At 71.8% G+C, this 57671-nt stretch carries 54 protein-coding genes (1 of these 54 running past the window's edge); 40 read left to right on the forward strand and 14 right to left on the reverse strand.

The genetic code is table 11. The features are described from left to right. From BU52_RS23055 to BU52_RS23120, 14 genes are all read left to right on the forward strand, one after another. Window positions 1-1851: peptidoglycan D,D-transpeptidase FtsI family protein (locus BU52_RS23055; protein WP_037937523.1), on the forward strand; the 1851-nt coding region annotated here is incomplete at its 5' end. A 170-nt stretch (window positions 1852-2021) separates the two neighbouring features. Then, a complete protein-coding gene (locus BU52_RS23060) occupies window positions 2022-3542 on the forward strand; it encodes a UDP-N-acetylmuramoyl-L-alanyl-D-glutamate--2,6-diaminopimelate ligase (RefSeq protein ID WP_037937725.1) in 1521 nt (506 codons plus the stop codon). A 4-nt stretch (window positions 3543-3546) separates the two neighbouring features. Beyond that, the gene (locus BU52_RS23065) at window positions 3547-4962 is read left to right on the forward strand and encodes a UDP-N-acetylmuramoyl-tripeptide--D-alanyl-D-alanine ligase (protein ID WP_037937525.1); all 1416 of its coding nucleotides are present in this window, start codon (window positions 3547-3549) and stop codon (window positions 4960-4962) included. Then, window positions 4962-6032: a phospho-N-acetylmuramoyl-pentapeptide-transferase gene (gene mraY, locus BU52_RS23070; protein WP_037937726.1), complete on the forward strand. Its 1071-nt coding sequence runs from the start codon at window positions 4962-4964 to the stop codon at window positions 6030-6032. Before BU52_RS23065 ends, mraY begins: the two co-directional genes overlap by 1 nt. Then, window positions 6014-7450, forward strand: coding sequence for a UDP-N-acetylmuramoyl-L-alanine--D-glutamate ligase (murD, locus tag BU52_RS23075; RefSeq protein WP_037937526.1), 1437 nt, complete (start codon window positions 6014-6016; stop codon window positions 7448-7450). The genes mraY and murD overlap by 19 nt, the downstream gene beginning before the upstream one ends. A gap of 86 nt (window positions 7451-7536) precedes the next feature. Continuing rightward, window positions 7537-8889, forward strand: coding sequence for a putative lipid II flippase FtsW (gene ftsW / locus BU52_RS23080; protein WP_037937528.1), 1353 nt, complete (start codon window positions 7537-7539; stop codon window positions 8887-8889). 6 nt (window positions 8890-8895) lie between these two features. After that, a complete protein-coding gene (gene murG, locus BU52_RS23085) occupies window positions 8896-9990 on the forward strand; it encodes an undecaprenyldiphospho-muramoylpentapeptide beta-N-acetylglucosaminyltransferase (protein WP_037937531.1) in 1095 nt (364 codons plus the stop codon). Window positions 9991-10015: 25 nt separating this feature from the next. Continuing rightward, entirely contained in the window at window positions 10016-10819 is an 804-nt protein-coding gene (locus BU52_RS23090) for a cell division protein FtsQ/DivIB (protein ID WP_037937534.1), read from the forward strand. A 287-nt stretch (window positions 10820-11106) separates the two neighbouring features. Continuing rightward, window positions 11107-12300: a cell division protein FtsZ gene (gene ftsZ, locus BU52_RS23095; RefSeq protein WP_037937536.1), complete on the forward strand. Its 1194-nt coding sequence runs from the start codon at window positions 11107-11109 to the stop codon at window positions 12298-12300. Continuing rightward, window positions 12297-13025 (forward strand): peptidoglycan editing factor PgeF, encoded by a 729-nt coding sequence (pgeF, locus tag BU52_RS23100; RefSeq protein ID WP_037937537.1) that lies wholly within the window; start codon window positions 12297-12299, stop codon window positions 13023-13025. The genes ftsZ and pgeF overlap by 4 nt, the downstream gene beginning before the upstream one ends. Window positions 13026-13032: 7 nt before the next feature. Further along, entirely contained in the window at window positions 13033-13752 is a 720-nt protein-coding gene (locus BU52_RS23105) for a YggS family pyridoxal phosphate-dependent enzyme (protein ID WP_037937540.1), read from the forward strand. 129 nt (window positions 13753-13881) lie between these two features. After that, entirely contained in the window at window positions 13882-14523 is a 642-nt protein-coding gene (locus tag BU52_RS23110; RefSeq protein WP_037937542.1) for a cell division protein SepF, read from the forward strand. 49 nt (window positions 14524-14572) lie between these two features. Continuing rightward, entirely contained in the window at window positions 14573-14863 is a 291-nt protein-coding gene (locus BU52_RS23115) for a YggT family protein (protein WP_037937545.1), read from the forward strand. 52 nt (window positions 14864-14915) lie between these two features. Then, window positions 14916-16103, forward strand: a complete 1188-nt coding sequence (locus tag BU52_RS23120) for a DivIVA domain-containing protein (protein ID WP_037937548.1) — start codon at window positions 14916-14918, stop codon at window positions 16101-16103. A gap of 221 nt (window positions 16104-16324) precedes the next feature. Here the strand turns inward: BU52_RS23120 and ileS are convergent, their stop codons facing one another. Further along, window positions 16325-19468: an isoleucine--tRNA ligase gene (gene ileS, locus BU52_RS23125; protein WP_037937550.1), complete on the reverse strand. Its 3144-nt coding sequence runs from the start codon at window positions 19466-19468 to the stop codon at window positions 16325-16327. A 578-nt stretch (window positions 19469-20046) separates the two neighbouring features. On the opposite strand from ileS, the gene BU52_RS23130 reads away from it, so the two are divergent. The 6 genes from BU52_RS23130 to BU52_RS23155 all read left to right on the forward strand — a co-directional run bounded on the left by BU52_RS23130 (window position 20047) and on the right by BU52_RS23155 (window position 25844). Then, window positions 20047-21255: a TraR/DksA family transcriptional regulator gene (locus tag BU52_RS23130; protein WP_037937552.1), complete on the forward strand. Its 1209-nt coding sequence runs from the start codon at window positions 20047-20049 to the stop codon at window positions 21253-21255. Between the two features lie 65 nt (window positions 21256-21320). Further along, complete coding sequence (lspA, locus tag BU52_RS23135) at window positions 21321-21917, forward strand: signal peptidase II (protein WP_037937555.1); 597 nt, start codon at window positions 21321-21323, stop codon at window positions 21915-21917. Between the two features lie 53 nt (window positions 21918-21970). Then, window positions 21971-22915 (forward strand): RluA family pseudouridine synthase, encoded by a 945-nt coding sequence (locus tag BU52_RS23140; RefSeq protein WP_037937556.1) that lies wholly within the window; start codon window positions 21971-21973, stop codon window positions 22913-22915. Then, window positions 22912-23379, forward strand: coding sequence for a GNAT family N-acetyltransferase (locus BU52_RS23145; protein ID WP_037937559.1), 468 nt, complete (start codon window positions 22912-22914; stop codon window positions 23377-23379). Before BU52_RS23140 ends, BU52_RS23145 begins: the two co-directional genes overlap by 4 nt. A gap of 87 nt (window positions 23380-23466) precedes the next feature. Then, window positions 23467-25053: a Na+/H+ antiporter gene (locus BU52_RS23150; RefSeq protein WP_037937561.1), complete on the forward strand. Its 1587-nt coding sequence runs from the start codon at window positions 23467-23469 to the stop codon at window positions 25051-25053. Between the two features lie 50 nt (window positions 25054-25103). After that, complete coding sequence (locus BU52_RS23155) at window positions 25104-25844, forward strand: SDR family NAD(P)-dependent oxidoreductase (protein WP_037937563.1); 741 nt, start codon at window positions 25104-25106, stop codon at window positions 25842-25844. A 7-nt stretch (window positions 25845-25851) separates the two neighbouring features. Here the strand turns inward: BU52_RS23155 and BU52_RS23160 are convergent, their stop codons facing one another. Next, the gene (locus BU52_RS23160) at window positions 25852-26967 is read right to left on the reverse strand and encodes a mechanosensitive ion channel family protein (protein WP_037937565.1); all 1116 of its coding nucleotides are present in this window, start codon (window positions 26965-26967) and stop codon (window positions 25852-25854) included. A 108-nt stretch (window positions 26968-27075) separates the two neighbouring features. Between BU52_RS23160 and BU52_RS23165 the strand changes: the two genes are divergently transcribed. Next, window positions 27076-27666 carry a dienelactone hydrolase family protein gene (locus BU52_RS23165; RefSeq protein ID WP_037937567.1) on the forward strand — a complete coding sequence of 197 codons (591 nt, stop codon included), beginning with the start codon at window positions 27076-27078 and terminating at the stop codon, window positions 27664-27666. Here BU52_RS23165 and BU52_RS23170 read toward each other — a convergent pair. The 5 genes from BU52_RS23170 to BU52_RS23190 form a co-directional block, all read right to left on the reverse strand. After that, on the reverse strand, window positions 27651-28631 hold the full coding sequence (locus tag BU52_RS23170) for a zinc metalloprotease (protein ID WP_051858540.1): 981 nt from the start codon (window positions 28629-28631) through the stop codon (window positions 27651-27653). The genes BU52_RS23165 and BU52_RS23170 overlap by 16 nt on opposite strands. A 327-nt stretch (window positions 28632-28958) precedes the next feature. Further along, window positions 28959-30641 (reverse strand): alkaline phosphatase D family protein, encoded by a 1683-nt coding sequence (locus BU52_RS23175; RefSeq protein ID WP_037937570.1) that lies wholly within the window; start codon window positions 30639-30641, stop codon window positions 28959-28961. A 90-nt stretch (window positions 30642-30731) separates the two neighbouring features. Next, window positions 30732-31544: a DsbA family protein gene (locus BU52_RS23180; RefSeq protein WP_037937573.1), complete on the reverse strand. Its 813-nt coding sequence runs from the start codon at window positions 31542-31544 to the stop codon at window positions 30732-30734. Between the two features lie 84 nt (window positions 31545-31628). Then, window positions 31629-32342 carry a hypothetical protein gene (locus BU52_RS23185; protein WP_037937575.1) on the reverse strand — a complete coding sequence of 238 codons (714 nt, stop codon included), beginning with the start codon at window positions 32340-32342 and terminating at the stop codon, window positions 31629-31631. Between the two features lie 68 nt (window positions 32343-32410). Beyond that, window positions 32411-33760, reverse strand: a complete 1350-nt coding sequence (locus BU52_RS23190; protein WP_037937580.1) for a DUF2252 domain-containing protein — start codon at window positions 33758-33760, stop codon at window positions 32411-32413. Between the two features lie 203 nt (window positions 33761-33963). On the opposite strand from BU52_RS23190, the gene dnaE reads away from it, so the two are divergent. Further along, window positions 33964-37503 carry a DNA polymerase III subunit alpha gene (gene dnaE, locus BU52_RS23195; RefSeq protein WP_037937582.1) on the forward strand — a complete coding sequence of 1180 codons (3540 nt, stop codon included), beginning with the start codon at window positions 33964-33966 and terminating at the stop codon, window positions 37501-37503. 93 nt (window positions 37504-37596) lie between these two features. Here the strand turns inward: dnaE and BU52_RS35765 are convergent, their stop codons facing one another. Then, entirely contained in the window at window positions 37597-37764 is a 168-nt protein-coding gene (locus BU52_RS35765) for a hypothetical protein (protein WP_167343539.1), read from the reverse strand. A 220-nt stretch (window positions 37765-37984) separates the two neighbouring features. On the opposite strand from BU52_RS35765, the gene BU52_RS23200 reads away from it, so the two are divergent. Beyond that, entirely contained in the window at window positions 37985-39190 is a 1206-nt protein-coding gene (locus BU52_RS23200; RefSeq protein ID WP_037937583.1) for an NYN domain-containing protein, read from the forward strand. A 33-nt stretch (window positions 39191-39223) separates the two neighbouring features. Here BU52_RS23200 and BU52_RS23205 read toward each other — a convergent pair whose 3' ends face one another. Then, on the reverse strand, window positions 39224-39628 hold the full coding sequence (locus tag BU52_RS23205; RefSeq protein WP_037937586.1) for a VOC family protein: 405 nt from the start codon (window positions 39626-39628) through the stop codon (window positions 39224-39226). Between the two features lie 209 nt (window positions 39629-39837). Between BU52_RS23205 and BU52_RS23210 the strand changes: the two genes are divergently transcribed. The 3 genes from BU52_RS23210 (at window position 39838) to BU52_RS23220 (ending at window position 42465) form a co-directional block, all read left to right on the forward strand. Further along, window positions 39838-40812: an ABC transporter ATP-binding protein gene (locus BU52_RS23210; RefSeq protein ID WP_037937588.1), complete on the forward strand. Its 975-nt coding sequence runs from the start codon at window positions 39838-39840 to the stop codon at window positions 40810-40812. A gap of 86 nt (window positions 40813-40898) precedes the next feature. Continuing rightward, window positions 40899-41720: an ABC transporter permease gene (locus BU52_RS23215; protein ID WP_037937590.1), complete on the forward strand. Its 822-nt coding sequence runs from the start codon at window positions 40899-40901 to the stop codon at window positions 41718-41720. 34 nt (window positions 41721-41754) lie between these two features. After that, window positions 41755-42465, forward strand: a complete 711-nt coding sequence (locus BU52_RS23220) for a hypothetical protein (protein ID WP_037937593.1) — start codon at window positions 41755-41757, stop codon at window positions 42463-42465. A 205-nt stretch (window positions 42466-42670) separates the two neighbouring features. On the opposite strand, the gene ybaK is transcribed toward BU52_RS23220, so the two are convergent. The 4 genes from ybaK to BU52_RS23240 form a co-directional block, all read right to left on the reverse strand. After that, window positions 42671-43171, reverse strand: a complete 501-nt coding sequence (gene ybaK, locus BU52_RS23225; RefSeq protein WP_037937594.1) for a Cys-tRNA(Pro) deacylase — start codon at window positions 43169-43171, stop codon at window positions 42671-42673. A 29-nt stretch (window positions 43172-43200) separates the two neighbouring features. Further along, window positions 43201-43941: an LON peptidase substrate-binding domain-containing protein gene (locus tag BU52_RS23230; RefSeq protein WP_037937595.1), complete on the reverse strand. Its 741-nt coding sequence runs from the start codon at window positions 43939-43941 to the stop codon at window positions 43201-43203. 11 nt (window positions 43942-43952) lie between these two features. After that, window positions 43953-45029: a hypothetical protein gene (locus BU52_RS23235; protein WP_037937597.1), complete on the reverse strand. Its 1077-nt coding sequence runs from the start codon at window positions 45027-45029 to the stop codon at window positions 43953-43955. A 145-nt stretch (window positions 45030-45174) separates the two neighbouring features. Further along, window positions 45175-46752 carry an oxidoreductase gene (locus BU52_RS23240; protein ID WP_037937600.1) on the reverse strand — a complete coding sequence of 526 codons (1578 nt, stop codon included), beginning with the start codon at window positions 46750-46752 and terminating at the stop codon, window positions 45175-45177. Window positions 46753-46945: 193 nt separating this feature from the next. Here BU52_RS23240 and hisD point away from each other — a divergent pair, with 193 nt between their 5' ends. The 8 genes from hisD to hisF are packed head-to-tail and all read left to right on the forward strand — an operon-like array spanning window position 46946 to window position 52698. Next, window positions 46946-48295 (forward strand): histidinol dehydrogenase, encoded by a 1350-nt coding sequence (gene hisD / locus BU52_RS23245; RefSeq protein WP_037937602.1) that lies wholly within the window; start codon window positions 46946-46948, stop codon window positions 48293-48295. After that, the gene (locus BU52_RS23250; protein WP_037937603.1) at window positions 48292-49401 is read left to right on the forward strand and encodes a histidinol-phosphate transaminase; all 1110 of its coding nucleotides are present in this window, start codon (window positions 48292-48294) and stop codon (window positions 49399-49401) included. The genes hisD and BU52_RS23250 overlap by 4 nt, the downstream gene beginning before the upstream one ends. Next, complete coding sequence (hisB, locus tag BU52_RS23255; RefSeq protein ID WP_037937604.1) at window positions 49398-49991, forward strand: imidazoleglycerol-phosphate dehydratase HisB; 594 nt, start codon at window positions 49398-49400, stop codon at window positions 49989-49991. The genes BU52_RS23250 and hisB overlap by 4 nt, the downstream gene beginning before the upstream one ends. Before the next feature lie 2 nt (window positions 49992-49993). After that, on the forward strand, window positions 49994-50152 hold the full coding sequence (locus tag BU52_RS35770; protein WP_037937606.1) for a hypothetical protein: 159 nt from the start codon (window positions 49994-49996) through the stop codon (window positions 50150-50152). 4 nt (window positions 50153-50156) lie between these two features. Next, complete coding sequence (hisH, locus tag BU52_RS23265) at window positions 50157-50798, forward strand: imidazole glycerol phosphate synthase subunit HisH (protein WP_037937609.1); 642 nt, start codon at window positions 50157-50159, stop codon at window positions 50796-50798. Window positions 50799-50802: 4 nt separating this feature from the next. Continuing rightward, complete coding sequence (priA, locus tag BU52_RS23270; protein ID WP_037937611.1) at window positions 50803-51525, forward strand: bifunctional 1-(5-phosphoribosyl)-5-((5-phosphoribosylamino)methylideneamino)imidazole-4-carboxamide isomerase/phosphoribosylanthranilate isomerase PriA; 723 nt, start codon at window positions 50803-50805, stop codon at window positions 51523-51525. 16 nt (window positions 51526-51541) lie between these two features. After that, window positions 51542-51946, forward strand: a complete 405-nt coding sequence (locus BU52_RS23275; protein WP_037937615.1) for a Rid family hydrolase — start codon at window positions 51542-51544, stop codon at window positions 51944-51946. Next, window positions 51943-52698, forward strand: a complete 756-nt coding sequence (hisF, locus tag BU52_RS23280) for an imidazole glycerol phosphate synthase subunit HisF (RefSeq protein WP_037937617.1) — start codon at window positions 51943-51945, stop codon at window positions 52696-52698. The genes BU52_RS23275 and hisF overlap by 4 nt, the downstream gene beginning before the upstream one ends. A 129-nt stretch (window positions 52699-52827) precedes the next feature. On the opposite strand, the gene BU52_RS23285 is transcribed toward hisF, so the two are convergent. Continuing rightward, window positions 52828-53463: a TIGR03085 family metal-binding protein gene (locus BU52_RS23285; protein ID WP_037937619.1), complete on the reverse strand. Its 636-nt coding sequence runs from the start codon at window positions 53461-53463 to the stop codon at window positions 52828-52830. Between the two features lie 84 nt (window positions 53464-53547). Here BU52_RS23285 and hisI point away from each other — a divergent pair, with 84 nt between their 5' ends. The 6 genes from hisI to trpC all read left to right on the forward strand — a co-directional run. After that, window positions 53548-53979: a phosphoribosyl-AMP cyclohydrolase gene (hisI, locus tag BU52_RS23290; protein ID WP_037937731.1), complete on the forward strand. Its 432-nt coding sequence runs from the start codon at window positions 53548-53550 to the stop codon at window positions 53977-53979. Between the two features lie 11 nt (window positions 53980-53990). After that, the gene (locus tag BU52_RS23295) at window positions 53991-55484 is read left to right on the forward strand and encodes an anthranilate synthase component I (protein WP_037937620.1); all 1494 of its coding nucleotides are present in this window, start codon (window positions 53991-53993) and stop codon (window positions 55482-55484) included. Window positions 55485-55525: 41 nt separating this feature from the next. Then, window positions 55526-56170, forward strand: a complete 645-nt coding sequence (locus tag BU52_RS23300; RefSeq protein WP_037937623.1) for a TIGR02234 family membrane protein — start codon at window positions 55526-55528, stop codon at window positions 56168-56170. Window positions 56171-56286: 116 nt separating this feature from the next. Beyond that, window positions 56287-56538 (forward strand): HGxxPAAW family protein, encoded by a 252-nt coding sequence (locus BU52_RS23305; RefSeq protein ID WP_037937625.1) that lies wholly within the window; start codon window positions 56287-56289, stop codon window positions 56536-56538. An 80-nt stretch (window positions 56539-56618) separates the two neighbouring features. Continuing rightward, window positions 56619-57053, forward strand: a complete 435-nt coding sequence (locus BU52_RS23310; RefSeq protein ID WP_037937628.1) for a DUF2752 domain-containing protein — start codon at window positions 56619-56621, stop codon at window positions 57051-57053. Window positions 57054-57176: 123 nt separating this feature from the next. Continuing rightward, window positions 57177-57671, forward strand: partial view of an indole-3-glycerol phosphate synthase TrpC gene (gene trpC, locus BU52_RS23315; protein WP_037937629.1) — the 5' portion only. It continues 315 nt past the right edge of the window; 495 of the gene's 810 nt are visible here — the first part of the coding sequence; it begins with the start codon at window positions 57177-57179; the stop codon falls past the right edge of the window.

Consider the following 57671-nt stretch of genomic DNA (forward strand, 5'->3'; position numbering starts at 1 on the left):
GGCCCCCGCCCCGCGGCGCCGAAGGTCATCCGCCTGGGCAGCCCCCGCCCCCGGCTGCGCCTGGTCGGCGTGGGCCTGACCCTGGTCATGCTCGCCTTCGTCGTACGCCTGGTCCAGGTGCAGGCGGTCGACGCGAGCACCTACGCCGGCAAGGCGGAGCAGAACCGCTACGTGGGCCAGGTACTGGCCGCCGAACGCGGCGAGATCACCGACCGCAACGGCGTGGCTCTCGCGACCAGCGAGGACGCCTACGACATCACCGCCGACCCCACGATGTTCGCACCGGAGGAACTGGACATCGCCGACGGCCCCGAGCAGGCCGCAGCCCTCCTCGCCCCGATCCTCGGCGCGGACCAGGACGACCTGGTCGAGAAGCTTCGGCCGGAGAACGAGGCCCTGCGCTACGTCAAACTGGCCGGCCGCCAGACCCCGCAGGTCTGGAAGCAGATCAAGGACCTGAAGGCCGCACTCGCCAAGAAGGCGGAGACGGACGAGTCCACCGCCAACGTCCTGGCCGGCGTGTTCTCCGTGCCCACCAGCAAGCGGGTGTACCCCAACAACGAGCTCGCCGCCGGGATACTGGGCTGGGTCAACGCCGAGGGCAAGGGCGGCGGCGGCGTCGAACTGCAGCTGGACAAGCGGCTGGCCGGCGAGGACGGAAAGATCCGTTACGCCCAGTCCGGGGGTCGTCTGGTGCCCACCGCGGGCGGCTCCACCGAGACCCCGGCCGTGCCCGGCAGCGACATCGAGCTCACCATCGACCGTGACATCCAGTGGGCCGCGCAGAACGCCATCAGCGAGCAGGTGAGGAAGTCGGCGGCCGACCGCGGTTACGTCATCGTCCAGGACACCCGCACCGGTGAGGTCCTCGCGATGGCCAACGCACCCGGGTTCGACCCGGGCGACCTCTCCGAGGCCGATCCCAAGGCGCTCGGCAACGCGGCCCTCCAGGACGCCTTCGAACCCGGTTCCACGGCCAAGGTCCTCTCCATGGCCGCCGTCCTGGAGGAGAACGTCGCCACCCCGGGCACCCACGTCGTCGTGCCCAACCGGCTGCACCGCGGCGACCGGCTCTTCAAGGACGACGTCGACCACCCGACCTGGTACCTCACGCTCAACGGGGTGCTCGCCAAGTCCAGCAACATCGGCACCATCCTCGCCACCGGCCAGCTCGGCAGGACCCAGGCCCAGGCCAACAAGGTCCTCTACGACTACCTGCGCAGGTTCGGCCTCGGCAGCCACAGCGGGCTCGGCTTCCCCGGCGAGACCAAGGGCATCCTCGCCCCGCCCGACGAGTGGTCCACCTCCCAGCAGTACACGATCCCTTTCGGCCAGGGCGTGTCCATCAACGCCATGCAGGCCGCCTCCGTCTACTCGACCATCGCCAACGGCGGCGTCCGCGTCGAGCCCACCCTCGTGCGCGGATCCAAGGGCCCCGACGGACGCTTCACCCCCGCCCCGAAACCCGGCAAGACCCGCGTCGTCAGCGAGAAGACGGCGAAGACGCTCGCCCGGATGCTGGAGTCGGTCGTGGACGACGAGGAAGGCACCGGCACCAAGGCACGCATCCCGGGGTACCGGGTCGCGGGGAAGACGGGTACGGCGAACCGCGTGGATCCGGCCACCGGCAAGTACCACGGCTACACCTCGTCCTTCGCCGGCTTCGCGCCCGCCGACAAGCCCAGGATCACCGTCTACTGCGTCATCCAGAACGCCACCGAGGGCAGCTACTTCGGCGGCCAGATCTGCGGACCCGTGTACAAGCAGGTCATGGAGTTCGCCCTGAAGACCCTCCAGGTGCCGCCCACCGGTGCCGCCCCCGCCGCCCTCCCGGTCACCTTCACACCCTGACCCGTACCGAGCACCGAGCCCCCAGGAACCACCTCGTGACAACGATCACCCCCGATCCCGGGAACCAGAACACCCCCCGCCCCTCGCTTGGCCCCCCGGCCGGTGAGCCCGGTACGCTCACCGCCGTGCCACACGCCGATCAGTCCCAATCCGCCCAGAAGGGCCACCCCGTGACATATCCGGGACCGCCCCGTCCGGTTCAGGTCTCCGCCACACCCCTCGCGGAACTCGCCGGTCAGCTGGGTGCACCCGCGCCGGAGCAGGCCGCCGAGGTCACGGGCATCACCCATGACTCGCGGGCCGTCCGCCCCGGCGACCTGTACGCGGCCCTCCCGGGCGCCCGCGCCCACGGCGCCGACTTCGTCAACCAGGCCGCCGGCCTCGGCGCCGTCGCCGTGCTGACCGACCCGTCCGGCGCCGAGCGCGTCGCCGCGGCCGGACTGCCGGCGCTCGTGGTGGACGACCCGCGCGCCCGGATGGGCGAGCTGGCCGCCACCATCTACGGCCGGCCGGGCCGCGATCTGCTCCAGATCGGCATCACCGGAACCTCGGGCAAGACCACCACCGCCTATCTCGTCGAGGGCGGTCTGAGGACCGTGCGCAGCACCGGACTGATCGGCACCGTGGAGATGCGCATCGGTGACGAGCGCATCAAGTCCGAGCGCACCACGCCCGAGGCCACCGACCTCCAGGCGCTGTTCGCCGTCATGCGCGAGCGCGGCACCGAAGCGGTCGCCATGGAGGTCTCCAGCCATGCCCTGGTCCTCGGCCGGGTCGACGGCTGCGTCTTCGACATCGCCGTCTTCACCAACCTCAGCCCGGAGCACATGGAGTTCCACTCCGGGATGGAGGACTACTTCCAGGCCAAGGCGCAGCTGTTCACGCCCGCCCGCAGCCGGCTCGGCGTGGTCAACGTGGACGACGAGTACGGCCGCCGCCTCGTCAAGGAGGCCGGGGTCCCGGTCGTCACGTACTCCGCCGAGGGACACCCCGACGCCGACTGGCGCGCCGAGGACGTCGAAGTCGGTCCGCTGGACTCGACGTTCACCGTGGCCGGCCCCGAGGGCGAGCGGATCACCGCCCGCTCGCCGCTGCCGGGCCCCTTCAACGTGGCCAACACCCTGGCCGCGATCGTCGCCCTCGCCGTCGCCGGGCTCGACCCGCAGGCCGCCGCCGACGGCGTCGCCGCCGTTCCGGGCGTGCCGGGCCGGCTGGAGCGGGTGGACGCCGGGCAGCCGTACCTCGCCGTCGTCGACTACGCGCACAAGACCGACGCCGTGGAGTCGGTGCTGCGCGCCCTGCGCAAGGTGACCCAGGGGCAGGTGCACGTCGTGCTCGGCTGCGGCGGCGACCGTGACCGGACCAAGCGCGAGCCCATGGGCGCCGCCGCCGCGCGGCTCGCCGACACCGCCGTACTGACCTCCGACAACCCCCGTTCCGAGGACCCCCTCGCGATCCTCGCCACCATGCTCCAGGGCGCGGCCTCCGTGCCCGCCCACGAGCGCGGCGAGGTGCAGGTCTTCGAGGACCGGGCCGCCGCGATCGCCGCCGCCGTCGCCCGGGCACGGCCCGGCGACACCGTGCTGGTCGCGGGCAAGGGCCACGAGCAGGGGCAGGACATCGCCGGGGTGGTGCGTCCCTTCGACGACCGCCAGGTGCTTCGGGAAGCCATCAAGAAGACCCAGGGATGAACTTGTGATCGCCCTCTCCCTCGCCGAGATCGCTGAAGTCGTCGGCGGGCAGACGCACGACATACCGGATCCGTCCGTCCAGGTCACCGGGCCGGTGGTCCGGGACTCGCGGGAGGCGGGTCCGGGCAGCCTGTTCGTCGCCTTCGTCGGCGAGCGCGTGGACGGACACGACTACGCCGCCGCGGTCGTCGAGGCGGGAGCGGCCGCCGTGCTGGCCTCCCGGCCCGTCGGCGTGCCCGCGATCGTCGTCGAGGACGTCCAGGCCGCCCTCGGGGCCCTCGCCAGGTACGTCGTCGGCCGGCTCGGCGCCACCCTCGTCGCGCTGACCGGCTCGGCCGGCAAGACCAGCACCAAGGACCTCATCGCCCAGGTGCTCGGGAGCAAGGCGCCGACCGTCTTCACCCCCGGCTCCCTCAACAACGAGATCGGGCTGCCGCTCACCGCGCTCACCGCCACCGAGGAGACGAAGTTCCTGGTGCTGGAGATGGGAGCGCGCGGAATCGGCCACATCCGCTACCTCACCGGTCTGACACCGCCCAGGGTCGGCCTGGTCCTGAACGTCGGCTCCGCCCACATCGGCGAGTTCGGCGGCCGGGAGCAGATCGCCGAGGCCAAGGGCGAGCTGGTCGAGGCCCTGCCCCCGGCCGAGGAGGGCGGTATCGCGATCCTCAACGCGGACGACCCCTTCGTCCGGGCCATGGCCTCCCGTACGAAGGCGAAGGTGGTCCTTTTCGGAGAGTCCGACGAAGCGGACGTCTCCGCCGAGAACGTGCGACTCACGGACAGCGGACAGCCCTCCTTCAGGCTTCACACACCCTCCGGTGCATCCGATGTGACCATGCGCCTGTACGGTGAGCATCACGTGTCGAACGCGCTCGCCGCGGCCGCCGTCGCCCACGAGTTGGGCTTGTCCGCAGACGAGATCGCCCGCGCGCTCTCCGAGGCGGGCTCCCTCTCCCGCTGGCGGATGGAGGTCACCGAGCGCCCGGACGGCGTGACGGTCGTCAACGACGCCTACAACGCGAACCCCGAGTCCATGAAGGCCGCGCTGCGCGCGCTGGTGGCCATGGGCAAGGGACGCCGTACGTGGGCGGTGCTCGGCAAGATGGCCGAGCTCGGGGACGAGGCGCTCGCCGAGCACGACGCGGTCGGACGGCTCGCCGTCCGGCTCAACGTCAGCAAGCTCGTCGCGGTCGGGGGCAGGGAAGCCGCCTGGCTGCAACTGGGCGCATATAACGAGGGTTCGTGGGGTGAGGAGTCGGTGCACGTGTCCGACGCACAGGCGGCGGTCGACCTGTTGCGCAGCGAATTGCGCCCGGGAGACGTCGTTCTCGTGAAGGCGTCCCGTTCGGTCGGGCTCGAGAGCGTGGCGCAGGCGCTGCTCGAGACCGGTGCCGAGGGTGAGGTCGCCGCCCGATGATGAAGCAGATCCTGTTCGCAGGAGTCATTGGCCTCTTCCTGACCCTGGTCGGCACCCCGCTGCTGATCAAGCTGCTCGCCCGCAAGGGGTACGGGCAGTACATCCGTGACGACGGCCCGCGCGAGCACGCCAGCAAGCGCGGTACGCCGACGATGGGCGGTATCGCCTTCATCCTGGCGACGGTCGCCGCCTACTTCCTGTCCAAGGCGATCACCGGTTACACCCCGACGTATTCGGGTCTGCTGGTGCTCGGCCTCATGGTGGGCATGGGCATGGTCGGCTTCCTGGACGACTACATCAAGATCGTCAAGCGGCGGTCGCTGGGTCTGCGGGCCAAGGCCAAGATGGCCGGCCAGCTGATCGTCGGTATCGCCTTCGCGGTGCTCTCCCTGCAGTTCGCGGACGCCCGCGGTCAGACCCCGGCGTCCACCAAACTGTCGTTCATCACGGACTTCGGCTGGACCATCGGTCCGGTGCTGTTCGTGGTGTGGGCGCTGTTCATGATCCTCGCCATGTCCAACGGCGTGAACCTGACCGACGGTCTGGACGGCCTCGCCACCGGCGCCTCCGTCCTGGTCTTCGGCGCCTACACCTTCATCGGCGTCTGGCAGTTCCAGGAGTCCTGCGCCAACGGCGAGACGCTGACCAACCCGGGCGCCTGTTACGAGGTGCGCGACCCGTTGGATCTCGCGGTCGTCGCCTCCGCGCTGATGGGTTCCTGCCTCGGCTTCCTGTGGTGGAACACCTCCCCGGCCAAGATCTTCATGGGCGACACCGGTTCGCTGGCGCTCGGCGGTGTGCTCGCGGGCCTCGCGATCTGCTCCCGCACCGAGCTGCTGCTGGCCATCCTGGGCGGTCTGTTCGTCCTCATCACCATGTCGGTGGTCATCCAGGTCGGCTCGTTCAAGCTCACCGGCAAGCGCGTCTTCCGGATGGCGCCGCTCCAGCACCACTTCGAACTCAAAGGCTGGTCCGAAGTCCTCGTGGTGGTCCGTTTCTGGATCATCCAGGGCATCTGTGTGATCGTCGGACTCGGCCTCTTCTACGCGGGATGGGCAGCGGACAAGTGACCACCTCCTCGGTGCCTTTCGAATGTCAGGGCAAGCACGTCACCGTCGCCGGCCTCGGCGTCTCCGGCGTCCCGGCGGCCAAGGTGCTGCACGGGCTCGGCGCGAAGGTCACCGTCGTCAACGACGGGGACGACGCACGCGCGCGGGAGCAGGCCGCCGGACTGGAGGCGCTCGGTATCACCGTCCGCCTCGGCGACGGCGACACGCTTCCCGAGGGCACCGAGCTGATCGTCACCGCTCCCGGCTGGAGGCCGGACAAGCCGCTGTTCGCGGCCGCGGACGAGGCCGGGGTGCCGGTGTGGGGCGACGTCGAGCTCGCCTGGCGGCTCAGGAAGCCCGGCGCGGCCCCCTGGCTCGCGGTCACCGGCACCAACGGCAAGACCACCACCGTCCAGATGCTCGCCGCCATCCTGAAGGCGGCCGGGCTGCGCACCGCGGCCGTCGGCAACATCGGCGTCTCCCTCCTCGACGCGGTGCTCGGCGAGGAGGAGTACGACGTGCTCGCGGTGGAGCTGTCCAGCTACCAGCTCCACTGGGCGCCGTCCCTGCGCGCCCACTCCGCCGCCGTGCTCAACCTGGCCCCCGACCACCTCGACTGGCACGGCTCCATGGAGGCGTACGCCAGGGACAAGGGCCGTGTCTACGAGGGCAATCGCGTCGCCTGCGTCTACAACGTGGCCGACAAGGCCACCGAGGACCTGGTCCGCGAGGCCGACGTGGAGGAGGGCTGCCGCGCCGTCGGCTTCACCCTGGGCACGCCGGGCCCCTCCCAACTCGGCGTCGTGGAGGGCCTGCTGGTCGACCGCGCCTTCGTCGAGAACCGCCAGAAGAACGCCCAGGAACTCGCCGAGGTCTCCGACGTCAGGCCCGCGGCCCCGCACAACATCGCCAACGCCCTTGCGGCCGCCGCCCTCGCGCGGGCCTACGGGGTGCCCGCGGGCGCCGTACGGGAGGGCCTGCGTGCCTTCACCCCGGACGCCCACAGGATCGCGCACGTCGCCGACCTGGACGACGTCGCCTACGTCGACGACTCCAAGGCCACCAACACCCATGCCGCCGAGGCCTCGTTGGCCGCGTACGAGTCGATCGTGTGGATCGCCGGCGGCCTCGCCAAGGGCGCCACCTTCGACGAGCTGGTGGCGGGCTCGGCGAAGCGGCTGCGGGGTGCCGTGCTGATCGGCAGGGACCGTGCCCTGATCCGCGAAGCCCTAGCGCGACACGCCCCGGAAGTACCCGTCGTCGACCTCGACCGGACCGACACTGGGGCGATGCTCCAGGCCGTCCAGGAGGCGAAGCGGCTCGCACGGCCCGGCGACACGGTCCTGCTGGCCCCCGCCTGTGCCTCGATGGACATGTTCGCCAACTACGACAAGCGCGGTGACGCGTTCGCACAGGCGGTGCGCGAGCTCGGCGCCTGAATCCCGGCCGCCTGGCGCCGGGCGACCTTGGGAGGGACGCGTGGGACCGTCTAGGGCCTGTTGTCCGGTGTACGGCGGAGGTCGTGATGCCCAGTAGCCGTACCGGGCGCCCGCCCGTCCAGCGGGCCGCCCGGCGACCCGTCGTACCCGGGCCCCCGCGCGAGAACCCCTTCCGCGCCCTGGTCACCCGGGCGCGCCGGGCCTGGGACCGGCCGCTGACCGCGTACTACCTGATCCTCGGCGGCAGTCTGCTGATCACCGTGCTGGGCCTGGTGATGGTCTACTCGGCCTCCCAGATCACGGCGCTGCAGATGTCGCTGCCGGGCTCGTACTTCTTCCTCAAGCAGCTCCTGGCGGCCGGGATCGGCGCCGTCCTGCTGCTCGCGGCCTCCCGGATGCCGGTGAAGCTGCACCGTGCGCTGGCCTACCCCATCCTCGCGGGCGCCGTCGTCCTGATGATCCTGGTGCAGGTGCCGGGGATAGGAGTCGCGGTCAACGGGAACCAGAACTGGATCGCCGTCGGCAGTACCTTCCAGCTCCAGCCCAGTGAGTTCGGCAAGCTCGCGCTGGTGCTGTGGGGCGCCGATCTGCTGGCCCGCAAGCAGGACAAGCGGCTGCTGACCCAGTGGAAGCACATGCTGGTGCCGCTGGTGCCGGCCGCCTTCATGCTGCTCGGGCTGATCATGCTGGGCGGCGACATGGGTACGGCGATCATCCTGACGGCCATCCTGTTCGGTCTGCTGTGGCTGGCGGGAGCGCCGACCCGGCTGTTCGTCGGCGTGCTGTCGGTCGCCGCGCTGCTCGGCGCCGTCCTCATCCGCACCAGTCCCAACCGCATGGCCCGGCTCTCCTGCCTCGGCGCCACCGAGCCCCAGGCGGGCCCGGTCGACTGCTGGCAGGCCGTGCACGGGATCTACGCCCTCGCCTCCGGCGGAATCTTTGGTTCCGGACTTGGCGCGAGTGTGGAGAAATGGGGCCAACTGCCAGAAGCCCACACGGACTTCATCTTCGCCGTCACCGGTGAGGAACTGGGCCTGGCGGGGACGCTGTCGGTACTCGCCCTGTTCGCGGCTCTAGGCTATGCGGGTATCCGCGTGGCCGGACGCACGGAGGATCCCTTCGTGAGGTATGCCGCGGGAGGCGTGACCACCTGGATCACGGCCCAGGCCGTGATCAACATCGGTGCGGTGCTCGGTCTGCTGCCGATCGCCGGTGTCCCGCTCCCGCTGTTCTCCTACGGAGGGTCCGCCCTGCTGCCGACCATGTTCGCCATCGGGCTGCTGATCGCCTTCGCGCGTGAGGACCCCGCTGCGCGGATGGCGCTTGCGATGCGGCAACCCCGCTTTGGTAAAAAGCGGATCGGGGGTTCTCAGCGGCCCCGGAGATGGAACACGATGCGACGGCGCGCCCCGGTGGCGCGTTCGTCCGGAGAGCGGTGAATTTCGGTGCATGTCGTACTCGCCGGCGGAGGAACCGCGGGCCACATCGAGCCCGCGCTCGCCCTCGCGGACGCCCTGCGCAGGCAGGATCCGGCCGTGGGCATCACGGCCCTGGGCACGGAGCGCGGCCTCGAGACCCGTCTCGTACCCGAGCGCGGGTACGAGCTGGCGCTGATCCCCGCCGTACCGCTGCCACGCAAGCCCACCCCCGAGCTGATCACCGTCCCGGGCCGGCTGCGCGGCACCATCAAGGCGACCGAGCAGATCCTGGAGCGCACCAAGGCGGACGCCGTGGTCGGCTTCGGCGGATACGTCGCCCTGCCCGGCTACCTCGCGGCCAAGCGGCTCGGCGTGCCGATCGTGATCCACGAGGCCAACGCCCGGCCCGGTCTGGCCAACAAGATCGGCTCGCGCTACGCCACCCAGGTCGCCGTCTCCACGCCCGACAGCAAGCTGCGGAACGCCCGTTACATCGGCATCCCGCTGCGCCGCTCCATCGCCACCCTCGACCGGGCCGCCGTCCGCCCCGAGGCCCGCGCCGCGTTCGGGCTCGACCCCAACCTGCCGACGCTGCTGGTCACCGGCGGCTCGCAGGGCGCCCGCCGGCTCAACGAGGTCGTCCAGCAGGTCGCTCCGTGGCTCCAGCAGGCCGGTATCCAGATCCTGCACGCGGTCGGTCCGAAGAACGAACTGCCGCAGGTGCACCAGATGCCGGGAATGCCCCCTTACATCCCGGTAAGTTACCTGGACCGGATGGACCTCGCGTACGCCGCGGCCGACATGATGCTCTGCCGTGCGGGCGCGATGACCGTCGCCGAACTCTCCGCCGTCGGGCTCCCGGCCGCCTATGTCCCGCTGCCCATCGGCAACGGCGAACAGCGGCTCAACGCCCAGCCGGTGGTCAAGGCCGGCGGCGGACTGCTGGTCGACGACGCGGAACTGACGCCGGAGTGGGTGCAGCACAACGTGCTGCCGGTGCTCGCCGACCCGCACCGGCTGTACGAGATGTCCCGTGCCGCCGCCGAGTTCGGCCGCCGGGATGCCGACGACCTGCTCGTCGGCATGGTGTACGAGGCGATCGCCGCCCGTGCGCACCGTTAGACGCGGGTGACGGAGGGCAGGGAGCGTGGCCGGATCGACCACCGCGGAGCGCGGTGAACGCAAGCGGGAGTCCTCCGGCCCGCCGCTCGCCGGGCGGTTCGGGCGGTTCGGGCGACGGCGCTATCGTCGGATCATCGCATCGGCCGTCGTCCTGGTGTTCCTCGGCACCGGGGGGTTCTGGCTCCTCTACGGATCGGACCTGGTGCGCGTGGAGCGGGTCTCCGTCTCGGGGACCGACGTCCTGACGCCCGCCCGGGTGCGTGAGGCCGCCGACGTCCCCCTCGGCGAACAGCTGATCTCCGTGGACACCGAGGAGATCGAGGCCCGCCTGGCGAAGGTGCTGCCCCGCGTCGACACGGTCGACGTGGTCCGTTCGTGGCCGGACGAGATCACCCTGGACGTGACGGAGCGCACCCCCGTTCTTCTCGTCCACCGAGGCGGGAAGTTCATCGAAGTGGACCACGAAGGTGTCCGTTTCGCCACGGTTTCCAAGGCTCCCCGGGGAGTGCCCGAGCTGAAATGGGAAGTCCCGGGGACCGGTTCCGCGGCGGCCGGCCTGCGCCGCTTCGGCGAGGACCGGCTGACGCGGGAGGCGGTCCGGGTGGCCGGCGCCCTTCCGGGCCCCGTGGCGCGGGTGACCCGGAGCGTCAAGATCCGTTCCTACGACGCCATCTCGCTCGAGCTGACGGACGGCCGTACGGTCGACTGGGGGAGCGGCGAGAAGGGGGCCGAGAAGGGCCGGACTCTCACCGCGCTGATGAAAGCGGAGCCCCGCGCGCGGCACTTCGACGTCAGCGTTCCCACGGCCCCGGCGTCATCAGGGAGTTGACGCACATCAGCGCAGGCCAGCACCCTGGTTGGGCAGCGCTATGGCTGATCACATAGGGTGAAAAGAAAAACGGGAGGTTCGGCGTGTTCGTTGAACGTGCGCCACTTGTCGACTTAGTGTCCTGTTCAGAAGACTCCAGGGAACAGACACACTGGTAACCCTAAACTTCAAGGTTAGGGTTCGGGTCGGCGCTACGGACCGTCCCATTCGGCATCAGTCGTCGGATCGCGGGGCATCAGTGCCTCAGCGGTCGGGCGACACGTAACTCGAGGCGAGAGGCCTTCGACGTGGCAGCACCGCAGAACTACCTCGCAGTCATCAAAGTCATCGGTGTCGGCGGCGGTGGTGTCAATGCCATCAACCGGATGATCGAGGTCGGTCTCAAGGGCGTCGAGTTCATCGCCATCAACACCGACGCGCAAGCCCTGTTGATGAGCGACGCCGACGTCAAGCTCGACGTCGGCCGTGAACTCACCCGCGGACTCGGCGCCGGAGCCAACCCGGCCGTCGGCCGCAAGGCCGCCGAGGACCACCGCGAGGAGATCGAGGAGGTCCTCAAGGGGGCCGACATGGTCTTCGTGACGGCCGGTGAGGGCGGCGGCACCGGCACCGGCGGCGCGCCCGTCGTGGCCAACATCGCCCGCTCGCTCGGCGCCCTCACCATCGGTGTGGTCACGCGCCCGTTCACCTTCGAGGGGCGGCGCCGCGCGAACCAGGCCGAGGACGGCATCGCGGAGCTCCGCGAAGAGGTCGACACCCTCATCGTGATTCCGAACGACCGGCTGCTCTCCATCTCCGACCGCCAGGTGTCGGTCCTCGACGCCTTCAAGTCGGCGGACCAGGTCCTGCTCTCCGGTGTCCAGGGCATCACCGACCTCATCACCACCCCCGGTCTGATCAACCTCGACTTCGCCGACGTCAAGTCGGTCATGTCCGAGGCCGGTTCCGCCCTCATGGGCATCGGCTCGGCCCGCGGCGACGACCGCGCGGTGGCCGCCGCCGAGATGGCCATCTCCTCGCCGCTGCTCGAAGCCTCCATCGACGGTGCCCGCGGGGTGCTGCTCTCCATCTCCGGCGGCAGCGACCTCGGTCTGTTCGAGATCAACGAGGCCGCCCAGCTGGTCAGCGAGGCCGCCCACCCCGAGGCCAACATCATCTTCGGCGCGGTGATCGACGACGCCCTCGGCGACGAGGTCCGCGTCACCGTGATCGCGGCCGGCTTCGACGGCGGCCAGCCGCCCTCCAAGCGGGACAACGTCCTCGGTTCGTCCTCGGCCAAGCGCGAGGAGCCCGCCCCGGCCCGGCAGCCGGAGAGCCGCCCGTCCTTCGGCTCGCTCGGCAGCGTGACGCCGAAGGAGGACCCGGAGCCGGTGGCGCCGGAGCCGGTGGCCGACATCCCCGTCGTCCAGCCCCCGGTCCCGCCGTCGCGGACCTACGACAGCGCGGCCGAGGAACTGGACGTGCCGGACTTCCTGAAGTGATAGGACAGCGCGAGAGCGTGAGCGGCGCCCACTTCGCCTTCACCGACCGGTGGGGCGGGGTGAGCGCCGCTCCGTACGAGGAGCTCAACCTCGGCGGAGCGGTCGGCGACGACCCCGGCGCCGTACGCGCCAACCGCGAACGGACCGCCAGGTCCCTCGGTGTGGACCCCGCCCGGGTGGTCTGGATGAACCAGGTCCACGGGGCCGACGCCGTCGTGGTCGACGAGCCGTGGGGCGACCGTCCGGTGCCGGAGGTCGACGCGATCGTCACCGCGCGGCGCGGACTCGTCCTCGCGGTGCTCACCGCCGACTGCGTGCCGGTGCTGCTCGCCGACCCCGTGGCCGGGGTCGTCGCCGCGGCGCACGCGGGCCGGCCCGGGCTGGTCGCCGGGGTGGTCCCCGCCGCCGTCCGGGCCATGGCCGGACTCGGTGCCGACCCGGCCCGGATCGTCGCCCGCACCGGACCCGCCGTGTGCGGCCGGTGCTACGAGGTGCCGGAGGCGATGCGTGCCGAGGTGGCCGCCGTCGAGCCGGCCGCGCACGCCGTGACGAGCTGGGGCACACCGGCGGTCGACGTGGCCGCGGGCGTGCACGCCCAGCTCGAACGGCTCGGGGTGCGCGACCGGGAACGGTCGCCGGTGTGCACGCTGGAGTCGCCGGATCACTTCTCGTACCGCCGCGACCGCACCACGGGGCGGCTCGCGGGCCACGTGTGGCTGGACTGAATGGGACATGACGAACCGTAGGGACGAACTCGCCGCGAACCTGGCGAGAGTGGAGGAGCGGATCGCCGCCGCGTGCGCCGCCGCCGGACGCGCGCGTGACGAGGTGACCCTCATCGTGGTCACCAAGACCTACCCGGCGAGCGATGTGCGGATCCTGTCGGAACTCGGTGTGCGCCACGTCGCCGAGAACCGTGACCAGGACGCCGCCCCCAAGGCCGCCGCGTGTGCGGATCTGCCCCTTGTGTGGCACTTCGTCGGCCAGCTTCAGACCAACAAGGTGCGGTCTGTGGTCGGTTACGCCGACGTCGTGCAGTCCGTGGACCGTTCCCGGCTGGTGACGGCTCTCTCCAGGGAGGCCGTGCGGGCCGGCCGCGAGATCGGCTGCCTGATCCAGGTGGCGCTCGACGCCGGAGCGAGCGGCCGGGGAGAGCGCGGGGGTGTCGCGCCCGGCGGCGTCGAGGAGTTGGCCGGCCTGGTGGCCGGGGCGGAGGGGCTGCGGCTCGACGGACTGATGACTGTCGCCCCGCTCACCGGGGAATACGCCGGGCGTGAACAGGCGGCGTTCGAGCGGTTGATGGATTTGTCGACCGACCTGCGCCGGGTCCGTCCGACTGCGACCATGGTCTCGGCAGGGATGAGTGCGGACCTCGAACAGGCCGTGGCCGCCGGAGCGACACATGTGCGCGTCGGCAGTGCGGTACTCGGAGTCCGCCCCAGGCTCGGGTAACGTCGCCAGGAAGTCGGACCACAGCAGAAAATATGGTCAGTTCCGCCGAACAGCGGACGTAAAGACCTAGTGGATCGCGGGCACTTGGCGGTCGTCAGCGGATCCACCACAGAGCGGAGGACTCGGAGCATGGCCGGCGCGATGCGCAAGATGGCGGTCTACCTCGGCCTCGTGGAGGACGATGGGTACGACGGCCGCGGATTCGACCCAGACGACGACTTTGAACCCGAACTCGACCCGGAGCCCGAGCGGGACCACCGGCGGCACGAGCCGTCGCACCAATCCCACGGCGCACATCAACCCCAAAGGGACGAAGAGGTACGAGTCGTACACCCTCCCGCGCCGCGCGAACCGGTCGCCCGTGCCGCTTCGCTCCCCGCGGAATCGCCACGCCCGGCGCGGATCGCGCCCGTGGCATCCATCACACAAGAACGCGCGAGCCTGGAGAAGAACGCACCGGTGATCATGCCCAAGGTCGTGTCGGAACGAGAGCCTTACCGGATCACCACGCTTCACCCCCGGACCTACAACGAGGCCCGTACCATCGGGGAACACTTCCGTGAGGGAACTCCGGTGATCATGAATCTGACTGAGATGGACGACACAGACGCCAAGCGACTTGTCGACTTTGCGGCCGGTTTGGTGTTTGGTCTTCACGGCAGCATCGAGCGGGTGACGCAGAAGGTGTTCCTGTTGTCGCCTGCTAACGTCGATGTCACGGCGGAGGACAAGGCCCGCATCGCAGAGGGCGGGTTCTTCAACCAGAGCTGAGACGCAGTACCGGATCGAGCAGGGCACAGGGGAGAGGGAAAAGCAGGCCATGGGCGTGTTCGCGCAGGTGATCTACATCGCGCTGATGGTGTTCCTCATCGTGCTCATCTTCCGGTTGGTCATGGACTATGTGTTCCAGTTCGCCCGCTCGTGGCAACCCGGCAAGGCGATGGTGGTCGTCCTGGAGGCCACCTACACTGTCACCGATCCACCGCTGAAGCTTCTGCGGCGGTTCATCCCGCCGCTGCGTCTCGGGGGCGTGGCGCTCGACCTGTCCTTCTTCGTCCTGATGATCATCGTCTACATCCTGATCTCGATCGTGGGCAATCTCGCGAGGTGACTGTGGACGATACGGTCTTGCCGACTGCCGATGACTACGTTGAGGTGAAGAGATGCCGTTGACCCCCGAGGACGTGCGGAACAAGCAGTTCACGACCGTCCGCCTCCGAGAAGGCTATGACGAGGACGAGGTCGATGCCTTCCTCGACGAGGTCGAAGCCGAACTGACGCGCCTGCTCCGCGAGAACGAGGACCTGCGCGCCAAGCTGGCCGCGGCCACGCGCGCGGCCGCCCAGAACCAGCAGAACATGCGCAAGCCTCCCGAGCAGCAGGACCAGCAGCAACAGCAGGGGCCGCCCCCGGGCATGCCCCAGCAGGGCATGCGAGGTCCCGGCGCTCCCGTGCCCGCCGGCATATCGGGCCCGCCGCAGCAGCAGATGGGTGGCCCCATGGGTGGCCCGCCCCAGCTGCCGAGCGGTGCTCCTCAGCTGCCCGCCGGCCCCGGCGGACAGGGCGGCCCGCAGGGTCCCGGCCCCATGGGTCAGGGTCCCGGGCCGATGGGCCAGGGTCCCGGGCCGATGGGCCAGGGCGGTCCGATGGGCCAGGGCGGCCCGATGCAGGGGCAGATGGGCCCCGGTGGCCCGATGGGCGGTCCCATGGGCGGCCCCGGTATGCCCGGTCAGCAGGGCCCCGGTGGCGACAGCGCCGCGCGGGTGCTGTCGCTGGCTCAGCAGACCGCCGACCAGGCGATCGCGGAGGCCCGTTCCGAGGCCAACAAGATCGTGGGTGAGGCGCGTTCGCGTGCCGAGGGCCTCGAGCGGGACGCCCGCGCCAAGGCCGACGCCCTGGAGCGGGACGCGCAGGAGAAGCACCGCGTCGCGATGGGCTCCCTGGAGTCCGCCCGCGCCACGCTGGAGCGCAAGGTCGAGGACCTGCGCGGCTTCGAGCGCGAGTACCGCACGCGGTTGAAGTCCTACCTGGAGTCCCAGCTGCGTCAACTGGAGACCCAGGCGGACGACTCGCTCGCCCCGCCGCGCCAGCCCGCGAGCGCCGCTCCGTCGCTGCCGCCGTCCCCGGCGCCCTCGATGGCCCCGGCCGGTGCCGGCGCGCCGTCCTACGGCGGCAACCAGGGCATGGGTGGCGGCCCCGGCGGTCCCTCCGGCCCGTCGTACGGCGGTCAGCAGCAGATGCAGCCGGCGATGACCCAGCCGATGGCGCCGGTGCGTCCGCAGGGCCCGTCGCCGATGGGCCAGGCGCCCTCGCCGATGCGTGGCTTCCTGATCGACGAGGACGACAACTGACGGCCCCGTGGCCATGAGTACGGCGTAGCAGTCGGCAGCGTTCAGGGCGGGGCCCCGGGTTCACCAACCCGGGGCCCCGCCCTTTCGCTACGCGTGTTCACGGAGTATGCGGCGTTTGTTCGGCCCTGGGCGGGATGTGCGACGTACGCCATGCCGAAGGCCCGGGTCCGCCGAGAAATCTCCTCGGCGGACCCGGGCCTTTGTGTCTCCCGGCTGTGCCCCTACGCCTTGCGCAGGCGGAACGTCAGCGACAGCCCCTCGTCCGTGAACGTGTGCCCGTACGTGCCGTCGGCCTCGCCCTGGGCGAAGTCCGTCGCCAGGACCTCGTCGGCGATCAGGGCGGCGTGCTCCGTCAGTGCGGCGACGGTCGCGGGCTCCGTGGCCGTCCAGCGCAGGGCGATGCGGTCGGCCACGTCGAGGCCGCTGTTCTTACGGGCCTCCTGGATCAGCCGGATCGCGTCACGGGCGAGACCCGCGCGGCGCAGCTCCTCCGTGATCTCCAGGTCCAGGGCGACCGTGGCACCGGCGTCGGACGCCACCGACCAGCCCTCGCGCGGGGTCTCCGTGATGATCACCTCGTCCGGGGCGAGCGTCACCGTCTCACCGTCGACCTCCACCGAGGCCGTGCCCTCGCGCAGCGCCAGGGACAGCGCGGCGGCGTCCGCGTTCGTGATCGCCTTCGCCACGTCCTGGACCCGCTTGCCGAACCGCTTGCCCAGCGCACGGAAGTTGGCCTTCGCCGTGGTGTCCACCAGGGAGCCGCCCACCTCGGACAGCGACGCCAGGGACTCGACGTTCAGCTCCTCCGTGATCTGCGCGTGCAGTTCGGGGCCCAGGCGGTCGAAGCCGCCCGCCGCGATCAGCGCGCGCCTCAGCGGCTGGCGGGTCTTCACGCCCGACTCCGCGCGGGTGGCACGGCCCAGCTCCACGAGCCGCCGCACCAGCACCATCTGCTGCGACAGCTCCGGGTCGATCGCGGACGGGTCCGCCTCCGGCCAGGAGGACAGGTGCACCGACTCCGGCGCGCCCGGGGTGACCGGAACGATCAGGTCCTGCCAGACCCGTTCGGTGATGAAGGGGGTCAGCGGTGCCATCAGCTGGGTGACCGTGCGCACCACGTCGTGGAGGGTGCGCAGCGCGGCCTTGTCGCCCTGCCAGAAGCGGCGGCGTGAGCGGCGCACGTACCAGTTGGACAGGTCGTCGACGAACGCGGACAGCAGCTTGCCCGCCCGCTGGGTGTCGTAGGAGTCCAGCGCCTGGGTCACCTGGTCGGTGAGCGCGTGCAGTTCGGACAGGAGCCAGCGGTCGAGGACGGGACGGTCGGTCGGGGCCGGGTCGGCCTCGCTCGGCGCCCAGTTCGACGTACGGGCGTACAGGGCCTGGAAGGCGACCGTGTTCCAGTACGTCAGCAGCGTCTTGCGGACGACTTCCTGGATGGTGCCGTGTCCCACGCGCCGGGCCGCCCACGGCGAACCGCCTGCCGCCATGAACCAGCGGACCGCGTCCGCGCCGTGCTGGTCCATCAGCGGGATCGGCTGCAGGATGTTGCCCAGGTGCTTGGACATCTTGCGGCCGTCCTCGGCGAGGATGTGACCGAGGCAGACCACGTTCTCGTACGACGACTTGTCGAAGACCAGCGTGCCGATGGCCATCAGGGTGTAGAACCAGCCGCGGGTCTGGTCGATGGCCTCGCAGATGAACTGCGCCGGGTAGCGGGCCTCGAACAGTTCCTTGTTCTTGTACGGGTAGCCCCACTGCGCGAACGGCATCGAACCCGAGTCGTACCAGGCGTCGATGACCTCCGGCACGCGCGTGGCCGTCTTTCCGCAGCCCTCGTGGCGACAGGCGAAGGTGACCTCGTCGATGTACGGGCGGTGCGGGTCGAGGGCGGACTGGTCGGTGCCGGTCAGCTCGGTGAGCTCGGCACGGGAGCCGACGACCGTGAGGTGATCGTCCTCGCAGCGCCAGATCGGCAGCGGGGTGCCCCAGTAGCGGTTGCGGGACAGCGCCCAGTCGATGTTGTTGTTCAGCCAGTCGCCGTACCGGCCGTGCTTGACCGTGTCCGGGAACCAGTTGGTGTTCTCGTTCTCCCGCAGCAACTGCTCCTTGACGGCCGTCGTGCGGATGTACCACGACGGCTGCGCGTAGTAGAGCAGCGCGGTGTGGCAGCGCCAGCAGTGCGGGTAGCTGTGCTCGTACGGGATGTGCTGGAAGAGCAGGCCGCGCTCGTCGAGGTCCGCGGTGAGCTTCTCGTCGGCCTTCTTGAAGAAGACGCCGCCGACCAGGGGGACGTCCTCCTCGAAGGTGCCGTCGGGGCGGACGGGGTTCACGACGGGCAGGCCGTAGGAGCGGCAGACCTTGAGGTCGTCCTCACCGAAGGCGGGTGACTGGTGGACCAGGCCCGTACCGTCCTCGGTGGTGACGTACTCGGCATTCACCACGTAGTGCGCCGGCTCGGAGAACTCCACCAGCTCGAAGGGGCGCCGGTAGGTCCAGCGCTCCATCTCCGCGCCGGTGAAGGTCTGGCCGGTGGTCTCCCAGCCCTCGCCCAGGGCCTTGGCGACGAGCGGCTCGGCGACGACCACCTTCTCCTCGCCGTTGGTGGCGACGACGTAGGTCACCTCGGGGTGCGCGGCGACGGCCGTGTTGGAGACCAGGGTCCAGGGGGTGGTCGTCCACACCAGGAGCGCGGCCTCGCCGGCCAGCGGGCCCGAGGTGAGCGGGAAGCGGACGTAGACCGACGGGTCGACGACCGTCTCGTAGCCCTGGGCCAGCTCGTGGTCGGACAGGCCGGTCCCGCAGCGGGGGCACCAGGGGGCGACGCGGTGGTCCTGGACCAGCAGGCCCTTGCTGAAGATCTCCTTCAGCGACCACCAGACGGACTCGATGTACTCGGGGTCCATCGTGCGGTACGGGTCCTGCAGGTCGGCCCAGTAGCCCATGCGGGTCGTGAGCTCTTCGAAGGCGTCGGTGTGGCGGGTCACCGACTCACGGCACTTCGCGTTGAACTCGGCGATGCCGAACGCCTCGATGTCCTGCTTGCCGGAGAAGCCGAGCTCCTTCTCGACCGCCAGCTCCACGGGCAGGCCGTGGCAGTCCCAGCCGGCCTTGCGGGCCACGTGGTAGCCGCGCATGGTGCGGAAGCGGGGGAAGACGTCCTTGAAGACGCGGGCCTCGATGTGGTGGGCGCCCGGCATGCCGTTGGCGGTGGGCGGACCCTCGTAGAACACCCATTCGGGGCGGCCCTCGGACTGCTCCAGGCTCTTGGCGAAGATCTTCTGCTCACGCCAGAAGTCGAGCACCGCGTGCTCGAGGGCGGGCAGGTCGACCTGGGCGGGTACCTGGCGGTACGTCGGCGATGTCATCAGCGGGCTTCCTCCGGCGGACTTGCTGCCTTCCGTCCGGAGGGACGAGAGCTGTTTCGATCCCTGCGCCGCCGTCGGCGCGCTCCCGCGGTACCACCCTCCTTGGCCCTCCGGCGCGGCGCGCGCTCCGGTGAGCCCCCTCATTGGGGTCGCGATGCCGGTTCTACCGCCCCCGCGGGGGTTTCTTCCGGCGGCTCCGGGGTGATCTTCACGTCGCGCTCACCCCCGGGCTCCCACCGTCCCCGGGTCGCTCTGGGCTGCGTACGCCGCTACTCGTCCCCATCCACGCTTTTCGCTCCGCCCAGTGTACGGCGCGGCGCGGACAGCGGCCGACCGGTTTTCCGCCGGGGTATGACCGGGAATGCCCCGAATGGCGAGGTGTGCGCGTTCGCATTCCAGGACGTCCGTCCGGGCGGCATACCCGGCGGGGAGCTGGGCACAACGGATGCAGGCTCACCTCGCGGCATTCGTGGCGCGGGGGAATCGAGCGGTGCGCCCCGTTGCCGCGGGACTCGAGTCGATTTATCGTCCCAGCACGATTCGCGCGCAAGATCACAATATGTGAAGGGGCCGCGGCCATGGTGGCGAAGAGGACCGCTGCACAGCAGCCGGCGCCGTCCGGCGGGCCCGGACCGGCTCCCGACGGTGGGACCAGGGGTTCGGGCGCGAGCAAGGGCACGCGGGCCACGCCACAGGCCGGCACCGCGGCGGAGCGGCAGCCCTCGCAGCACCCCTCCGCGAAGGCCCCCGCGAAGAGGACCGCTGCCGCCCGGAAGCCGGCGGCAGGCACGGCGGCACCCTCCGGGGAGAAGGCGGCGTCCCGGACGTCCTCCGCGAAGAAGCGGCCGGCCAGGACGCCCGCCGCGAAGGTGCGGCAGGTCAGGGAAGCGCCGGAGGAAGCGGCTCCGAAGCCGGCCGCCACCGGCAAGGCCTCCGCGGGAGGGGCGGCGGTGGCGAAGGACGCGGCGGGGAAGGCTCCCGTCAAGAGGACGGCGCGGGCGGCGCCCGCCCGGGGAGCGGCGGCGGACGAGGCGTCCGCCGGGAAGGCGGGTAAGGCTGCCGCTGGGGAGACCCGGGGGAAGAGGGCGTCGGCAGGGGCGGGCGCCGGCAGGAAGGCGGCGAAGAAGGCGGTGGGGCGGAAGGGCGGCGGTGAGGGGGCCGCCGCGGCACGCGGGAGCTCCGGTGGGGAGCGCGCGGGCGCCGCCGGGACCAGTGGGTCCACTCAGGATGTGGCCGGGCACAGCGCGGCCGATGACGCGGGCGCGGCCGAGGCCGCGGCGCAGACGGGAGTGACGACGGTGGGTGCGAAGAAGACCCCTGGCCCGGCGGCCACGGCGGCCACGGCGGCGAAGACCGCCGTACCCAAGGCCCGGATCGGCGCGGTGGAGGCGGGCGAGCTCGCGGTGCGTCCGGGCGAGGAGCCCTGGACTCCCGAAGAGGTCGAGGAGGCGCGGACCGAGCTGATGTCCGAGGTGCTGCGGCTGCGCGAGGAGATCACCAACTCCGAACAGTCCCTGGCCGGCCTGATGCGGGACTCCGGCGACGGCGCGGGCGACGACGACGCCGACACGGGCACCAAGAACATCACGCGCGAGCACGAACTCGCGCTCGCCGCGAACGCGCGCGAGATGCTCAGCCAGTTCGAGCGCGCCCTCGAGCGGCTCGACGCCGGCACCTACGGCCTGTGCGAGAACTGCGGCAACCCCATCGGCAAGGCCCGGACGCAGGCCTTCCCCCGGGCCACGCTGTGCGTCGAGTGCAAGCAGAAGCAGGAGCGCAGGTACTGATCGGCGGCCGCGCAGGTCGTGCCGTACCCTCGTCCTCAGTCAGGTACCTAGGCTGAGGGACTCACGTGGCAGAGGCGGAGCGCATCATCGGTACGCCGGACACCCCGGACGCGGACCGGGACGAGCAGGAGCGGGCCGGCACCGACCCGATGGCGGCGGAGAGCGAGGGGTCCCGCGGTAAGCGGCGGGTCGCCGTGCTCTTCGCCGTCGCCGTCTTCGCCTATGCCCTCGATCTGGTCAGCAAGATGATCGTGGTCGCCAAGCTGGAGCACCACGAGCCCATCGAGATCGTCGGGGACTGGCTGAGGTTCGAGGCGATCCGCAACGCGGGCGCGGCCTTCGGTTTCGGCGAGGCCTTCACCGTGATCTTCACGGTGATCGCCGCCGCGGTGATCGTGGTGATCATCCGCCTCGCCCGCAAGCTCTACAGCCTGCCCTGGGCGATCGCGCTCGGCCTGCTGCTCGGCGGCGCCCTCGGCAACCTCACCGACCGGATCTTCCGCTCACCGGGCGTCTTCGAGGGCGCGGTGGTCGACTTCATCGCGCCCAAGCACTTCGCCGTGTTCAACCTGGCGGACTCGGCGATCGTGTGCGGCGGCATCCTGATCGTGCTGCTGTCGTTCCGCGGCCTCGACCCGGACGGGACCGTCCACAAGGACTGAGGCCGCCGGCACTCCCGTACGGGAGTGCCGGCCCCGTCCGGCATACTCGACGGGTGAGCACGATTCCCGAGATCCGCACCCTGCCCGTGCCCGACGGCCTGGAGGGCGAGCGCGTCGACGCCGCCATCTCCCGCATGTTCGGCTTCTCCCGCACCAAGGCGGCCGAGCTCGCCGCCGCGGGGAAGGTCACGGTCGACGGGTCGGTGGTCGGCAAGTCGGAGCGGGTCAGCGGCGGCGCCTGGCTCGAGGTGGAGATGCCGCAGGCGCCCGCGCCGGTCCAGGTCGTCGCCGAACCGGTCGAGGGCATGGAGATCGTGCACGACGACGACGACGTGGTCGTGATCGTCAAGCCCGTCGGCGTCGCCGCGCACCCCTCGCCCGGCTGGACCGGCCCCACCGTGATCGGCGGTCTGGCAGCCGCCGGGTACCGCATCTCGACCTCCGGCGCCGCCGAGCGCCAGGGCATCGTGCACCGCCTCGACGTGGGCACCTCCGGCCTGATGGTGGTCGCCAAGTCGGAGTACGCCTACACGTCGCTGAAGCGCCAGTTCAAGGAGCGCACGGTCGACAAGCGGTACCACACGCTCGTCCAGGGCCACCCCGACCCCACCAGCGGCACCATCGACGCCCCCATCGGCCGTCACCCGCAGCACGACTACAAGTGGGCGGTCACCGCCGACGGCAAGCCGTCCGTCACGCACTACGACCTCATCGAGGCCTTCCGCGCCGCCTCCCTGCTCGACGTCAAGCTGGAGACCGGCCGCACGCACCAGATCCGCGTCCACATGGCCGCCCACCGGCACCCCTGCGTCGGCGACCTCACCTACGGCGCCGACCCCACGCTCGCCAAGCGGCTCCGGCTGGCCCGCCAGTGGCTGCACGCGGTGCGCCTCGGCTTCGAGCACCCCGGCGACGGGCAGTGGGTGGAGTTCGGCTGCGACTACCCCGAGGACCTGCAGCAGGCGCTGGACCAGGTCCGCGAGGAGACCTACGCGTGAGCCTGCCGTACGTCGTCCGTGTGGCGGAGGGGCCCGCCGACCGCGAGGCCTGCTTCGCCGTGCGCAAGGACGTCTTCGTCGCCGAGCAGGGCGTTCCCGAGGACATCGAGTACGACGCCCACGACGCCGGCGCGGTGCACGTGCTGGCGGTCCGGGAGGACGGCACACCGCTCGGCACCGGACGGCTGCTGCACGGCGCCGCAGCCGCGGCGAGGAACGGCGGCGACCCGGCGGTCGGCTCCCTGGGGCGGCTCGCGGTGACACGCGAGGCACGCGGCCTCGGTGTCGGCGCGGCGCTGGTGCGGGCAGTCGAGGACGCCGCCCGCGACCGTGGGCTCACCGCCGTCGACCTGCACGCGCAGACCCACGCCCTCGGTTTCTACGAGCGGCTGGGATACGAGGCCTACGGGCCCGAGTTCCCGGACGCGGGCATGCCGCACCGGGCCATGCGCCGCGTGCTGTAGCACGCTCCGCGAACGTCCTGGTGGGGGCGTCGGCGTGGCAGGGTGGAGGTCCGCTGACCGATCACCGACCACCCGGGAGCACTGACCGTGGATCAGTTGGCCCTGCTGTTCGCCCTGCTGCTCGGGGCGGTGGTGAGCGTCCCCGTGGGGGAGCGGCTGCGGCTGCCGGCACCGGTGCTGATGACGGTCCTCGGGATCGTTCTGGCGCTGCTGGAGTTCGTCCCGAACGTCGACGTCCCGCCGGACCTCATCCTGCCGCTGCTGCTGCCGCCCCTGCTCTACGCGGCCGTGCGCCGGACGTCCTGGCGCCAGTTCGCGGCGAACGTCAGGCCGATCCTCCTGCTGGCCGTGGCCCTCGTCTTCGTCACCACCCTGTGCGTGGCCGTCGTCGCCCACGCGGTCGTGCCGGGGCTGCCGCTGGCCGCCGCCGTCGCCCTCGGCGCCCTGGTCGCGCCGCCCGACCCGGTCGCCGCGACCGCCGTCGCCGGGAAGCTGGGGCTGCCACGCCGGCTGGTGTCGATCCTGGAGGGCGAGGGGCTGTTCAACGACGTCACGGCCATCGTCCTCTACCACGTGGCCGTCGCCGCCGCCGTGAGCGGGACCTTCTCGCCCTGGCGGGCCGGTCTCGACCTGGTGCTGTCGGCGGTGGTGGCGATCGCGGTCGGACTCGTGCTCGGCTGGGGCACCGACAAGCTGATGGGCCTGCTCGGGGACCCCGCCCTGCAGGTCGCCCTGACCCTGCTGGTGCCGTTCGCCTCCTACGTCCTGGCGGAGGAACTGCACGGGTCGGGCGTCCTCGGGGTGCTCGTCACCGCGCTGTTCCTCGTGGAGTACGCCACCGACGCCGACGACGTCATGGTCCGGCTCGCCGGGCACACGTTCTGGGACATCGTGGACACGCTCGTCACCGGTGTCGCCTTCGGACTGGTCGGTCTCGAACTGCACAACGCGGTCGAGACCGCCGCCGGCCACTGGGGTGAGCTGCTCACCTGGGCGGGGGTGGTCGTGGCCGTCGTCGTCCTGGTCCGGCTGGCGTGGCTGCTGCCGGCGACCTGGGTCACGAAACGGCTGCACACGGCGCGCGACGTCGGCGAGGACATCCCGGTGAGCTGGCGCGAGACCGTGGTGATGTGGTGGTCGGGGATGCGCGGGGTGGCCTCCGTCGCGCTGGCCCTCGCCATCCCCCTGGAGACGGACGCGGGGGACGCCTTCCCCGCCCGGGGCGAGATCGTGTTCATCGCGTTCGGCGTGGTGCTCGCCACGCTGCTGGTGCAGGGACTGACCCTGCCGTGGCTGGTGAACCGGCTCGGCGTGCGCGGCGACTCCGGCCGTGAGAAGGAGTTCGAGCGGCGCCTGGCCGTCCGGGCGGCCAGGGCGGCGAAACGGAGGCTGCGGGAGATCGAGCAGGTCGAGGACCTCCCTGAGGAGCTGTCCGAGCAGATGCTGCGCAGGTCGTTCGACATCGGGGTGCGGATCAGCCCGGACCTCGCGGAGGACGAACGGCGGGAGGCGTACCGGCAGCGGGCCCGGCGGCTGAAACGGGTGCGGCGGATCGAGGGGGAGATGCTGAGCGCGGCCCGGCACGAGGTGCTGACGGCCCGCAGCGAACAGGGCGCCGATCCGGAGGTGGTGGACCGGGTACTGCGCCATCTGGACGTGCGCAGTCTGCGGTGAGCGCCGCTGGGTTACCGGCGGCGGCGGCTTTCTGTTCGTAGGGTCGGGGGATGACTCGGAACGTTGTGATCAGCGGGGGCGGTACCGGCATCGGACTGGCCACCGCGCGGGTGTTCGCCGCCGACGGGGACCAGGTGCTGCTGCTCGGGCGGCGCGGGGACGTGCTGGAACGGGCGGCGGTGCCGGGCGCCCTGACCCACGCCGCGGACCTGGCCGACCCGGAGGCAGTACGGGGCGTGGCCGGCTTCGTGGGCCGCGAGTTCGGGGCGGTGGACGTACTGATCCACTGTGCCGGGGGCAACGGGCTGCTCGAACCGTCCGTGGGCGCCGACGACCCGCTCGACGCGGTCGCCCGCGACTGGACGGTCAACTTCCGGCTCAATGTGCTGACCGCCGTGCTGCTCACGGAGGCCCTGCGGGAACGGCTCGCCGAACCCGGCGGGCGGGTGCTCTTCCTGAGCTCCATCGCCGCCTACCGCGGCTCCGGACGGGTGTCGTACGCGGCGGCCAAGGCGTCGCTGCACCCGTACGCGCACGACCTGGCCCGGCGGCTGGGGCCGCACGGCATCACCGTGAACGTGGTGGCCCCCGGCTACATCGAGGACACCGCGTTCTTCGGCGACGGTCCGGACGAGGAGCGGCGGGCCCGGCTGATCGCCGAGACGTCGGACAAGCGGCCGGGGACACCCGGGGACGTCGCGGCGACCCTGCACTGGCTCGCCTCCCCGGGCGCCGGACACATCACCTCGCAGATCGTCCAGGTCAACGGCGGTGCGGAACGCGGTCACTGAGGGCCGGTCAGCGCTCCCTCGGGTGGTGGTGCAGACGGCGGGCAGCCGGCACCCCGTCGGGGGAGCGGTGCCCGTTGAGGCCGGTACGCAGGACCGCGTCGGCCGTGTTCACCCGGGGCAGTGCGTAGGGGTGCTCGTCGGTCAGCCAGCGGATCATCTGCTCGCGGACCGTGACCCGTACCGTCCAGATGTCGTCCGCGTCCTTGGCCGTGGCCAGGGCCCGCACCTCCATGGTGCTGGGCGTGCTGTCCGTCACGGTCAGGTTGTAGGCGCGGCCGTCCCAGGCCGGGCACTCCCTCAGGATGTCCCGGAGCTTGTCGCGCATCGCGTCCAGCGGGGCCGAGTGGTCGAGGTGCCAGAAGACGGTGCCCGTCATCTGCGGGGTCCCGCGCGACCAGTTCTCGAACGGCTTGGAGGTGAAGTACGACACCGGCATGGTGATCCGGCGCTCGTCCCAGGTGCGTACGGTCAGGAAGGTCAGTGTGATCTCCTCGACCGTGCCCCACTCACCGTCCACGATCACCGTGTCGCCGATGCGGACCATGTCACCGAAGGCGATCTGCAGCCCGGCGAACATGTTGCCCAGGGTGGACTGGGCGGCCACACCGGCGACGATGCCGAGGATGCCCGCCGAGGCCAGCAGCGAGGCCCCGGCCGCGCGCATCGCGGGGAAGGTCAGCAGCATCGCGGCCACCGCCACCACCCCGACGACCGCCGACACCACACGCCGGATCAGCGTCACCTGGGTGCGCACCCGGCGGACCCGGGCGGGGTCGCGCTCGCGGTGGGTGCTGGCGTAGCGCGTGTACGAGGTCTCCACGACCGCGGCCGCGACACGGATCGCCAGCCAGGCCGCCGACCCGATGAGCACCAGCGACAGTGTCCTGCCGATGGCGACCTGGTGGTCCGGCCAGAGCCGGGCCTCGTCGTACGACCCTCTGAGCAGCGCGGCGCAGACCAGCAGCTGGTAGGGGACACGGCCGCGGCGCAGCAGGCCCCACAGCGGAGTCTCGGGGTGGCGTTCGTCGGCCTTGCGCAGCAGCAGGTCGGTGGCCCAGCCGAGCAGCAGCGTGAGCACGACCGAGCCGCCGACCACGATCAGTGGGCGGAGCACGTCATCCATGTCCCCGAACCTAACCGGCCGCGCGGGGGCATGAACATGTGACTTCCGCCGGATCGCGGGTAGTGCCGCGGTCCGGGGCCGTCAGACCCGGCTGGCACCATGGTCCGCATGAACATCATGCTCTTTCACTCGACCTACGGTCCGCGGCCCGCGGTGGCCCGGGCCGCGGACCGGCTGCGTGCGGCCGGACACGAGGTGTGGACGCCCGACCTCTTCGGGGGCCGCACGTTCGACACGGCCGAGGAGGGCATGGCGTACAAGGAGGAGGTCGGCAAGGACGAGCTGCTGAAGCGGGCCGTGCTCGCCGCCGCGCCCTACTCCGAACGCGGTCTGGTGTACGCGGGGTTCTCCTTCGGCGCCTCCGTGGCCCAGACACTGGCCCTCGGTGACGACCGGGCGCGCGGGCTGCTGCTCCTGCACGGCACGTCGGACATCGCGGAGAACACCTCGGCGGACGAGCTGCCGGTGCAGTTGCACGTCGCCGAGCCCGACCCGTTCGAGACCGACGACTGGCTCACCGCCTGGTACCTGCGGATGGGCCGGGCGGGTGCCGACGTCGAGGTGTACCGGTACGCGGGCGCCGGCCACCTGTACACCGACCCCGGCCTTCCGGACTACGACGAGGAGGCCGCCGAGGCCACCTGGCGGGTGGCACTCGGCTTCCTCGCCTCGCTCGAAGGGGATCAGCCGGCGCGGTAGGCGAGCCAGCTCTCCTGCATGCGCGTCACCTGACCCGCCGTGAACTGGTACATGCAAGCGTCGTACGTGTAGTCCATGAAGTTGTGGATCGGGTCGACGCCCGCCTTGCGGGTGCAGGAGTCGCTGCCCTCGGGGCACTGGTAGGCGGGGCTCTTCTCCGCCGGGGTGTCCTCGACGTAGTCGCCGTTGCCGTTGCAGCCGCCCTGGAAGGTGTGGTACAGCCCCATCCAGTGGCCGACCTCGTGGGTGGCGGTGTCGCCCTCGTCGTAGTTCGCTGCCGAGCCGCCGGGCAGCGAGGAGTTCAGGACGACGACGCCGTCCATCTCCGGGCTGGATTGGTAGGAGCTGGGGAAGGTGGCCCAGCCGAGGAGACCGTCGCCGATGTTGGCGGTGTAGAAGTTGAGCGCGTTCGCGCCGCCCTGGTGCAGGGCGGTCTTCATCGCCTTCTCCTCCGGCGAGCCGTGACCGACGGTGTACCAGGCGGCGTTGTCGGTGTAGTCGGTGCCGGCCAGCGTGAACTGGAAGCCCGAGTCGGTGTTGCCCGTGCCCTGGCCGGCGTAGGCCGCGTTCAGGACGTCCATCTGGGCGGTGATCTGTGCGGAGCTGAGCTTGCCCGCCTCCCCGTCGTGGATGACGTGGAAGTAGACCGGTACGGTCGCCGATGCGGCGGCCGCGCTGACGCGGCCGTCGGTGCGCAGCTTGTCCAGCTTGGCGCGCAGGTCGGCGTCCATGGCCTTGGCGCGGGTCTGGCTGACCTCGTTCGGCTCGGCGGCGTGCCCGTCGTCACCGGGACGGGCCTTGCGTGCCGTGGCGGAGGTGTCGTCGGCGCACTCGGCGGCCTGGGTGCCGGCCGCGGCCACCGTGGTGGGCGCGGACAACGGGGTGAGCATCAGGGTTCCGGCCACGACGGCCGTACCGAGCAGGCGTCTGTGCGACAGGGACGATATCCGGGCGAGCGGGCGCATGGGGGCTCCTGGCGGATGCGGTGGGGTCCGGGCCAGGGATCTTCCTGGCCGCCGCCGGGAGATTACGTGGACATGATCAGGCGCCAAGAGGAGCGATCAAGCCCAATCGTTGACCCGTCAAACAGGGGCAACAGGGAAAGCGGCGAGCGCCGAAACGTTACAGCGGCCGGTGTTTGAGAACGCGACGTCATCGTTTCGGTCACCGGGCGGGTGGTGTGTCCGGATTCGGTTCACCGTCCGCACCACCCGCCGTAGGCGAACCTGATCGGTTATCAGCCGCGCGTCGCACGGGCGGAGATGGCTGAAAATCGCCCCTGAGGGTGAGGGTTACACCGGGTCGTAGGTGCGCTCGGCCTTCTGCGTGCCGCTGCGGGTCCGGTAGGAGCGGGCCCACTTCGCCGTGGCGTCCGCCTCCGTGCGGCTGGAGAGCACGTAGTAGTCCATCTGCGCCCGCTCGGCGGTGATGTCCAGCACGCCGTAGCCGTGGCGGTCGGTGTCGACCCAGTGGACGTGCCGGTTGGCGGCCCGGATCAGCGGGGAGGCGAGCGCGGTGACGGTTCCCTCGGGGACCTTGACGATGTCGTCGAGGTTGTCCGAGGTCACCGAGGTGACGACGAACTCCGTGGCGGCCGAGGCCGACAGCGGATAGGTACCGGCGTCCACCGGTACGTCGTTGGCCCACGCCATGTGGATGTCACCGGTGAGGAAGACCGTGTTGCGGATGGCGTTCGCCCGCAGATGGGCGAGGAGTTCCCGGCGGTCGTCGGTGTAGCCGTCCCACTGGTCGGTGTTGAGGGCGAGGCCCTCCTGCGGCAGGCCCAGCAGCTTCGCGAGCGGCTTCAGCACGCTCGCCGGGAGGGACCCCACCGAGAACGGCGAGATCATCACCGAGGTGCCGACCAGCCGCCAGGTGGTGTCGGAGGCGGCCAGGCCCGCCTTGAGCCAGTCCAGCTGGGCGCGCCCGGTGAGCGTGCGGTCCGGGTCGTCGACGTCGCCGTCGCCGGTGGTGACCTGCTGGGAGCGGAACGAGCGCAGGTCCAGCAGGGACAGATCGGCGAGCTTGCCGAAGCGCAGCCGGCGGTAGGTGGTGCCGGCCAGCGCGGGACGTACCGGCATCCACTCGAAGTAGGCACGCTTGGCGGCGGCCTGACGGGCGGCCCAGGTGCCCTCCGTGCCCTCGGTGTGGTTCCCGGCGCCGCCCGACCAGGTGTCGTTGGCGATCTCGTGGTCGTCCCAGATGGCGATGACCGGCGCCTTGGCGTGCAGGGCCTGGAGGTCGGGGTCCGTCTTGTACGTCGCGTGGCGGACGCGGTAGTCGGCGAGGGTGACGATCTCGTGGGCGGGCGCGTGCGGGCGGACGACGGTGTCGCGGGTGCCGTACTCGCCGGTGCCGTACTCGTAGATGTAGTCGCCCAGGTGCAGCCAGGCGTCAAGATCGCTCCGGGCCGCGAGATGGCGGTACGCGGAGAAGTGCCCGGCCTCCCAGTTGGAGCAGGACACCACGCCGAAGCGCAGCCCGCCCACGGCGGCGTCGGCGGCCGGCGCGGTGCGGGTGCGGGCGACGGGGGAGTCGGTGCCGCCGGCGGAGAAGCGGAACCAGTAGTCGGTGGCCGGCCGCAGGCCGCGGATGTCCGCCTTGACGGTGTGGTCGGAGGCGGCGGTGGCGAGGGTCGAGCCCTTCGCGACGACGTCGGTGAACGCCCTGTCCCGGGCGACGGTCCAGCTCACCTCGGTGTCGGGCCCGAGCCCGGAGCCGGGTACCGCCTGAGGCACCGGTGTCACCCGGGTCCACAGCAGGATGCCGTCCGGCAGCGGATCGCCGGAGGCGACGCCGTGCAGGAAGGCGGGGGCCTGCCCGGCCGCCCGGGCGGGCAGCGCGGCGGCGAGCGGTCCGGCGAGCGCCGCGGTGGCGGCGGCCGCCTTGACGACCGTACGGCGGCGCGGGGCGAGGGAGTCGGCGTCCGCGGTGGCGGAGGCGGCGTTCTCGGATGATCTGTGTCGACTGGTCACAGCCGGACAGGCTACTGACAGGTACACGCTAGAGCGGGCGAACTCGGAAAAGTTCGCCCGCTCTTCAGCACGCCGTCGTCCGGCCGGAACTCAGCCCTTGAGGGCCTTGTCGACCGCCGTGTTGAACTCGGCCACCGTCATCGGCGCGTTCTGCCCGTCGGATCCGGTGATCTTCTTGCCGTCCATCTTCAGCGTCGGGGTGCCCTTGACGTCGCTGTCGTCGAACGTGTCGGACATCTCAAGAGCCCACCGGTCGAAGGTGCCGTCGTTCACGTCCGCCTGGAACTCCTTGTTGTTCTTCAGGGCGTCGACCGTGTTGGCGACCTTGATCAGGTACGAGTCGTCCGCGAACTTGTCGTCCGACTCCTCGGGGTGGTACTCGGCCGAGTAGAGGGCGCTCTTGTAGGCGAGGAACGCGTCGGGGCTGACGTCCAGTGCGGCGCCGAGAGCGCTCAGGGCGTTCTTGGAGCCCTCGCCGGACAGGCCGCGGTCGAGGAACGAGGCGCCTATGAAGCGGACCTTGTACTTGCCGTCCTCGACGTCCTTCTCGACGGTCCCGCCGACCGCCTGCTCGAACGTGGCGCAGACCGGGCAGCGCGGGTCCTCGTACAGTTCGAGGGTCTTCTTCGCGTCGGGCTTGCCGATGACGACGGTCGTGCCGTTCTCGCCGCTGGTGTTGGCCGGCTTGACGAGCTTGGCGTCCTTCGCGGCCTCCCAGGCGCTGGGCTTGTTGGCCTGGACGACCGCGTAGCCGATGCCGCCGGCCGCGGCCAGGACGCCGACGACCGACAGGGCGACCACGATCTGCCGCTTGGCCTTCGCCTTCTTCGCCTGGCGCTCGCGCTCCTGGCGCAGCCGCTCCCGGGCCGCCGTCTTCGCCGCCTGGCTGTTCCGCTTGCTCATGGTGATGTCTCCACGGGGGACGCACACGGTCGTGTGCGGGATACGTATGGGGGACTGCTGGTGCTCGGGGTCGGGCCGCCGGTCTCAGGCGTGGGCGGCGACGGAGCACGGCGGTCCGCGCCGTCCCAGGGAGTGCGCGAGGAGCAGGGTCCGGGCGATGGCGGTGCGCAGGACCGGGTGGCCGGGACGGAGGGTCCCGGGGGCCCGGCGCACGGTCACCGCCGCGACCGCCAGCAGCAGCGGGCGGACCGCCGTCGAAGCCGCCGCGGCGAGCGCGCTCAGCGACCGGGCCAGCGCCCGCTCGCCGCGGCGCAGCCAGGCGGCGGCGAACAGGCCGACCCCGATGTGCGCCCCGAGCAGCATCCAGGCGGTGGCCGGGTCGGCCTCGGCCAGCAGGGCCGCCAGCCGGTCACCACCCCCGGCGGCGGGGGAGGTCACCCGGGCGAGCGGTGCGCCCACGCTGGTGCCGTCGCCGCACAGCACGTCGAAGCCGACGGAGCGCAGCGGGCCCGCCACGGGCCCGCCCATCCGGCCGTAGCAGACGTGCTGGCCCGTGGTGAAGACCGTGTCGGCGGCCAGCTCCAGCGGGATCAGCAGGGCGGCGATCCGCCCGAAGGAACGCTCACGCCCCGCCAGGGCGTACGCCAGGAGGAACACGGCGGCGGCGATCGCGGCCACCGTGTTCAACGGCAGCGGAGCCCCGGACAGCAGCACGTGCGACGCGGCGCTGAGCGTCACGACGACGGCCGTGAACAGCGCCGCGCGGACGGCTCTGAGCTGGGTTCCGGATATGTCCATGGCGGGAACGAGTGTGCCACGTGCTCCGGTGAGGGATCCCTGAAGGGTCCCTGTGAAAGGGCGGACGGTCACAGCCCTGGAATCCTGCCGTTGCGGAAGAGGTCCAGGAAGGTCTGGTGGTCGGCGCGTGCGCGGGCGCCGTAGCCGTGGGCGAAGTCGACCAGGAGCGGGACCAGGGAGTCCTCGTCGGCGGCGATCGCCGCGTCGATGGCGCGCTCCGTGGAGAACGGGACCAGGGACTCGCCGGAGGTGTCGTCCGCCGCGGCGTGCATCGTCGCCGTGGCCCGGCCGAGGTCGGCGACGACCAGGGCGATCTCCTCCGGGTCGTCGATGTCGCTCCAGTCCAGGTCCACGGCGTACGGCGAGACCTCGGCAACCAGCTGGCCCGAGCCGTCCAGCTCGGTCCAGCCGAGCCACGGGTCGGCGTGCGCCTGGAGGGCGCGCTGGGAGATCACCGTGCGGTGCCCCTCGTGCTGGAAGTAGCCCCGGATGGCCTGGTCGGTGATGTGCCGCGAGACGGCCGGGGTCTGGGCCTGCTTGATGTAGATCACGACATCGTTCTCCAGGGCGTCGCTGTGACCCTCGAGGAGGATGTTGTACGACGGCAGCCCTGCCGAGCCGATGCCGATGCCGCGGCGGCCCACGACGTCCTTCACGCGGTAGGAGTCCGGGCGCGCCAGCGAGGCGTCCGGCAGCGTCTCCAGGTAGCCGTCGAAGGCCGCGAGCACCTTGTAGCGGGTGGCGGCGTCCAGCTCCACCGCCCCGCCACCGGGGGCGAAGCGGCGCTCGAAGTCGCGGATCTCGGTCATCGAGTCCAGCAGGCCGAAGCGGGTCAGCGAGCGGGCGTCGCGCAGCGCGTCGAGCAGCGGGCCCTGGGCGGTGTCCAGGGTGAACGGCGGCACCTCGTCGCTCTTCGCACCGGTGGCCAGCGCGTGGACGCGCTCCCGGTAGGCCGTCGCGTAGACGGCGACCAGTTCGCCGATCTGCTCGTCGCTGAGCGCCTTGGCGTAGCCGATCAGCGCCACGGAGGCCGCGAAGCGCTTGAGGTCCCAGGTGAACGGGCCGACGTAGGCCTCGTCGAAGTCGTTGACGTTGAAGACCAGGCGGCCGTTGGAGTCCATGTAGGTGCCGAAGTTCTCCGCGTGGAGATCGCCGTGGATCCACACGCGCGAGGTGCGCTCGTCCAGGTACGGCCCGCCGTACGTCGCCCCGCCGTCCGGCCCGGCGTTCCCTGCGGCCAGGTCGTGGTAGAAGAGGCACGCCGTCCCGCGGTAGAAGGCGAACGCCGAGGCCGCCATCTTCCGGAACTTCACCCGGAACGCGGCCGGGTCGGCGGCCAGGAGTTCGCCGAAGGCGGTGTCGAGGACGGTGAGGATCTCCTCACCGCGGTGCTCGTCGTTGAGCTGCGGGACCGACATCGCTGTGTGCCTCCAGGTGCGTGACGTCTCGGGACGGCTGGCCGTCCCCTGCCTAACGCGTGACCGGCCACGGGAGTGCCCGCGCCACCGCCCGAAGGTACGTCGCGGCGGCCCCCGCGTGTCAGTCCCGGGGCATAGACTTCGACGCTGTGCCCGGACTGTCCGCCCGCCCGTCGCCGAGAGTTCTTCCTGGAGGCCGCACCGTGTCGAAGCCGCCGTTCACGCACCTGCACGTCCATACCCAGTACTCGCTGCTGGACGGTGCCGCGCGGCTGAAGGACATGTTCAACGCCTGCAACGAGATGGGCATGACGCACATCGCCATGTCCGACCACGGCAACCTGCACGGGGCGTACGACTTCTTCCATTCCGCCCAGAAGGCCGGGGTCACCCCGATCATCGGGATCGAGGCGTACGTCGCACCCGAGTCCCGGCGCAACAAGCGCAAGATCCAGTGGGGCCAGCCGCACCAGAAGCGGGACGACGTCTCCGGCTCCGGCGGTTACACCCACAAGACGATGTGGGCGGTGAACAGCACCGGCCTGCACAACCTCTTCCGGCTCTCCTCCGACGCGTACGCCGAGGGCTGGCTGCAGAAGTGGCCCCGGATGGACAAGGAGACCATCGCGAAGTGGTCCGAGGGCATCGTCGCCTCCACCGGCTGCCCCTCCGGCGAGGTGCAGACCCGGCTGCGTCTCGGCCACTTCGACGAGGCACTCAGGGCGGCCGCCGACTACCAGGACATCTTCGGCAAGGAACGCTACTTCCTGGAGCTGATGGACCACGGCATCGAGATCGAGCACCGGGTCCGCGACGGCCTGCTGGAGATCGGCCGGAAGCTCGGCATCCCCCCGCTGGTGACGAACGACTCGCACTACACCTACGCGCACGAGGCGGGTGCCCACGACGCGCTGCTGTGCATCCAGACCGGCAAGAACCTCTCCGACCCGGACCGCTTCAAGTTCGACGGCACCGGCTACTACCTCAAGTCCACCGACGAGATGTACGCCATCGACTCCTCGGACGCCTGGCAGCAGGGCTGCGCCAACACCCGGCTGATCGCCGAGATGGCCGACACCACGGGCATGTTCGAAAAGCGCGACCTGATGCCCCGCTTCGACATCCCGGAGGGGTACACGGAGGTCAGCTGGTTCCGCGAGGAGACCATGCGCGGCATGCAGCGCCGCTTCCCGGACGGCATCCCGGACGACCGCATGAAGCAGGTCGAGTACGAGATGGACACCATCATCTCGATGGGCTTCCCGGGTTACTTCCTCGTGGTCGCCGACTTCATCATGTGGGCGAAGAAGCAGGGCATCGCGGTCGGCCCGGGCCGCGGCTCCGCGGCCGGCTCGATCGTCGCCTACGCCCTCGGCATCACCGACCTCGACCCGATCCCGCACGGCCTGATCTTCGAGCGGTTCCTCAACCCCGAGCGCATCTCCATGCCCGACGTCGACATCGACTTCGACGAGCGCAGGCGCGTCGAGGTGATCCGGTACGTGACGGAGAAGTACGGCGCCGACAAGGTCGCCATGATCGGCACCTACGGCACCATCAAGGCCAAGAACGCGATCAAGGACTCCGCGCGCGTGCTGGGCTACCCGTACGCGATGGGCGACCGGCTCACCAAGGCGATGCCCGCCGACGTCCTGGGCAAGGGCATCCCGCTGTCCGGCATCACGGACCCGAACCACCCCCGCTACTCCGAGGCCGGCGAGATCCGCGGGATGTACGAGAACGAGCCGGACGTGAAGAAGGTCATCGACACCGCGCGCGGTGTGGAAGGCCTGGTCCGGCAGATGGGCGTGCACGCGGCGGGCGTGATCATGTCCAGCGAGACCATCACCGACCACGTCCCGGTCTGGGTCCGGCACACCGACGGCGTGACCATCACGCAGTGGGACTATCCGAGCTGTGAGTCGCTCGGCCTGCTGAAGATGGACTTCCTCGGCCTGCGCAACCTGACCATCATGGACGACGCCGTCAAGATGGTGAAGGCCAACAAGGGCATCGACATCGACCTGCTGTCGCTGCCCCTGGACGACCCCACGACCTTCGAGCTGCTCCAGCGCGGCGACACGCTCGGCGTGTTCCAGTTCGACGGCGGACCGATGCGCTCGCTGCTCCGGCTGATGAAGCCGGACAACTTCGAGGACATCTCCGCCGTGTCGGCCCTGTACCGGCCGGGCCCGATGGGCATGAACTCGCACACCAACTACGCCCTGCGCAAGAACGGCCAGCAGGAGATCACACCCATCCACCCCGAGCTGGAGGCCCCGCTCAAGGAGGTCCTGGACGTCACCTACGGCCTGATCGTCTACCAGGAGCAGGTGCAGAAGGCCGCCCAGATCATCGCCGGCTACTCGCTCGGCGAGGCCGACATCCTCCGCCGCGTGATGGGTAAGAAGAAGCCCGAGGAACTGGCGAAGAACTTCACCATCTTCCAGGCCGGCGCCCGCAACAACGGCTACAGCGACGAGGCCATCCAGGCGCTGTGGGACGTACTGGTGCCGTTCGCCGGCTACGCGTTCAACAAGGCCCACTCCGCCGCGTACGGACTGGTGTCGTACTGGACCGCCTATCTGAAGGCGAACCACCCGGCCGAGTACATGGCCGCGCTGCTCACCTCGGTGAAGGACGACAAGGACAAGTCCGCGGTCTACCTCAACGAGTGCCGCCGCATGGGCATCAAGGTGCTCCCGCCCAACGTCAACGAGTCCGAGTCCAACTTCGCCGCGCAGGGCGACGACGTGATCCTCTTCGGCCTGTCCGCGGTGCGCAACGTCGGCACCAACGTCGTCGAGTCGATCATCAAGTGCCGCAAGGCCAAGGGGAAGTACACCTCCTTCCCGGACTACCTCGACAAGGTCGACGCGGTCGTCTGCAACAAGCGGACCACGGAGTCACTGATCAAGGCCGGCGCCTTCGACTCCATGGGGCACACCCGCAAGGGCCTCACCGCGCAGTACGAGCCGATGATCGACAACGTGGTCGCGGTGAAGCGCAAGGAGGCCGAGGGACAGTTCGACCTCTTCGGCGGCATGGGAGAGCAGGAGACCAGCGAGCCCGGCTTCGGTCTCGACGTCACCTTCACCGACGACGAGTGGGACAAGACGTACCTGCTCGCGCAGGAGCGCGAGATGCTCGGCCTGTACGTGTCCGACCACCCGCTGTTCGGCCTGGAGCACGTGCTGTCCGACAAGGCCGACGCGGGCATCTCACAGCTCACCGGCGGGGACTTCGGCGACGGCGCCGTGGTCACCATCGGCGGGATCATCTCGGGCCTCCAGCGCAAGATGACCAAGCAGGGCAACGCGTGGGCGATCGCGACGGTGGAGGACCTCGCGGGCTCCATCGAGTGCATGTTCTTCCCGGCGACGTACCAGCTCGTCTCGACGCAACTCGTCGAGGACGCCGTGGTCTTCGTCAAGGGCCGGCTCGACAAGCGGGAGGACGTGCCGCGGCTGGTCGCGATGGAGCTGATGATCCCCGACCTGTCCAACGCGGGCGCCAACGCGCCGGTGGTGCTCACCATCCCGGCGACACGCGTGACCCCGCCGATGGTCAGCCGGCTCGGTGAGATCCTCACGCACCACAAGGGCGACAGCGAGGTCCGCATCAAGCTCCAGGGGCCCACGAAGACGACGGTGCTGCGCCTCGACCGGCACCGGGTCAAGCCGGATCCCGCCCTCTTCGGCGACCTGAAGGTCCTCCTCGGGCCGTCCTGCCTGGCGGGCTAGCGACCGCCTCCGGCGGACGCGCGTGAGGGGCGCACCCTGCGGTGGGTGCGCCCCTCGTCATGTCCTGAGCCGCGACGGCCCGTCACGCAGACGTCAGTTGTGGCCGAAGCGCTTCCGCCGGCCCTTGCCGGGGCCGACCTCGCCGGTCATGACCGGCGTGGTGCGCTGCTCGTCCGGCGTCTCCATCGCGGACGACTGCGCCGCGCGCGGGGTGCGCTCGGCCTGGCTCTGCTTACGGTCACGGTTCTTGTTCTTGGCCATGGTGATGCCTCCTGTGGGGGACTAGGGGCCAGGGCCGGAACCAGATTCACACAGCCCGATAACCCACGCATGTCGGACAATTACCGTCCGTGACGGGGTGGTCGGGGGAGGAAGTGAGGAAACGCCACGCCGAAGATCGAGTCCGGGCCGTTAACCCCGGCGCGGTCGGGCAGACTCGAAGCAAGCCCGAAGCAAACCTCCCGGAAAGAGGGTGGATCGCGTGGACCGCTGCATCGTCCTGGTGGACGCCGGGTATCTGCTGGGGGCCGCCGCCAGTCTCCTCGCCGGGGAGCCGTCGCGGTCCCGCATCACCGTCGACCACACCGCCCTCATCCAGGGGCTGCGCGAGCGCGCCGAGAACGACACCCGGCAACCGCTGCTGCGCATCTACTGGTTCGACGGCGCCCCCGACCGCGTTCCGCAGCCCGAGCACCGCAGGCTGCGCGTGATGCCGCGGGTCACCGTCCGGCTCGGTGCGCTCACCCGCAGCGACGGCCGATGGGCGCAGAAGGGCGTGGACGCCGCGATGCACGCCGAGCTGACCGAGCTGGCCCGCAACCGCGCCTGCTCCGACGTCGTCCTGGTCACCGGTGACGGTGATCTGCTGCCGGGCATGATGGCGGCGAAGGAACACGGCGTGGCCGTCCACCTGTGGGCCGTGCAGGCCGCCGACGGCGACTACAACCAGTCCGAGGACCTGGTCGCCGAGGCCGACGAACGCCGGGTGCTGGACCGGGCGTGGATCACCCGGGCCGTCCGGGCCAGGGAGCACACCGGCGTGTGCGCGCCGCCGCCCGTTCCGCGGCCCGAGATCGCCGCGATCCTCTCCGCCCCGCTGCCGGACTCCGCGCTCACCGCGACGGCCGAGCGGACCGCGCGGGAGCCCCAGCACCCGGCCGCGGCGCACAACGGCACCGCCGAGCGGGCGCCGACGGCGAAGGGCGTCCCCACCCCGAAGGACCTGGCCGCGCTGCGCAGCCCGGGCCCGCACCAGCCCCCGCAGCCCGCCTCCGCGACGCTGCGGTGGTCCTCCGACAAGGGATGGGTCGACCGGCCCGTCGCCGAGCCGCCCGAGGCCGCGTCCATGCCGACGCTCGCCCAGCTCACCACGGCGGAGCAGCGGTGGGCCGACCGCGAGGAGGACATCACCACCGTCGGCGGGGATCCCTTCGAGGTGGGTCAGGTCTTCGCCCGGCGCTGGGTGGAGCGCCTCGGCGACCAGAGCCACCTGCAGAAACTGTCTGCCATGTACCCCCGCGTCCCCCACCGCATCGACGGCGAGCTCCTGCGCTACGCGGCCCGCTTCGGCCTCCTCGCCCACAAGGACGACCAGATCGACGAACGCGACCGTTACGCCATCCGGGCGGGCTTCTGGCGGGAACTCGACCAGCGCACCGGCACGGAACGGGCCCCCGCCGGGGAGTGAGCGGCGCCGCCGCCCCGCCCCCCGGTGAACGCCCTAGTCGCCGAGTTCGGTGAAGAGGGTCAGCTGGAGCGCGCCCGGGCCTTCGAGCCGCGAGTTCAGCGAGTTCCAGGGGGTGCGGGTCGGCTCGGCGACCACCTCGGCCCCGGCGGCGGCGAGCTTCGAGGTGGTGGCGACGGCGTCGTCGACCTGGAAGGCGACCCGGACGTGACCGGCCACCCGCCGCCCGACCTCCACCTCGTCGATGAAGGCGGCGTGGTTCGGATCGGTCAGCTCAAGGGTGGCCCGCCCCGCCTCGAGGATGGTGACCCGGCCGTCGGGGGACGAGAACGCCGCACGCTCGGGCAGCCCCAGGACGTCGCGGTAGAAGTGCAGCGCCGCCTCGTAGTCGGCGGCCGTGACCACCAGGCGCAGTTCCCGGACAGCGGGTTCGTCGGTCATGTCGGCTCCTCGTCGGTCGTTCGCGCGGACGACGGGTGAACACGGTGAGCGAGCGGACGATTCCCCGGGGCTCCGGCCGGAGCCCGCTCCGGAGGCGCGGGACGCGCGGCAGGAGAGCGCCCCGAGGAGCCGCCGGGCTTCCCGACCCCGTAGGCTCGTCCCTTGTGAATACGCGCGCGGCAGAGGCACCCCGGCACCGTGGTGGTGCCGTGTGCGCGGTGCGCGGCCTGACCAAGACCTATCCGGCGGTGCGCGGCCGGCGCGGGGTTCCCTCCACACCCGAGGTCCGGGCCACCGACGACGTGACGCTCGACATCCGGCGCGGTGAGATCTTCGGCCTGCTCGGACCGAACGGCGCCGGCAAGTCCACCCTCGTGCGCCAGTTGACCGGCCTGATGCGGCCGGACAGCGGGAGCGTGGAGATACTCGGCCACGACATCGTGCGCCACCCCGAGCGGGCCTCACGCATCCTCGCCTACCTCGGCCAGGAGTCCAGCGCCCTCGACGAGCTGACCGTGTCCCTCGCCGCCGAGACCACCGGCCGGCTGCGCGGGCTCGACGTGCGCCGGGCACGGGCCGAGCGGGACGATGTCCTGGACGAACTGGGGCTCGCCCCGCTCGCCGGGCGCCCGCTGAAGAAGCTCTCCGGGGGCCAGCGCAGGCTCGCCTGCTTCGCCGCCGCGCTGGTGGGGGAGCGCCCCCTGCTCGTGCTCGACGAGCCCACCACCGGCATGGACCCGGTGGCCCGGCGCGCGGTGTGGTCCGCCGTCGACCGGCGCCGCGCCGAGCACGGTTCGACCGTCCTGCTGGTCACCCACAACGTCATCGAGGCCGAGACCGTCCTCGACCGGGTCGCGGTGCTCGACCGCGGCCGGGTCATCGCCTGCGACACCCCGGCCGGGCTCAAGGAACAGGTCGCCGGCGAGGTCCGGGTCGACCTGGTGTGGCGCGAGGCCGCACCCCTGCACGTGCCCGAGGTCGCCGCGCTGCGGGACCGGGTCGTCGAGTCCGGCCGCCGGTGGACCCTGCGGCTGGCGCCCGAGGAGGCCCGCACGGTCGTCGCCACCGTCACCGGCGGCGCCGCCTTCGCCGCCCTGGACGACTTCACGCTGGCCACGCCCAGCCTGGAGGACGTCTACCTGGCGCTGGGCGGCGCCGTACGGCAGGGACTGGTGAAGGCGTGAGGACACGGGCCGCGTCGTCCGTGCGCAACAGGGCGACCGCCGGAGCGGATCCGGGTGACCCTCCGAGCGAAGGAGAGCAGCACGTCGTGAGTGCCGTACCCGCCGATGTCCTGCCGGGCGGCGCCCCCGCCGCGGAGGGGACCGCGCCGGAAGCGGCCGAGCTCGGCCCCCGGGCACGGATGTGGCCGTCGCTCGCCGCCGTGTACCGGGCGCAGCTGTCCCGGGCCCGGGTCGCGCGGATCCCGCTGCTGTTCGTGGCGACGTTCCAGTCGGTCGGCATCATGATCCTGATGCGCGGGGTCGTGGACGGCGGCGGCGAGGCGCAGGCCGTGGTCGCCGGCTCGGCGGTGCTGGTCGTCGCGTTCGTCGCGCTGAACCTCCTCGCCCAGTACTTCGGCCAGCTGCGGGCCAGCGGCGGCCTCGACCACTACGCGACCCTGCCCGTGCCGCCGGCGGCCGTGGTGCTGGGCACGGCGGGTGCCTACGCGTCGTTCACCGCGCCCGGAACGGCCGTGACCGCCGTCTTCGGCTGCGCGCTGTTCGGGCTGCCGCTGGCCCACCTGTGGATCCTGATCGCGGTGATCCCGCTCGCGGGCGCCGCGCTCGCCGGGCTCGGAGCGGCCCTCGGCCTGCTCGCGCCCCGGCCGGAGCTGGCCACCCTGCTCGGCCAGCTCGGCATGTCCGCGGCACTGCTGCTGGGCGTGCTGCCGCCGGAGCGGATGCCGGAGGCGGTGCGTCTCGCCCGGGACCTCCTGCCGTCGACGTACGGCGTCGAGGCCTTCGCGCGGACCTTCGGACCGGACCCCGACTGGGCCCGTGTGCTCGGTGACCTCGCCGTGTGCGGGGGCGTCGGCGTGATCTCGCTGGCCGTGGCGACCTGGGCGTACCGCAGGGCAGCCGTCCGGTGACGCGCCGCACAGCCGGGCCTGGCACGATGGCAGGGTGAGCGCTCCTCTGACACCACCACCGCCCCCGCACGAGCATTCCGCGCAGGACGCGTGGCAGCCGCCGTCCGACGGGTCCGCGGCCGCCTCGGGCCGGCACGCCGGGACGGCCGGGCACGCCGGGTCTCCCCGGCACGGCTGGTGGGACGAACAGGACGGCCCCGGGATGAAGAAGGAACTGCGGGAGGCCGCCGTGACCGCGGTGGCGGTGGCGCTCGGCGGGGCGCTGCTCGGGGTGCTGTGGTGGTGGCTGGCGCCGCGTGTGCCGCTGGTGGGTGACGTGGTCCGCGGCAACTGGGCCGTCTACCTCAAGGACTCCGAGGGCGAGCAGGGTGTCGGGGTGGACGGCACGTTCACGCTCCTCGCTCTGGCGTTCGGCGCGGTGAGCGCGCTGGTCGTGTTCCTGGTCCGCCGGCGCGGTGGCGTGCCGTTGGTGGTGGCGCTGGCGGCGGGAGGGCTGCTGGGGTCGGTACTGGCGTGGCGGCTGGGGGTGTGGCTCGGGCCGGCGCAGGACGTGATCGCCCAGGCCCGGAGCGTCGGCGAGGGCGTGACCTTCGACGCGCCGTTGAAGCTGAGCGCGAAGGGGGCACTGCTGGCATGGCCGTTCGCGGCGCTGGTGCTGCACCTGGGCCTGACGGCGCTGTTCGGGCCGCGGGACCCCGAGCCCTTCCCCCCGGCGGAACCGTACGCACCACGAGGGACGGCGTAGTCTCCCGCCCCGGGGGCCGCGGGCGGTGTGGCGGTCGGCCCTGCTGCCCGCCCGGCCGCGCCGTGAACCGTTCGCCGGGCCGCTCCGCAGGCGCGTGAGGCACTGCGGGAGGCACGACTGACAGCCTGAGCCGCAGGGTGGCCGGGCCGGGGCGCCGGCGCCGGGCCTGTCCTCGCCGGCCGGAACCGGACTCGCGGTCGCGCGGCTAGACCCGCCCGATCGGGGCCGAGGTCGCCGACGTCAGCTTCGTCAGGTCCTCCGGGGAGAGTTCGACCTCCAGGCCGCGGCGGCCGGCCGAGACGCAGATCGTCTCGTGCCGTGCGGCCGACGCGTCCAGGACCGTCCGAAGCCTCTTGCGCTGGCCCAGCGGCGAGATCCCGCCGCGCACGTACCCGGTCGTGCGCTCCGCCAGCGCCGGGTCGGCCATCGCCGCCCGCTTGCCGCCGACCGCCGTCGCGAGGGCCTTCAGGTCCAGCCGGCCCGCCACCGGGACCACCGCCACCGTCAGCGCCCCGTCGACGTCCGCCACCAGCGTCTTGAACACCCGGTCCGGCGAGACCCCCATCGCCTCGGCCGCCTCCTCGCCGTACGACGGGTGGGAGGGGTCGTGGTCGTAGGAGTGCACCGTGAACGGCACCCCGGCCGCGGTGAGCGCCACCGTCGCGGGAGTTCCTCCCGGCTGCTGCTTCCTGGACTTCTTCGCCATTCCGGCTCGGCACCCCAGACACTCGTGGGTCAGTTGAGACTCGTCGGGCCGCGCGTCAGTTCCGACGCCGGCAACGACGGCAGATTACGGATGACGGCCGTCTCCGTGCGAAGGAGTTTCAGCTCGTCGCGGAGCCGGGAGGCGGTGTCCGGTGCCTGGAGCAGACGCTGCCGCGTCGGCGTGTCCAGCATCATCGCGGCGGCGACCAGGTAGGAGACCACTCCCGGCTCGTCCGGGAGGTCCGCACCGGTCGCCAGCGACCGCTCCCGCGCGCCCGCCAGCCGCTTCTGGTACTGCCGGAACGCCCGCAGCACCCCCTCCGCGAGCGGCCCGGACTCCTCACCGGGATCCTCCTCCACCGGCTCCAGCTCGGCCGTCAGGAACGGCCCCGAGGCGTCGACCGACAGCAGCCGCACCCGGGTCGTGCCCGTCGCCAGCACCTCGAAGGTGCCGTCGGCACGCTCCCGGACCGTCGCCGCGTCGGCCACACAGCCCACCTTGTGGAAGGCCCGGATCGGGTCCGGGCCGAAGCCGGCCGCCGGCCCCCGGTCGGGCTCGGCGGTCGGACCGGGCAGGCCGGGGGCGCTCGGCGCGATCTCGTGGCCGTCGCGGATCGCCACGACGGCGAACTGCCGCGGCTCGTCCTCCGGGGTCTTCAGCAGCTCGCGCATCATGGCGCGATAGCGCTCCTCGAAGACGTTGAGCGGGAGCACGAGCCCCGGGAACAGCACGGTGTTCAGGGGGAAGAGCGGGAGCCGGACGGTGGTCACGACGCAAAAGCCTAATGGTCGCCGGGGCGGAGTCGCCCGCCCCGCCCACTTCCCGGACGGCCGAGGACCGGTACGGAGCCACCCGGTCCGGCCGCGGGGGAGCCTGAGGCGACCGCGGCGCGCACGTCCCGGCGCACCTCCAGGAACCGCCCGAGCGGGTCCTCCGCACCCCGGTCCCAGGGGAAGGACGTGGCGTAGGGGCCGGTCAGACGCAGCTGCTCGAGCGCGTCCTGCCAGCGCTCCAGGCGCACCAGGACGTAGGTCAGCAGGTTGCGCTGCTCGGCCGGCCAGGGCCGGCCCGCCGGCAGCCGGGCGGACAGGGCGGCGGCGCGGTCGGCCGCGGCGTCGAGCCGTTCCCGGGGCACCTCGGGCCCGCAGCCGTCCGTCAGATAGCCGTACGCCGCCCGCAGCGGCAGCGCCTGCGTGAACGAGCCCTCCGGCGCGTCCTGCGCGGCCCGGTCCGCGAAGTCGAGGCACTCCCGGTGGGAACCGTGCCAGGAGGACGCCAGGTAGCGCAGCGCCGCCACATGACAGCCGTGGTGGTGCGGGGCGCGCCGGACCGCCGCCTCCCACAGCTCCTCGACGTAGGTGTGGCCGGCGCGCGTGCCGCGGGCGTGGTCCAGCGCGAGCCGCCACGGCACCGGGTCCCGGTTGTCCGCGCGGGCGGCGGCCGTGATCAGCGGGCTCACCTCGCGCAGCAGCTCGGCACGCGCCGGTGAGTCCCAGGCGCGGTCCACCGCCCGCTGCGCGTCCACCAGCAGCACGTCGGGATGGCGCGGGTCCAGGGCGCGCCAGGTCTCCAGCCACTCCGGGCGGGAGCGCGCGAAGGCGGCCAGCCGCCGGACGTACCGGTCGCGGTGCTCCCAGGCCCCCGTGCGCCGGGTGGCGGCGAGCAGGTCCGCGGCGGGCGCGTGATCACCGTCGGCGGCCCCGACGAGCGCCGGGCCGAGAGCGTCGTCGGGTGCGTCGAGGAGCACCTCGTCGTCACCGGGCAGCGCGACGGGAACGGGGGACGCGGCGCCCGTCGACTTTCCTCGCACCCGGGACGTGCGGGTGAACGCGTGCAGCAGAGCCATGGTGTCGACCATTGAAAGACCGCAGGTCACGGCGGCGCCAGAGGTCGCGCGGAAGTCACGGAAGGTTGTACGGGGTTCGGTCAAGGCCCGGCAAAAACAGCCGCTCCCCCCGGGGAGCGCGGGCCCCGGCGGCCCGCCGGTCACGGGCGCGGACGGATCATGTGCGACGCAGCGTCCGGGTCGCCCCCGCCGCCACCGTCGTCGCCAGGATCCAGCCCAGCAGGACGAACGCGGCCGACAGCCACTGCCAGCCGCCGCGGAGCTGCCAGAATCCCACCTGGCCCAGGTCGATCACCGGCAGCAGCAGGTCCAGCGCGAACAGCGCCGGGTTCCAGTCCGGATGCTCGCCGCTCTTCAGCGGCGGGTGGTCGGCACGGGCGAAGGCCAGCGAACCGGCCGCCCACAGCACCGCCATCCACACCGCGGCCCGGCCCGGCCGGTACCCGTAGGCGACCGTCCAGTCCTGCGCGTAGCCCCACAGCTTGGCCGCCGGCGGCAGGCTCTCGCGGCGGCGCCGCTGCTTGGCGAGCAGCACCTCCCGGGCGTCCTCGTCCTCCCCGCCCTCCCGCAGCACGGCGGCCAGCCGCTCGTACGGCTCCGGGTTGTACTCGGCGCTCGCCGCGTCCACCCAGCGCAGCCGCAGCGCCAGCGGGAACGGGCCGCGGGGGACCAGGTTCTCGTAGGCGAAGCCGCCCATGTGCAGCCGGCCGGGGCCGGGCCAGCTGTCCGCCCGGTCCACCAGGTTCACCACCCGCGCCCCCGACAGCACCACCCGCCCACGGGCGGGCCGCTCCCCGAGGAAACGCAGCTCGGGTGTCTGCACCCGGCGCAGCGACAGCTCCTGCTCGTCGGTGAAGGTGAACCGCGCCCCCTCGAAGTCGACCGCGTCCCCGAACCGCCCGTCGTCCAGCCGCACCCCGCCCTCGCACTCGAACCGCTGGATCCGCGTCCCGCGCGCCGGTGTCATCCCGCTCCGCGCGTGGGCGCCCACCCCCGCCGGCGTCAGATACAGCGAGCGCTCCACGGTCAGCTGCGGCGCGTTGAGCGCGAGCCGGGTGTGCGGGTCGCCCAGGCGCGCGCCGCGCAGGCTCAGCGAGACGCCGATCGTCGCACTGCGCAGGCTCAGTTCGCCGTGCGACTCCAGCATCTCCGCCTGGAGGTCCTGGCCGACGTTCATGCCGTCGGCGGCTATCGAGCGGCCGCTGCGGTCCCGGTGCACGATCGCCTGGTTGAGCAGCAGGTCCGTGCCGATCCGGGCGTCGGTGAGCCGTATGCCGCCCAGGAACCGGCAGCGCGGCAGATGCAGATCACCCTCGGTGCTCAGCCGGGCCGCCTCCAGGCGCGGTATCGAGCAGTCCACCATCCGCACGGTCGTGAAGCGGGCCTCCGGCAGCAGCACGTCCCGCTCGAAGCGGCAGCCGCGCATCTCCATGTAGGGCTCCACGGTGCCCCCGGCCAGATCCAGTACGCCGCTGATCAACACCCCGACCAGTTTCAGGGAGGAGACCCGGCCGGCCAGCGCGGGCGGGCCGTCCAGCAGCAGCCAGCACACCACGCGCGCCCGCACCGTCCGCTCAGGTCCCCACGGATGTCCCCCGTGCGGATCGTCGACGACCGTGTCGCCGCTGCTCAGGTCGTACACACTGCCGTTGCGGAAGGCCTGCCACATCCCTGCCTCCGTGGCGGTCAGGTCCTCCGGCGGTTCTCCGCCGCCCGGTCCCACCCCCTCGGTCACGGAACTCCCCTCCTCCCCCTCTACTCGCCGGTTCATCTCTTCGTACAGCCGTTCATGCCCGGTGCGGTGACGTGTTGAACACGGAAAGTGAAGAGGATCTCGACAATGTGCGCGTACCGTCACCGAGGGGGTGACGTATCAGCCACTGGGACGGGCGGACGTCCCACGGCGCGGGTCTGAGAGAATTGAGCACGTGATCTCACGAATCGATCTGCGCGGCGACGCCCTCCCCGAGGGTGCCGCCCTGCGCGACCTGCTGCCCCGAGCCGACTTCGACGTCGCGGCCGCCCTGGAGAAGGTGCGGCCCATCTGCGAGGACGTGCATCATCGGGGCGACGCGGCGCTGATCGACTTCGCCGAGCGGTTCGACGGCGTCCGGCTCGACCAGGTGCGGGTCCCGGCGGCCGCGCTCACGCGCGCCCTGGAGGAACTCGACCCGGCCGTGCGCGCCGCCCTCGAGGAGTCCATCCGCCGCGCCCGGCTCGTCCACCGCGAGCAGCGCCGCGGCACCCACACCACCCAGGTCGTGCCCGGCGGCACGGTCACCGAGAAGTGGGTCCCGGTCGACCGCGTGGGGCTGTACGCGCCCGGCGGCCGGTCCGTCTACCCGTCCTCCGTGATCATGAACGCGGTGCCCGCCCAGGAGGCCGGTGTCCCGTCCGTCGCGCTGGCCTCCCCGGCCCAGGCCGACTTCGGAGGGCTGCCGCACCCGACGATCCTCGCCGCGTGCGCGCTGCTCGGCGTCGACGAGGTCTACGCCGCCGGCGGCGCCACCGCCGTCGCGATGTTCGCCCACGGCACCGAGTCCTGCCCTCCCGCGAACATGGTCACCGGCCCCGGCAACATCTGGGTCGCCGCCGCCAAGCGCTACTTCACCGGCCGCATCGGCATCGACGCCGAGGCCGGCCCGACCGAGATCGCGATCCTCGCGGACTCCACCGCCGACCCGGTGCACGTGGCCTCCGACCTGATCAGCCAGGCCGAGCACGACCCGCTGGCCGCCGCCGTCCTGGTCACCGACTCCGCGGAGCTGGCGGACGCGGTGGAGAAGGAACTGCGGCCGCAGGTCGAGGCGACCAAGCACGTCGACGACCGGATCGTCCCGGCCCTCACGGGCCGCCAGTCCGCCGTCGTCCTGGTCGACGGCCTCGACGAGGGCCTGCGCGTCGTCGACGCCTACGGCGCCGAGCACCTGGAGATCCACACCGCCGACGCCGCCGCGGTCGCCGACCGGGTGCGCAACGCGGGCGCGATCTTCGTCGGCCCCTGGTCCCCGGTCTCCCTCGGCGACTACGCGGCCGGCTCCAACCACGTCCTGCCCACCGGCGGCTGCGCCTGCCACTCCTCGGGCCTGTCCGTCCAGTCCTTCCTGCGCGGCATCCACATCGTCGACTACACGCGGGACGCGCTGGCCGAGGTCGCGCACCACGTGGTCACGCTGGCGGAGGCGGAGGACCTGCCCGCGCACGGCGCGGCGATCAAGGCGAGGTTCGTCGGAGACGAACAGATGTCGCGTGGCTGGAAGGTGCCTGAGAACACGTGAGCTTCGGAATCGACGACCTCCCCGTACGGGACGAGCTGCGCGGCAAGTCCCCCTACGGCGCGCCCCAACTGGACGTCCCCGTCCGGCTGAACACCAACGAGAACCCCTACCCGCTGCCCGAGCCGCTGGTCGAGCGGATCACCGAGCGGGTCCGGGAGGCCGCCCGGCACCTCAACCGCTACCCCGACCGGGACGCGGTCGAACTGCGCACCGGGCTGGCCGCATACCTGACGAGGACGGCCGGCCACCCGGTCTCCGCCGAGAACGTCTGGGCCGCCAACGGCTCCAACGAGGTCATCCAGCAACTGCTGCAAACCTTCGGCGGACCGGGCCGCACGGCCATCGGCTTCGAACCCTCGTACTCGATGCACGCCCTCATCGCGCGCGGGACCGGCACCGGCTGGATCTCCGGGCCGCGGGGCGAGGACTTCGGCATCGACCTGCCCGCCGCGCGGGAGGCGATCGCCGAGCACCGACCCGACGTCGTCTTCGTCACCACCCCCAACAACCCCACCGGCAACGCCGTCCCGGCCCGGACGGTCCTCGCGCTGTACGAGGCCGCCCAGGCAGCCAAGCCGTCGATGGTGGTCGTCGACGAGGCGTACGTCGAGTTCAGCCACGGCGAGTCGCTGCTCCCGCTGCTCGACGGACGCCCGCACCTCGTCGTCTCCCGCACCATGTCGAAGGCGTTCGGCGCGGCGGGACTGCGCCTCGGCTACCTCGCCGCCCACCCGGCGGTCGTCGACGCCGTCCAGCTGGTCCGGCTGCCGTACCACCTGTCGGCCGTCACCCAGGCGACCGCGCTTGCCGCCCTCGAACACACCGACACGCTGCTGAAGTACGTCGAGCAGCTGAAGGCGGAGCGGGACCGGCTGGTCGCCGAACTGCGCGCCCTCGGCTACGACGTCACCGAGTCCGACGCGAACTTCGTCCAGTTCGGACGGTTCGAGGACTCCCACGCCGCCTGGCGGAAGATCCTCGACCGGGGCGTCCTGGTCCGGGACAACGGCGTGCCCGGATGGCTTCGGGTCACCGCCGGAACCCCCGAAGAGAACGACGCGTTCCTCGACGCGGTACGTCAGTTGAAGAAGGAGCAGAGCGCATGACCCGCGTAGGACGTGTGGAACGCACCACCAAGGAAACGTCCGTCCTGGTCGAGATCGACCTCGACGGCACCGGCAGGACCGAGATCTCCACCGGGGTCGGCTTCTACGACCACATGCTCGACCAGCTCGGCCGGCACGGTCTGTTCGACCTGACCGTGAAGACCGAGGGCGACCTGCACATCGACTCCCACCACACCATCGAGGACACCGCCCTCGCGCTCGGCGCCGCGTTCCGGCAGGCGCTCGGCGACAAGGTGGGCATCTACCGCTTCGGCAACTGCACGGTCCCGCTGGACGAGTCCCTCGCCCAGGTCACCGTCGACCTGTCCGGACGCCCCTACCTCGTGCACACCGAGCCCGAGAACATGGCGCCGATGATCGGCGCGTACGACGTGACGATGACCCGGCACATCCTGGAGTCCTTCGTCGCCCAGGCCCAGATCGCGCTGCACGTGCACGTGCCCTACGGGCGCAACGCGCACCACATCGTGGAGTGCCAGTTCAAGGCCCTCGCCCGCGCCCTGCGCTACGCCTCCGAGCGGGACCCCCGCGCGGCCGGCATCCTGCCCTCCACGAAGGGCGCGCTGTAGGCATGAACGGTCTGTCCACCGTCCTGATCGTCGTCGGCCTGTTCTTCGTCGGCGGGATCATCTCCTTCGTCAAGCAGAAGATGCCCACGGGCCTCGTCGTGCTGCTCGCCGTCGGCGCCGCGCTGTGCATCGGCACGGGCCTTCTGTACCTGGAGGTGTGAGGCCTTGAGCACCACCAAGAAGGTCGTGGTCTTCGACTACGGCTTCGGCAACGTCCGCTCCGCCGAGCGGGCCCTCGCCCGCGCGGGAGCCGACGTCGAGATCACCCGCGACTACGACCGGGCCATGAACGCCGACGGGCTGCTGGTACCCGGCGTCGGCGCCTTCGCCGCCTGCATGAAGGGCCTCAAGGAGGCCCGGGGCGACTGGATCGTCGACCGCCGGCTGTCCGGCGGCCGCCCGGTCATGGGCATCTGCGTCGGCATGCAGATCCTCTTCGCGCGCGGCATCGAGCACGGCGTGGAGAGCGAGGGCCTCGACGAGTGGCCCGGATCGGTCGAACCGCTCCGGGCACAGATCGTGCCCCACATGGGCTGGAACACCGTGGACGCCCCGGCCGGCTCCGAGCTGTTCGCCGGCCTCGACGCGGACGCACGCTTCTACTTCGTGCACTCCTACGCCGTCCACGACTGGACCCTTCAGACCACGAACCCGGCGATGCGCGCCCCGCTGGTCACCTGGTCCACCCACGGCGAGCCCTTCGTGGCGGCCGTGGAGAACGGCGCCCTGTGGGCCACGCAGTTCCACCCCGAGAAGTCCGGCGACGCCGGTGCCCAGCTCCTCACCAACTGGATCGGAACCCTGTAGAGACATGGCCAAGCTCGAACTCCTCCCCGCCGTCGACGTCCGCGACGGCCAGGCCGTCCGCCTCGTGCACGGCGAGTCCGGGACGGAAACCTCGTACGGCTCCCCGCTCGAGGCCGCCCTCGCCTGGCAGCGCGCCGGCGCCGAGTGGCTGCACCTGGTCGATCTGGACGCCGCGTTCGGCACCGGCGACAACCGCGCGCTCGTCGCCGAGGTCACCGGGGCGATGGACATCAAGGTGGAGCTGTCCGGCGGCATCCGCGACGACGACACCCTCGCCGCCGCCCTCGCCACCGGCTGCACGCGCGTCAACCTCGGCACCGCCGCCCTGGAGACGCCCGAGTGGGTCGCCCGGGTCATCGCCGAGCACGGCGACAAGATCGCCGTCGGCCTCGACGTACGCGGCACCACCCTGCGCGGCCGCGGCTGGACCCGCGACGGCGGCGACCTCTACGAGACGCTGGAGCGCCTCGACAAGGAGGGCTGCGCCCGCTACGTCGTCACCGACATCGCCAAGGACGGCACCCTCCAGGGCCCCAACCTGGAGCTGCTGAAGAACGTCTGCGCCGCCACCGACCGCCCGGTGGTCGCCTCCGGCGGTGTCTCCTCCCTCGACGACCTGCGTGCCATCGCCGGACTCGTCCCGCTCGGCGTCGAGGGCGCCATCGTGGGGAAGGCCCTGTACGCCAAGGCGTTCACCCTGGAAGAGGCCCTGGAGGCCACCTCTTGAACAAGGACACAGACCGATGACGTCGGATGCCGTGCGGCGCGTGCAGAGCGGGAACCCCTGGGAGGAGGCCTTCGGCTTCGCACGTGCCGTGGCGGCGGGTGACCGCGTCCTGGTGGCGGGGACGACCGCGTTCCGGGGCGAGGTGCTGTACGGCGAGGGCGACCCGTACGAGCAGGCCAGGACGGCCTTCGCCAACGCGCTGGAGGCGATCGGCGAATTCGGGCTCGGCATCGGGTCCGTGATCCGCACGCGCCTGCACCTCGCCCACGCGCGGGACGTCGACGCGGCCGGCCGCGCGCACAAGGAGCTGTTCGACTCGGTGCGCCCGGTCACCACCCTCCTGGTGGTCGAGGGCTTCGTCGACTCGCGCGTACTGGTCTCAGTGGAACTCGAAGCATTCAGAGGAGCCGTGGATTCATGACCCTGGCGGTCCGAGTCATCCCCTGCCTGGACGTGGACGACGGCCGGGTCGTCAAGGGCGTCAACTTCCAGAACCTGCGCGACGCGGGCGACCCCGTCGAGATGGCCAAGGTGTACGACGCCGAGGGCGCCGACGAACTGACGTTCCTGGACATCACGGCCTCGTCGGGCAACCGCGAGACCACCTACGACGTGGTGCGCCGCACCGCCGAGCAGGTGTTCATCCCGCTCACGGTGGGCGGCGGCGTCCGCACCGCCGAGGACGTGGACAGGCTGCTGCGCGCGGGCGCCGACAAGGTCGGCGTGAACACCGCCGCCATCGCACGGCCCGAGCTCATCCGCGAGATCGCCGAGCGCTTCGGCCGGCAGGTCCTCGTCCTCTCCGTCGACGCCCGCCGCACCGGGTCCGGCTCCTTCGAGGTCACCACGCACGGCGGCCGCCGCGGCACGGGCATCGACGCCGTGGAGTGGGCGCACCGCGCCGCCGAGCTGGGCGCGGGTGAGATCCTGCTCAACTCCATGGACGCCGACGGCACCAAGGACGGCTACGACCTGGAGATGATCGCCGCCGTCCGGGGGCACGTCACCGTGCCCGTGATCGCCTCCGGCGGCGCCGGAAAGCTCGCCGACTTCCCGCCCGCCGTCGCGGCCGGCGCGGACGCGGTGCTGGCCGCGTCGGTCTTCCACTTCGGCGACCTGCGCATCGGCCAGGTCAAGGACACGCTGCGGGAAGCCGGTCACCTGGTGCGGTGAGGCCCGGCCCACGGGCTGCGCAGGCCGGACGAGGTCGCCCACCGTGTCGTCCAGGACCACCGTGATCACCGGGCCCTGCTCCCGCGGGTCCTGGACGACGTGGACGCCCTCGCCGCGCGGCCGCCCGGATCAGATGCCGAGCTGTTCGGTCTCCCGCAGCTTCCTGATCGCGTTCTCGTCGCCGTCCAGCCCGACCTTGGCCGCGCTCTGCCGCCCGTAGGCGAACAGCACCAGCTCGGACGGCTCCCCGGTCACCGTGACCACCGGGGTCCCGCGATGGGCCACCACCGTCTGGCCGTCCGGACGGCGCAGCACCAGACCCGTGGGGACCCCGCGGCCCATCAGGCGCGCGGAGCGCTCCAGGCGTGACCACAGGGCGTCCTGGAACACCGGGTCCAGCTCCCGGGGTGTCCACTCGGGCTGGGCCCGGCGGACGTCCTCGGTGTGCACGTAGAACTCGACGATGTTCGACAGTTCGTCGATCTGCTTGAGCGAGAAGGGCGAGAAGCGCGGGGGACCGGTCCGGATCAGCTGGATCAGGTCCTCGTACGGCTTGGCGGTGAACTCCGCCATCACCCGCTCCAGGCGCGGCGCGAGCTGTTTGACGAGCATCCCGCCGGCCGCGTCGGGGCGGCGTTCGCGCACCACCACGTGGGCGGCGAGGTCCCGGGTGGTCCAGCCCTCGCAGAGGGTGGGGGCCTCGGGCCCCGTGGTCTGGAGCAGATCGGCCAGGAGAAGTCGTTCACGCTTGGCATGGGTCGACATGGGAGCCAGCCTACGGCCGGGCGCCGGGTCCGCCCAGTGGACATGGTCCGGGCCGGGCGGCCGGGACGCGTCACAATGGTCCGCATGACCAGCACGCCCGCCCGTCGCCCGGCCGCCACCCCTCACGGAGGCGCTTCGCGCCCCAGCGCTCCGTCCAGCCGCCTCGACCCGGAGATCGCCGCGCGGCTCAAGCGCAGCCCCGAGGGTCTCCTGCCCGCCATCGCCCAGCAGTACGACACCGGGGAGGTGCTGATGCTGGGCTGGATGGACGACGAGGCGCTGCACCGCACGCTGACCACCGGCCGCTGCACCTACTGGTCGCGCAGCCGCCAGGAGTACTGGGTCAAGGGGGACACCTCGGGCCACTACCAGTGGGTGAAGTCGGTCGCCCTGGACTGCGACGCCGACACCGTGCTGGTCAAGGTCGACCAGGTGGGCGCCGCCTGCCACACCGGTGCCCGTACCTGCTTCGACGCCGACGTCCTGCCGGCGGACGCCCCCTCCTCGGATCAGTAGGGTCTGCCGCCATGGACCTCGAGACCTTCCGCAAGCTCGCCACCGACCGCCGGGTCGTCCCGGTCACCCGCAAGCTCCTCGCCGACGGCGACACCCCGGTCGCCCTCTACCGCAAGCTCGCCGGGGAGCGCCCCGGCACCTTCCTGCTGGAGTCCGCGGAGAACGGCAGGTCCTGGTCCCGTTACTCCTTCGTCGGCGTCCGCAGCGCCGCCACCCTCACCGAACGCGACGGGCAGGCGCACTGGGACGGCACCCCGCCCGTCGGCGTCCCCGTCGACGGCGACCCGCTCGCCGCGCTGCGCGCCACCCTGCAGGCCCTGCACACCCCGCGCGACCTCGCCCACGACCTGGGCCTGCCGCCCTTCACCGGCGGCATGGTCGGCTACCTCGGCTACGACATCGTGCGCCGCCTGGAGAGGATCGGCCCCGGTGGGCGGGACGACCTGGGACTGCCCGAGCTGACCATGCTGCTCACCAGCGACCTCGCCGTCATGGACCACTGGGAGGGCTCCGTCTGGCTGATCGCCAACGCGATCAACCACAACGACCTGGAGACCGGCGTCGACGAGGCGTACGCCGACGCCGTGGCCCGCCTGGACGCGATGGAGGCCGACCTCGCCCGCCCGGTGGCCCAGCCGCCGGCCGTGCTGCCCCCCTCCGAACTGCCCGGGTACACCGCGCTGTGGGGCGGCCCCGACTTCCGGCGGGCCGTGGAGGACGTCAAGGAACGCATCCGCGCGGGCGAGGCCTTCCAGGTCGTGCCCTCGCAGCGGTTCGAGACCCCGTGCACGGCGAGCGCCCTGGACGTCTACCGGGTGCTGCGCGCCACCAACCCGTCGCCGTACATGTACCTGTTCCGCTTCGACGGCTTCGACGTGGCCGGCTCGTCCCCCGAGGCCCTGGTGAAGGTCGAGGACGGGCGGGCCATGGTGCACCCCATCGCCGGCACCCGGCACCGCGGCGCCACCCCGCGGGAGGACCAGGCCCTCGCCGACGAACTGCTCGCCGACCCCAAGGAGCGCGCCGAGCACCTCATGCTCGTGGATCTGGGCCGCAACGACCTCGGACGGGTCTGCGCACCCGGTTCCGTCGAGGTCGTCGACTTCATGTCCGTCGAGCGGTACTCGCACGTCATGCACATCGTCTCGACGGTCACCGGCCGCGTCACCGACGACCGCACCGCCTTCGACGTGCTCACCGCCTGCTTCCCGGCCGGCACGCTCTCCGGCGCGCCCAAGCCGCGCGCGATGCAGATCATCGACGCACTCGAACCGTCCCGGCGCGGGCTGTACGGCGGCTGCGTCGGCTACCTCGACTTCGCCGGCGACTCCGACACGGCCATCGCCATCCGTACCGCCCTGCTGCGCGACGGCACCGCGTACGTGCAGGCGGGGGCGGGAATCGTCGCCGACTCCGACCCGGTCGCCGAGGACACCGAGTGCCGCAACAAGGCGGCGGCCGTCCTGCGCGCCGTGCACACGGCGAACCGGCTGGGAAAGGCCTGAGACGAACCCCGGGTGACGGTTCGCCCGGGGTTCAGGCGATAGTGGATGTCGTGACTGCCGTACCCACCCCCCGTTCCGAGGCCGCCGGCTCCGCCCGGACCGGCCGTCTCAGCCTCGCCGCCGCCCTGTTCTGCGGCGCCCTCGGCGCGGCCGTGGCCCTGCTCGCTTCCCGGCAGCAGTGGTCGGAGGGCACCGCGACGGTGGCCGGCGGCGCGTTCCCCCTGACCGCCCGGGGCAGCGACGTCACCGGCGTCCCCGCCGCCCTGGCCGTGGTGGGGCTGGCCGCGCTCGTCGCCGTCTTCGCCGTCCGCCGGGCCGGCCGCCTCGCCGTCGCCGCGCTGCTCGCCCTCTCCGGCGCGGGCATCGTCACGGCGGCGCTGCTCGGGACGTCCGACAGCGCGGCGCTCGACGAACAGGCGGCCAAGGCGTCCGGGGACACGTCGGCGACGGTGGACGCCCTCAGCCACACGGCCTGGCCGTACGTCGCCGCCGTGGGCGGTGCGCTGCTGCTGGTGGCGGGCCTCCTGGCGGTGCGCTACGGGCGGCTGTGGCCGGCCATGTCCGGCCGCTACGAGCGCGACGGTGCGGCGCCACGTCCGCGCCGCAGGCCCGCGCCCGCCGCCCCGGACCGGCCGGAGGACCTCTGGAAGGCGCTCGACCGGGGCGAGGACCCGACCGGGGCCTGAGGGCGGCAGCGGGCGGCACGCCCGTCCGGCACCCCCGGTCACCCGGCCCGGGCGCGTGCGGGACAATGTGGGGGAGCGCCCTGCTCAGACACGTACTCAGCAACGAGGAGCAAGCAATGGCGGGCAGCAACCACGGTCACACCCCGGCCGCCTGGACCGGTGTCATCATCGCCTTCATCGGTTTCTGCGCCGGTGGCGCGTTCATGGTGATGGACCAGCCGGTGGGCTTCTGGGCGAGCATGGGCGTCGTTCTTCTCGGCGGTGTCGTCGGCGTCATCATGCGTGCGATGGGCATGGGCCAGCCGAAGGACGCCCACCCGGTGCACCAGCTCACCGGCGAGCGCGCGCCGGCCCACGCCGAGGGCTGAGCGAGCACGGAGCGGTCCGGACAGGGGCGGCGGCCCGCGCGGCGCAGCCGGCACCGCCCCTGCCCCGTGGCCGGGGCACAATGCACAGCGTGAACGCCCCCCGTCCCAGCGTGCCCCGCGGCAGGGCGGCCCGGCTGGCCGTCCCCGCCGCCGCCCTCGCGGCCGTCGCCGGAGCCTTCGCCTACGTCGGGGCCGTGGACCCCAACGAGCCGGGCCACTACCCCGCCTGCCCGCTGCTGCGCCTCACCGGCCTGTACTGCCCCGGCTGCGGCGGACTGCGCAGCGCGCACGCCGTCGTGCACGGCGACCTCCTGGCGGCGCTCCAGGCCAACGCCCCCGCCGTCCTCGGCTATGCGGGCCTCGCCGTGCTGTGGACCGTCTGGGTGGTCCGCACGGTGCGCGGCAGGCCGCTGCGGATCGACCCGCCCCCGGCGCTCCTGTGGTCGCTGGGAGCGTTGCTGCTGGTCTTCACCGTGGTCCGGAACCTGCCGTTCGGCGGCTGGTTGCATCCTTGATCAACGGCGCAGGTCCGGGTACTGGGACCGGCGTCGGCCGGATGCGGGGCATCCGCCCCGCTGCGGATACCATCGCAGTGACCATCGAAAGTCCGACCGTCAGGCAGGAAGGGGGCCGCTCGCGTGAGTGTGCTCGACGAGATCATCGACGGAGTCCGTGCCGACCTCGCGGAGCGGCAGGCGCGCGTCAGCCTCGACGAGCTCAAGGAGCGCGCGGCGAAGGCCCCCGCGGCCAAGGACGGCGTGGCCGCCCTGCGCGGTGACGGCGTCAAGGTGATCTGCGAGGTCAAGCGCTCCAGCCCGTCCAAGGGCGCGCTGGCCGCGATCGCCGATCCGGCGGGCCTCGCCGCCGACTACGAGGCGGGCGGTGCCGCCGTCATCTCCGTCCTCACGGAGGAGCGCCGCTTCGGCGGCTCGCTGGCCGACCTGGAGGCCGTCCGCGCGCGCGTGGACATCCCCGTGCTGCGCAAGGACTTCATCGTCACCTCGTACCAGCTCTGGGAGGCACGCGCGTACGGCGCCGACCTGGCCCTGCTGATCGTGGCCGCGCTCGACCAGGTGGCCCTGGAGTCGCTGATCGAGCGCGCCGAGTCCATCGGGCTCACCCCGCTCGTCGAG

It is taken from the genome of Streptomyces toyocaensis, assembly GCF_000725125.1.
Taxonomy (GTDB): Bacteria; Actinomycetota; Actinomycetes; order Streptomycetales; family Streptomycetaceae; genus Streptomyces; species Streptomyces toyocaensis.

What these genes read in the sequence shown, in the direction of transcription:
- mraY (WP_037937726.1), top strand. Translation starts at nt 4,962, where the DNA reads ATGAAGCAGATCCTGTTCGCAGGAGTCATTGGCCTCTTCCTGACCCTG.
- murD (WP_037937526.1), top strand. Translation starts at nt 6,014, where the DNA reads ATGGGCAGCGGACAAGTGACCACCTCCTCGGTGCCTTTCGAATGTCAG.
- ftsW (WP_037937528.1), top strand. Translation starts at nt 7,537, where the DNA reads ATGCCCAGTAGCCGTACCGGGCGCCCGCCCGTCCAGCGGGCCGCCCGG.
- BU52_RS23105 (WP_037937540.1), top strand. Translation starts at nt 13,033, where the DNA reads ATGACGAACCGTAGGGACGAACTCGCCGCGAACCTGGCGAGAGTGGAG.
- BU52_RS23110 (WP_037937542.1), top strand. Translation starts at nt 13,882, where the DNA reads ATGGCCGGCGCGATGCGCAAGATGGCGGTCTACCTCGGCCTCGTGGAG.
- BU52_RS23115 (WP_037937545.1), top strand. Translation starts at nt 14,573, where the DNA reads ATGGGCGTGTTCGCGCAGGTGATCTACATCGCGCTGATGGTGTTCCTC.
- BU52_RS23120 (WP_037937548.1), top strand. Translation starts at nt 14,916, where the DNA reads ATGCCGTTGACCCCCGAGGACGTGCGGAACAAGCAGTTCACGACCGTC.
- ileS (WP_037937550.1), bottom strand. Translation starts at nt 19,468, where the DNA reads ATGACATCGCCGACGTACCGCCAGGTACCCGCCCAGGTCGACCTGCCC.
- BU52_RS23130 (WP_037937552.1), top strand. Translation starts at nt 20,047, where the DNA reads ATGGTGGCGAAGAGGACCGCTGCACAGCAGCCGGCGCCGTCCGGCGGG.
- BU52_RS23155 (WP_037937563.1), top strand. Translation starts at nt 25,104, where the DNA reads ATGACTCGGAACGTTGTGATCAGCGGGGGCGGTACCGGCATCGGACTG.
- BU52_RS23160 (WP_037937565.1), bottom strand. Translation starts at nt 26,967, where the DNA reads ATGGATGACGTGCTCCGCCCACTGATCGTGGTCGGCGGCTCGGTCGTG.
- BU52_RS23165 (WP_037937567.1), top strand. Translation starts at nt 27,076, where the DNA reads ATGAACATCATGCTCTTTCACTCGACCTACGGTCCGCGGCCCGCGGTG.
- BU52_RS23170 (WP_051858540.1), bottom strand. Translation starts at nt 28,631, where the DNA reads ATGCGCCCGCTCGCCCGGATATCGTCCCTGTCGCACAGACGCCTGCTC.
- BU52_RS23180 (WP_037937573.1), bottom strand. Translation starts at nt 31,544, where the DNA reads ATGAGCAAGCGGAACAGCCAGGCGGCGAAGACGGCGGCCCGGGAGCGG.
- BU52_RS23185 (WP_037937575.1), bottom strand. Translation starts at nt 32,342, where the DNA reads ATGGACATATCCGGAACCCAGCTCAGAGCCGTCCGCGCGGCGCTGTTC.
- BU52_RS23190 (WP_037937580.1), bottom strand. Translation starts at nt 33,760, where the DNA reads ATGTCGGTCCCGCAGCTCAACGACGAGCACCGCGGTGAGGAGATCCTC.
- BU52_RS35765 (WP_167343539.1), bottom strand. Translation starts at nt 37,764, where the DNA reads ATGGCCAAGAACAAGAACCGTGACCGTAAGCAGAGCCAGGCCGAGCGC.
- BU52_RS23205 (WP_037937586.1), bottom strand. Translation starts at nt 39,628, where the DNA reads ATGACCGACGAACCCGCTGTCCGGGAACTGCGCCTGGTGGTCACGGCC.
- ybaK (WP_037937594.1), bottom strand. Translation starts at nt 43,171, where the DNA reads ATGGCGAAGAAGTCCAGGAAGCAGCAGCCGGGAGGAACTCCCGCGACG.
- BU52_RS23235 (WP_037937597.1), bottom strand. Translation starts at nt 45,029, where the DNA reads ATGGTCGACACCATGGCTCTGCTGCACGCGTTCACCCGCACGTCCCGG.
- hisB (WP_037937604.1), top strand. Translation starts at nt 49,398, where the DNA reads ATGACCCGCGTAGGACGTGTGGAACGCACCACCAAGGAAACGTCCGTC.
- BU52_RS35770 (WP_037937606.1), top strand. Translation starts at nt 49,994, where the DNA reads ATGAACGGTCTGTCCACCGTCCTGATCGTCGTCGGCCTGTTCTTCGTC.
- priA (WP_037937611.1), top strand. Translation starts at nt 50,803, where the DNA reads ATGGCCAAGCTCGAACTCCTCCCCGCCGTCGACGTCCGCGACGGCCAG.
- BU52_RS23275 (WP_037937615.1), top strand. Translation starts at nt 51,542, where the DNA reads ATGACGTCGGATGCCGTGCGGCGCGTGCAGAGCGGGAACCCCTGGGAG.
- hisF (WP_037937617.1), top strand. Translation starts at nt 51,943, where the DNA reads ATGACCCTGGCGGTCCGAGTCATCCCCTGCCTGGACGTGGACGACGGC.
- BU52_RS23285 (WP_037937619.1), bottom strand. Translation starts at nt 53,463, where the DNA reads ATGTCGACCCATGCCAAGCGTGAACGACTTCTCCTGGCCGATCTGCTC.
- hisI (WP_037937731.1), top strand. Translation starts at nt 53,548, where the DNA reads ATGACCAGCACGCCCGCCCGTCGCCCGGCCGCCACCCCTCACGGAGGC.
- BU52_RS23295 (WP_037937620.1), top strand. Translation starts at nt 53,991, where the DNA reads ATGGACCTCGAGACCTTCCGCAAGCTCGCCACCGACCGCCGGGTCGTC.
- BU52_RS23305 (WP_037937625.1), top strand. Translation starts at nt 56,287, where the DNA reads ATGGCGGGCAGCAACCACGGTCACACCCCGGCCGCCTGGACCGGTGTC.
- BU52_RS23310 (WP_037937628.1), top strand. Translation starts at nt 56,619, where the DNA reads ATGCACAGCGTGAACGCCCCCCGTCCCAGCGTGCCCCGCGGCAGGGCG.